The organism is Brevundimonas sp. DC300-4, from assembly GCF_049897365.1.
Classification (GTDB): Bacteria; Pseudomonadota; Alphaproteobacteria; order Caulobacterales; family Caulobacteraceae; genus Brevundimonas.
This window is the reverse complement of sequence record NZ_JAFCWC010000004.1, coordinates 1-56213: the sequence shown is the minus strand read 5'-3', so window position 1 is coordinate 56213 and position 56213 is coordinate 1. Positions and strand designations below refer to the sequence as shown.

Here is a 56213-nt window from a genome sequence, read left to right as displayed (position 1 = left end):
GTTGACCACCGACACGCCCACGCCGTGCAGACCGCCGGAGACCTTGTACGAGTTCTGGTCGAATTTCCCGCCAGCGTGCAGCTGGGTCATGATGACCTCTGCAGCCGACACGCCTTCCCCGGCGTGGATATCGACCGGGATGCCGCGCCCGTTATCGGTCACCGTGACCGAGCCGTCGGCGTTCAGGATCACCTCGACGAGATCGGCGTGACCGGCCAGGGCCTCGTCGATGGCGTTGTCGACGACTTCATACACCATGTGGTGCAGGCCGGACCCGTCGTCGGTATCACCGATATACATTCCAGGGCGTTTGCGCACCGCGTCCAGGCCCTTGAGAACCTTGATGGATTCCGCGCCATAGGCGGCCTCTTCGGCCGTGTCTTCGGTGCGTGCGCTCAGGGGTTCGTCGGTCATTCAATCGTCCGGAGACGCGGGTGTCGCGGACCGCGCCCTGCGCCGTCCAACCCGCTGAGAAATGGCATTTGCCTGGCGACCGATTTAGGCCGCCCGGATGCGTCGTTTATATAGGAATTCGCAGGCGAAAAGCGAGCTATCAGGACGTTTTGCGGCCTTGTCCCTCGCCGGTTGAGACCCAATATCTGGCGTTCACCCATCAAGAGACACACCAGCCCTATCCAAGAGCGCCGATGCCGCATGCCGACAGCCTGATTTCCACCCTGGTCGCGGGCTTCGTGCTGGCTTTCGTGTTCGGCATGATCGCCAATCGGCTGAAGCTGTCGCCCCTGGTCGGCTATCTGGTGGCGGGCATCGCGGTAGGTCCCCACACCATCGGTTTCGTGGCTGACACCACCCTGGCGCCCCAACTGGCGGAAATCGGCATCATCCTGCTGATGTTCGGCGTGGGCCTGCATTTCTCGCCCGCCGACCTGATGAAGGTCAGGAAGGTCGCCATTCCGGGGGCTCTGGTGCAGATCGCCTCCGCGACGGTGCTGGGCTGGGCGCTGGGCCGGTTCGCCATGGGCATGTCGGACATGGAGGGATTGCTCATGGGGTTCGCCCTGTCGGTCGCCTCCACCGTCGTCCTGATGCGGGCGCTGGAGGAGCGCCGCCAGAACAAGGGCGAGGTCGGCCGCATCGCGGTCGGCTGGCTGATCGTCGAAGACCTGGTCATCGTCATCGCCCTTGTCATGTTGCCGATGATCATCCTGACCAACGGCCAGGTCGTCGATCCGGCCGCCCTGGCCCTGAACGTCAGCTGGACCCTGCTGAAGGTCGCAGGTTTCGTGGTCGCCATGCTGTTCGTCGGCGGCAAGGTCCTGCCCTGGATCCTGGTGCGGATCGCCCATACCCGGTCGCGCGAACTGTTCACCCTAGGCGTCCTGGCCATCGCCCTCGGCATCGCCTGGATCGCCTACTATTTGTTCCATTCCTTTGCGCTCGGCGCCTTCCTGGCCGGTCTCGTGCTGAACGGCACGCCGCTCGGCCACAACGCGGCGGAGCGATCACTGCCGTTACGCGACGCCTTCGCAGTCCTGTTCTTCGTCTCGGTCGGCATGCTTTTCGACCCCATGATCCTCATCGAGCGCCCCCTGTCGGTGCTGGGCGTCCTCGGCATCGTCATCGTCGGCAAGACTCTCGCCGCCCTGGCCATCACCCACAGTTTCGGTCTGGACCGGGCCACCGGTCTGACCGTCGCCGCCAGCCTGGCCCAGGTCGGGGAATTCTCCTTCATCCTGGCCGCGCTCGGAGTGTCGCTGGGGGCGTTGCGACAGGAGACCCACGACCTCATCCTGGCCGCCGCCCTGCTATCGATCTCGCTCAACCCCTTGGTTTTCCTGGTCATGGACAGGCTCGGGGGCAAGCCGCCCAACCCGCGCGTCGAAGGTGAAGCCAACCCGGCGACGGCATAGAGAAAATATTCCTTTTTCCCCCTTGATCGTGCGCGCGGGCGAACCAACTTCACAAACAGGTTTTTGAAATCCTGAATACGGCGGCGTTCGTCCGTTTTGTCCGTTTCGTCAGCGTGTTTTCGACGGACGAAACGGACGCGTCATCCCGGCGTCAGCGCCCCGCCCTCAACCCGCACGAAGGTCGCCCGCCCGACCAGCGGCTCGAACAGCTCGGCCTCGGTCCCGGTCATGAAGGCCTGCAGGCCCAGGGCCGTGATCTCGTCGAACAGGGCCGCCCGCCGATGGGAATCCAGATGCGCCGGCGCCTCGTCCAGCAGCAGGACCGGCGCGGCCCCGCCTCCCGACAGCCGCCCGACCTGGGCCAGGATCAGGTTGAGGACCAGGGCCTTCTGCTCGCCCGATGACCCCTCCGCTGCGGGTCGGTTCTTCTCCCGGTGCAGCGCGGTCAGGTCGGCCCGATGCGGCCCGAACAGCGACCGGCCCGCCGCCCCGTCCCGGCTCCGCGCCCGCGCCATCCCCTCGCGGATCGAACCCGCCAGGGCCTCCTCCTCAGCGCCGCACTCAGCCAGTCGCTCCGTTTCCCCGACCAGAGCCAGATCCGCCTGCGGGAAGGGCCGTTCCGAGCGAGCGTCGATCGCCGCCTGCAGCACCGCCAGCGCCCGCGCCCGCGCCGTCGCCGCCCGCGCCCCGGTCTCGCCCAGCCGCGCTTCCAGCGCATCGAGCCACAGCGGATCGGCTTCCCGCCCCTCGGCCCCGTCGATCAGCAGCCGCAGCCGCTCGCGCAGCGCCTTCTCGTATCCCGCGACCGCCGCAGCATGTCGGGGGTCGGCGGCGAACACCAGCCGGTCGAAGAACTTCAGCCGCTCGGCCCGCGCATCGGAGAACAGCCGGTCCTGCTCCGGCGTCGCCCAGACGGGCCTCAGATAGTCCAGCAACCGCCCGGGCTGGGCCGTCTCCCCGTCGATCCGCACCATCCGCCGCCCGGCCCCGGCGACCTGCACGCCCGTGCCCAGACGGACTTCGTCGCCATCAGCGCCGTCCAGCGTCAGCGCCACGGCCCAGGCTCGCCCCCCCGGCTCACCCGGCTCCCGCCGCCCCATCTCCTGCGCCGTCGCGGACCTCAGCCCCCTTCCCGGCGTGAACAGGCTCAGCGCCTCCAGCAGATTGGTCTTCCCCGCCCCGTTCGGCCCATGCAGCACCACCGGCCCCGCCGGAATGGGCAGGGCCGCAGAGGCATAGGACCGGAAATCGGTGAGGGTGAGGGAGGTAATCACGAGGGGCGAACCCGCCGCCTCGGGCTTAAACCCGCAGCGGCATCAGCACGTACTGGACGCCCGGATCACCCGGATCTAGCACCAGGGTGGGCGAGGCCGGGTCGGCGAACATGAAGGTGGCGTTCTCACCCGTGATCTGGCCGGCGACGTCGAGCAGGTAGCGGGCATTGAAGCCGATCTCGAACGGGGCCTCGGAATAGCCGATCTCGACCTCCTCGACGCCCTGGCCGGCCTCCATGTTGCGCACGGTCAGCGTGACGCGATCCAGCTCGAAAGCCAGTTTCACCGAGCGGCTCTTCTCGGCCGAGATGGTGGCGACGCGGTCGACGGCGGAGGCGAAGACGGCGTTGTCGATGTCGGCCTGTTTGTCGTTCCCCTTGGGGATGACGCGCATATAGTCCGGGAAGGCGCCGTCGATGACCTTGGACGTCAGGGACGCCTGGCCGAACTCGAAACGAATCTTCTGCGGCGAGACCTGGATCTCGACCGGGCCCGAGCCGTCGTCGAGCAGGCGACGGACTTGATCGATGGTCTTGCGCGGCACGATCACGCCGGGACCGCCGGCTGCGCCTTCCGGCGCCGGGGTCTCGGCCAGGGCCAAGCGGTGGCCGTCGGTCGCCACCGCGCGCAGCAGGGGGATCCCGCCCTCCGACACGGTGTGGAGATAGAGGCCGTTGAGATAGTAGCGTGTCTCTTCGGTCGAGACAGCGAAGCGGGTCTTGTCGATCAGACGCGCCAGATCTTCCTTCATCAGGGTGAAGCGTGTGCCCGAGGTCTCGGTCGACATGACCGGGAAGTCGCCGGCCGGCAGGACCGGCAGGTTGAACTTGGACCGGCCCGCCTGGACCGTCAGTCGCGGATCGTCGCCGTTGTAGATCAAGGCGACCTCGGCCCCGTCCGGGAGCTTGCGGACGATCTCGTAGAGGGTGTGGGCCGGCGCGGTGATCTGGCCCTCGACCTGGACGGTCGCATCGGCCTCGTCGACCATCTCCATGTCCAGATCGGTGGCGGCGAAGCTCAGCTTGTCGCGCCCCGCCGACAGCAGGACGTTGGACAGGATCGGAATTGTGTTCCGGCGCTCGACCACGCTCTGAACGTGGCCAAGGGCCTTCAGGAGCGCGGAACGTTCGATGGTCAGTTGCATGTCGTCTCAGGGCCCGGGGCGAGCTGAATCAGCGGTCGCCGATAGTCGTGGTCCCGGACACTAAAGGATTGGCGGCCGGGAGCAACCATAGGGTCAGGCTTCCTCGTCCCCAGCCAGCCCCATCATGTGGAAGCCCGCGTCAACGTGGATGACTTCGCCCGTGGTGGAGAAGCCGAGGTCCGAGCACAGCCACAGGGCGGCGCCGGCGACGCCCTCCATTGAGGTGTCCTCCTTCATCGCCGACATGGCGCGGCCCTGGGCGATCATGCCCCGACCGCCGGAGATGCCGGCCAGAGACAGGGTGCGCATGGCGCCGGCCGAGATGGCGTTGACGCGGATGCCGCGCGGACCCAGATCGCGGGCAATGTAGCGGGTCGCCGCCTCCAGCGCCGCCTTGGCCACGCCCATGGTGTTGTAGTTCGGAATGGCCCGCTCCGAGCCAAGGTAGGTCATGGTGATCATAGACCCGCCGTTCGGCATGATCTTCGACGCCCGCCGGGCCACATCGACAAAGCTGAAGCAGGAGATGTTCATGGCCAGCAGGAAGCTGTCGCGCGAGGTGTTGTCGACGAACGAGCCCTTGAGCTCGTCCTTGTTGGCGAAGGCGACGGAGTGGACGACGAAATCGATCGTGCCGAACTCGGCCTCGAGCTGTTCAAAGGCGGAGTCCATCGAGGCGTCGTCGGTGACGTCGGCCTGGATCAGCAGTCTGGCGCCGACGCTTTCGGCCAGCGGGCGCACGCGGCGCTCCAGCCCCTCGCCCATATAGGTGAAGGCCAGTTCGGCCCCCTGCGCGGCCAACTGGGAGGCGATGCCCCAGGCGATGGAGTTCGAGTTCGCGACCCCCATGACCAGGCCCTTCTTGCCCTTCATGAGTTCGCCTGCGGGCATGTTCCAGCCGCTCTCGCTCGCCATGGTCGTCTCTCCTTCAGGCCCGGCGGTCAGCCGAGTCGTTCGTCACGCGGAGGGTTAGCAGGGGCGGCTCTCCCCTGCAAAGACCGGCCGCCCAGTCGCTCCAGCAGCGCCATCAGAGGCGTCGCCGTGATCCCGTGGACGATGATCGACACCAGGATGATGAAGCCTGTGATCGCCCAGAGACGCTCCGAGTCTCCGAAATCCCCGTGGCTGAGGCCGTAGGCCAGGTAATAGACCGAACCCAGACCCCGGATGCCCAGCCAGGCGAGCATGACGCGATCACGCTTCAGCAGCGGCGATCCGATCAGCGACACGTAACCCACGACCGGCCGGACGATAAACAGAACCGCGAGGCCGATCAGGGCGTCGGTCCAGGTGAGGGCGTCCAGCAGGCCGTTGGCCAGGGCTCCCCCGAACAGAACCAGCACGAGCATCATCAGAAGCCGTTCGATCTGTTCGGCGAAGTCGTGCATCTCCTCGTGGAAATCGTCCTCGCGCTCCGAGGCCCGGATCGTCAGGGCGCAGACGAAGACCGCGAGAAATCCGTAGCCGTGAACGATTTCGGTCGCCGCATAGGCGATGAAGGTGGCCCCGATCGCCACCAGTCCGTCGGCGTGGCGCGAGATGCCATTATTGTGGGCCTGGAAGATCAGCCAGCCCATCGCCTTGCCGACGGCCCAGCCCATGGCCGCCCCCGCGACCAGCTTCCAGGCGACATCGACTGCGGCCCATTGCGCCAGCCCCTGGCCTGTCCAGACCGCCGCCCCTGACAGCGAGACGAGAATGGCCAGATTTACGAACGGGAAGGCCAGGGCGTCGTTCAGCCCAGCCTCGGCGGTCAGGTTAAATCGGACCTCGTTCTCCTCGCCCGATTTCGGCGGTCCGGTCTGAACGTCGGACGCCAGGACGGGATCGGTCGGCGCCATCGCCGCGCCAAGCAGCAGCGACATCGCCAGGCTGAACCCCAGACCTGCGACCCCAAGCCAGGCCGTGGCCGCGATGGTCAGCGGCATGGCGATGGCGAGCAGCCGCCAGGTCGGTCCCCAGCCCTTCAGGCTGACCGGTCGATCCAGCTTCAAGCCCGCTCCCATCAGGGAGATGATGACGACCAGCTCCGTCAGCCGTTCGGTCAGGGTGTCCCACGTGCGCGGATCCGGATCGAAGGACATCACGTCCAGACTGAAGATCGCAACGCCCAGCCCGACGCAGATCATCGCCAGCGAGATCGGGAATCGGCTGAGCCCCTTTGGAGCCCAGGAGACGAGCAGAACCACGGCGCCAAGGCCCAGCAAAAAAAGGATATAGGGGTTGGGTTCCAGGGTTTCGCCTCCAGCGGTCCCGGGGGAATGCCGCCGCGTCCCGGTCGCGTCAGACCTTCGAGAGGATCAGCGTCCCGTTGGTGCCGCCGAAGCCGAACGAGTTGGACATGACGTGCTTCAGCTCGCCGTCCTGGCGTTCGCGCAGGATCGGCATGCCCTCGAACTCAGGGTCGAGGTTTTCGATATGGGCGCTCTCGGCGGCGAAGCCGTGCTTCATCATCAGCAGGCAGTAGATGGCTTCCTGCGCACCTGCCGCGCCCAGCGAATGACCCGTCAGCGACTTGGTCGAGGAGATCATGGGCATCTGGTCGCCGAAGACATTGCGGACCGCCCCCATCTCCTTGGAGTCGCCCACCGGGGTCGAGGTGCCGTGCGGGTTGAGGTAGTCGATCTTCGGATTGCCGGCCATGTCGAGGGCGATCTTCATGCAGCGCTCCGCGCCCTCTCCCGACGGGGCGACCATGTCGTAGCCGTCGGAATTGGCGCCGTAGCCGGTGACCTCGGCATAGATGGTCGCGCCGCGAGCCACGGCCCGCTCATATTCTTCCAGCACGACGATGCCGGCCCCGCCGGCGATGACGAAGCCGTCGCGGTCCTTGTCATAGGCGCGGCTGGCGCGGCCCGGCGTTTCGTTGAAGTCGGACGACATGGCGCCCATGGCGTCGAACATGTTGGACATGGACCAGTCGATGTCCTCGACCCCGCCGGCGAAAACCACGTCCTGCTTGCCCCAAGCGATCTGTTCGGCGCCCGCGCCGATGCAGTGGGCGCTGGTCGCGCAGGCCGATGAGATCGAATAGTTGATCCCCTTTAGCTGGAACCAGGTGGCCAGGACGGCCGAGGGGCCAGAGGCCATGGCCTTGGGCACGGCGAACGGGCCGATGCGCTTGGGCGCGCCCTTCTCGATCGTCGTCTGGGCCGCCTGCAGGATGACCTGGGTCGAGGGGCCGCCTTCGCCGACGATCAGGCCGATGCGCTCGGACTTGATCTCTTCCGGGGTCATGCCGGAATCCTTCAGCGCCTCCTCGAAGGCGATATGACCCCAGGCCGTGCCATTGGCCAGGAAGCGCGCCGCGCGACGGTCGACCAGCGGGGACCAGTCCTCGGCCGTCACGCCCAGCGACGGGGGCGCCCAGACCTGCGAGCGGAAGCCGTACTTGATGTGATCGGGGGCCGAGACCACGCCCGACCGGGCATTGCGCAGAGAGGCCGTGACCTCCTCCTGGCCCGTGCCGATGGAGGAGACGATGCCCAGACCCGTAACGACGACACGCCGCATAATGTTTCCTTTTGCCTTGTCCACGTTGGTCGCGGATTATGTCGATTAGCCGACTTCGGACGAGCCGCCGACCGGTTCGGAGGCGGTCTGACCCGCCCCGAACAGGCCCACGCGCATGTCCTTGGCCGTATAGATAGGCACACCGTCGGCTTCCATCACCCCATCGGCGATTCCCATCACCAGACGACGATTGATGACCCGCTTCAGGGTGATCTTGTAGGTGACCTTCTTCACGTCCGGCTGGACCTGGCCGGTGAACTTGACCTCACCGACGCCGAGCGCCCGACCCCGGCCGGGGCCGCCGATCCAACCCAGGTAGAAGCCGACCAACTGCCACATGGCGTCCAGACCGAGGCAGCCGGGCATGACCGGATCGCCGATGAAGTGGCACTGGAAGAACCACAGGTCCGGATGGATATCGAGTTCGGCCTCGATATAGCCCTTGCCATGCTCGCCGCCGTCGCCGCTGATCTCGGTGATCCGGTCGAACATCAGCATCGGCGGAGCCGGAAGCTGGGCGTTGCCCGGCCCGAAGAGCTCGCCCCGGCCAGAGGCCAGCAGGGCGGCGTGGTCGAACGACGAGGGGTATTTCGAGGCGGTCAAGGCGATTGCGACTCCGTGGTGTTGCGCCGGGGTTACACGAGGGGAGCGAAGGGCTCAACTGGTGACGGGGGCAAGCTTGGCTATTGGGCGAGGCTCTCCCTTCCCCTCGGGGAGGGTCGTCGCGCAGCGACGGGGTGGGGCGGCAGGGCGATGCGGATGCTGGGTTGCGGGGCTTTGCCTTGCCGCCCCCACCCGGTCTCCGCCTTCGGCTCCGACCACCCTCCCCCGAGGGGGAGGGAGAAGACTGGACGTGAGTCATCGCTCTTCCGCTGTGAACGGGTCGGGGAAGCCGACGGAGCCCGGGCGGTCGCCCGGAACCGATATGGCCCCCTGCTTTCGCGTTACGGGGACCGGATGAGAATTTTCGGCTCGCGCCGGGGCTCCGTCGCGACCGGTTCACGCGAGCGGCCGGTGACGGGCTTCGTGCAGCCTGCCGGGGTGGTGTCTGTTCGACCCCCGGACCTTTGCGCCGCTTAAACCCAGTCCGACCTAAGCCCACGACGGGCGGAGGGTGTCAGGTCCCTCCGGGCTCCACGGTTTGTCACCCCGCAGACAGTCCTGCATCCGCGCCGGTTCGTGCCTCCACGGATCCAGGTCGTCGCCGGATCAGGGTCCTCGGCCGCGCGCAGCGATGCAGTTTCCCGCTCGATCGCGCCCCCTCGCACGTCCGGCTCCTGGGCCCAGGACGCCTTCCCCTCGCGACGGGACGGGAGAAGTGTACGCCCGGTTCGGAGGGCGCCTGCGATAAAGGCTCTAAAAAGTTTCGGCCATTGAAATCGTTGGGTGATTCCGGGCGTCCGTTGATGGGTATGAGGGTGTTTTGCCTCTCCCGGAGGGAGACGGAAGGGTCAGGGCGCTTCGCCCGCCGGGCGTGACGCGTCGCACAGGGGACGGGCGCCAGCGCCGAAGATCGACCCTTCCGCCACCCAGCCGCGCAGCTTGCGGGCGCGGACCTCGCACCAGCCGTCCTTGCAGTCGTCCAGGGCGACCACGGAGCGCGGTGAGAACCGGGCCTTCACGGCCGCGTCATCAGAGCGACCGGTGCGGATCGGGACCTCCTGCAGCGAGGCGTTGAAAGCTCCGCGTCGGGCCGAGACCACGCTGCGATGGACCCAGGCGACGGAGCCTTCAGGATCGCAGATCTTTCGCCATTCGCGCGTTTCGGCGATGACCTGCACCGGCAGGCCGGCGGCGCGATACTCCCAGAGAATACGGTAGTCGAGGCCCGGTCCCATGCGGGCGCGCACTTCCGAGGACTTCAGCGTCAGCCAGCGCGGCACCTCCAGCCCCGTCGGCGTCGGCCGCCCGTCGGGCATGGTGGCGCTCGCTCCGGCGAGGACCGCCAGACCCAGCAAGGCCGCCACGCCGCCGATGCGACGCGAGAGGCTTTGGAAGCGGCTGCGAGACTTGCTAGACCCGAACTTGCTAGTCACTGGCATCGACCCGGCGCACCCGGGCCTGCCCGTGTGGCGCCCGTGAATAACCCAAGGTCCCTATGTCCAGCCCCAGGCTTAAGGTCGTCTTAACCAGAAGATTGCCCGACGCAGTCGAGACGCGCATGCGCGAACTGTTCGACGCCGAACTGAACCTGAAGGACATCCCGATGGACCGGGCGGCGCTGGAGGCCGCCGTCCAGCGCGCCGACATCCTGGTTCCCACCATCACCGACGAGATCGACGCCGCCCTGATCAACGGCGCCGGCGCGCAGCTGAAGATGATCGCCAATTTCGGCGCCGGGGTGGATCACATCGACATCGACGCCGCCGTCGCGCGCCAGATCATCGTCACCAATACGCCGGGCGTCCTGACCGAGGACACCGCCGACCTCGCCATGGGTCTGATCCTCGCCGTCAGCCGCCGGATCGTGGAGGGCGCCGAGGTCGTGGCGGCCGGCAAGTTCGAGGGCTGGACCCCGACCTGGATGTGCGGACGCAAGCTGTGGGGCAAGCGGCTGGGGATCGTCGGCATGGGCCGGATCGGACAGGCCCTGGCCCGCCGGGCCCGGGCCTTCGGCATGCAGGTCCACTATCACAACAGGAAGCCTGTCTCGGAACGGATCATCGAAGAGCTGGGCGCGACCTGGTGGGACGACCTGGACCAGATGCTGGCGCGAATGGACGTCATCTCGCTGAACTGCCCGGCAACGAGGGAGACGCACCACCTGCTGTCAGCCCGGCGGCTGGCGCTGCTGCCGCCGCACGCGATCCTGATCAACACGGCGCGGGGCGAACTGATCGACGAGGCGGCCCTGGCCGAGGCCGTGGCGCGCCGGGCGCTGTCGGGCGTCGGTCTGGACGTCTACGAGAATGAGCCGGTGATCCATCCGGGCCTGATCGGCCTGCCCAATGTCGTCCTGCTGCCCCACCTGGGTTCGGCGACGCTGGAGGCGCGTCAGGATATGGGCGACCGCGTGATCCTCAATGTGATGACCTACCAGAACGGCCACCGTCCCCCGGATCGTGTCATTCCCGCGATGCTCTGAGGCCGGAATCCGACGTGATCCGGCCGATACGGGCGCGGAAAAGGTCATTTCCGGGCGCCTGAAACAATCCGTAACGGATGTGGTTAGGTCCATCGGCGGGCGCTCTCGTCCCGCTCCATCAAGCGACAGAAACATGATCCGCAAGACAGTTCTTCTGGCCGGCGTGACCGCTGCTTTCCTGACCGCCGCCCCGGCCCTGGCCCAGGACGCCATGGCTCCGGCCGCGGCGCAGACCGCGCCGACCGCACAGGCCCAGGGCTCGCTCCAGCTGCAACCGGGTTCCAGCGTCACGGGCTCGGACGGCACGGTTCTCGGCACCCTCGAAGGTGTTCAAAGCAATGCCGCCGGCGAGCAGGAACTCACCGTTCGCGGCGCTGACGGCGATCTGCGCGGCGTCCCGCTGGGCGGCCTGACCCAGCAAGGAGCCGATGTCGTGGTCGGCATCAGCTCGGCCGAGTTCAACACGGCTCCGGTGGTCGAAGAGGCTGCTCCGGCCGGCGAGACCAGGACTGTGCCTGCCGCCGGAGATCCGGCCGCAAATCCGAGCCCGACCTCGGCGCCGGCTGAACCCAAGACGACCGACGACACCCGTGAGCCGGACGGCTCGACCCCGCCGACGCCCCAAGCCTAGGGTCTCGTCAGTCCAACGAAAAAGGGGCGGCCCGACGGGCCGCCCCTTCTTTGTTTCCGCTAACGGTGGATCAGCCGCGACGCTTGACCAGACCCAGCAGGAACAGCAGCAGCACGGCGCCGCCGAACGCGACCAGCAGAGTCACCAGGTTGAAGCCGCCGACGGCCAGACCCAGCAGGTTGCCGGCGATGAAGCCGCCGAGCAGGGCGCCGATGACGCCCACGATCAGATTGGTGACGAGGCCGTGATTACGACCCATGACCTTTTCTGCGAGCCAGCCGGCGACGATGCCGATGACGATCCAGCCGATAATTCCGAGACCCATGGTTCCATTCCTTCCAAAGCTTAGGTGGCCTGAATAATGCGCTTCGGCGGCAGAGGTTGCCTGTCCATGATCGCGGGTTCCTCGACCCGCGTTCGCCATCGCTCGCCCGTCACGAGAACACGGCATGGTCGTTGCGGCAGTTCGGGCGAGCCGTGCCGCTTTGGCACAGCCCGCTAGACCAAGGGGACTGGGCAATGGCCACCGATATCGACCTTCACCTGGGGCGCCGCCTGCGCCGTCGTCGTCGCCTGCTGGGGCTGACGCAACAACAGCTAGCCGTCCAGGTCGGCATCCGCTTCCAGCAGATCCAGAAATACGAGTGCGGCGCGAACCGCATCTCGGCAGCGCGCCTGTGGCAGCTGTCCGAGGCGCTGGAGACGCCGATCAGCTATTTCTACGACGGCCTGGCCGAAGCCATGGAACGCAAGGAACAGGCCGGCGCCAACGGCGGAGAGATGTTTTCCCGCAAGGAAACCCTCGACCTGATCCAGGCCTACTACCAGCTGGGCGAGCGTCCGCGCCGCCGTCTGCTGGACCTGGCCAAGTCGCTGCACACAGAAGGCGAAGCTTCGCCTTCCTGATTTGTGAGGGCGCTACCGCTCGGCTCGCCCCCCGGTCCGATCTTCGATCGGCCGGAGGACAGGCTCCGCCTCGCTGCTTGAGCGCGGACTCGCGATTTGGATCGGAGTGTGTCTAGTGATGACGCGGGGGGGCGGCGTCTGTATGCCCTCCGCTCATGACCGAGTTTGAATCCTTCGCCGTCGAACTGGCCGCCGTGGCCGCCAGGGTGACCCTGCCCTTCTTTCGCGGCGACTACGCCGAGGAGAACAAGGCGGGCCCCGGCGCCTTTGATCCGGTCACCCAGGCGGACAAGGAGGCGGAGGCCGCCATCCGGCAACTGATCGCCAGCCGGCATCCCGACCACGGGGTCATCGGCGAGGAGTACGGAGAAGACCGGCCGGACGCGGAACACGTCTGGATCCTGGACCCCATCGACGGGACGCGCGCCTTCATCGCCGGCCTGCCATTGTGGACGACCCTGATTGCACTTTCGGTCGGTGGACGATCCACCGTCGGCGCCATCTCCCAGCCCTACATCGGCGAACTGTTCCTGGGCGGGCCTTCGGGCGCCGTCCTGATGAGCCGGGGCGAGACCCAACCGATCAAGGTCCGGGACTGCGCTAAACTGACCGATGCGGTCATCGCCACCACGGCGCCGGAGATCTTCACAGGGCCGGAACTGGGCGCCTGGACCCAGGTGATGGCGGCGGCCCGCCTGGCCCGCTACGGCTGCGACGCCTATGCCTACGCCATGCTGGCCATGGGCCGGATCGACATGGTGGCCGAGACCGGCCTGAAGCTGTGGGACTGGTCGGCCCTGATCCCGGTGGTCGAGGCGGCCGGGGGCCAAGTCACCGACTGGCGCGGCGGGCCGGTCAACGGCGACGGACGCATCATCGCGGTCGGCGACCCCCGGGTCCGCGAACAGGCCCTGGTGGCGTTCCGAAGGGGCGCTCAGTAGTCCGAACTTGTCTGCGAGATCAGAAGGGCAGCAGGTTGCGCTGGCGGCTGTAGGACATGGTGCCGACATTGGCGCCGAGGCGCAGGCCCACGCCGGTACGGACCGGGGCCAGGACGATGCCGTCGGCGCGCTGATAGTTCACGCCCAGGCCGCCGATCAGATAGGCCGTGCCCTCGATGCCGGGATAGCGGCGATAGATCGCGTCGGGCGCGTAGAGGCCATAGACCAGGGTGAAGACCCGGCTGGCGTTGCCGCCGATGTCCCAGCCGATCGAGGTTCCCTGCCAGAACACGTCCTGCGAGGCGGAGTGGTCCTTCATATGCAGGGCGCCGCGGCCATAGCGCAGGCCGATCACGGCGGCGCCGGCGCCCTCTTCTCCGGCGATATAGGCGGTGGGGGCGTCGCCCTGGTCGCGGAAGATGCGTTCGATGGCGGAGCCCATGGCCTCGGCGGCGATGCCGAGTTCGCGCGAGCCGGCGGCGACCAGCTCGTCAGCCGTATAGGCCTGGGCATTGGCGTCCGAAGCGATCGGATAGTTCGGCTCGGTCGGCTGGCGCGGGCTGGTGGCGCAGGCGCCCAGCGCCGTCACGGAGGCGGCGGCGAAACCGGTCTGGATCAGGTGGCGGCGGTGCATGGCGGTGTCCCGAAAGAGGTGCGGCTCGTCCCCGCGAGCCTGTGACCAGCATCGCCGGGTTTTGCGTCAGCCTTGGGGCGACGAGGTTAACGAGAGGTTGCCGTTCGGGATCGCTATAGTGGGTCGATGGAATTGCCCCTGATCCCCGGCCGCGAATGCGGTCCCTGCGTCGAATGCTGCCGGTTCATTCCGCTGGACCTGCCCGAGCTGTCCAAGCCGACAGGGCGGCTTTGCGCCTATTGCGTCGACGGGGCCGGGTGTTCGGTCCATGCGGTGCGGCCGCAGACCTGTCGCACGTGGTTCTGCGTCTGGCGGGTCGTGGAGCTGTCGGACGACTGGCGGCCGGACCTCAGCGGCATCATCGTACGGCCGGACGGCCTGCTGACCGGCGAGATGACCCTGTATGTCGTGCGGCGGACGGAGTTTCTTCAGTCGGAACTGCTGTTCGACACCGTGGCGCAGTGGTTGTCGGAGGGGTTGAGGCTCGCGATCAGCGTGCCGGGACCGGTGGGGACGCTGCCGGTGCGGGCGGAGGTCACGGACTATCTGCTGCCGGCGGTGGCGGCCAGCGATGACGGGCTGTTCCAACGGCTGGTGCAGGCGTGCCTGGACAGTCTGGACCGGCATGAATTCGAGGCGGACGGGATCGAAGAGCGGTACGCCGTCACCTGATCCCTCTCCCTCCCGGAGAGGGCCCCTAGTGTTTGTCGGTCTTGCCGGTCAGCCAGTCCATCAGGGCCAGAAGCACCCCGGAGGTGACGAAGGTCAGGTGAATGATGACGCCCCACATGGCCTCGACCTGATTGATCTCTCCGCCCTCGGCGAAATGCATGAAGAACTTCAGCAGCTGGATGCCCGAGATCGCCACGATCGAGGCGATCAGCTTCATCTTCAGGCCCGAGAAATCGACGGTGCCCATCCATGGCGGCCGATCCGTCTCACCGTCCAGATCCAGCTTGGAGACGAAGTTCTCGTAGCCCGAGAACATCACGATCAGCAGCAGATTGCCGGCCAATGACAGGTCCACCAGCGACAAGACGGCCAGGATGACGTCGTTGGAGCTCATGCCGGGTCCGCCCGCGAAGGCCTGGGGCAGATAGTAGAAGAGCTCGCGCACGAAGACGACGAGCAGCATCAGAAGCGCTGCCGCCAGACCGACGTAGAAGGGCGCCATCAGCCAGCGCGAGCGGAACAGCAGGCGTTCGAACGCTGTCTCGAGTTTCGGCTTGGGCATGCGGTCCCCCTCAGTCCCGTCCGTTCTGGCCGAAAGGGCGCGAAGGGATCAAGGGCTAGCTTCGAAGCGTCGCACCCAGCTTGCCGGCCGCCGCGACGACCCTGGCCGACAGAGCCTCGATTTCGACGTCGGTCAAGGTGGCCTCGCGGGGCTGGACGACGACTTCGAGCGCCACCGACCTGGAGCCTTCCGGCACGCCTGCTCCGCGATAGACGTCGAACACCCGGACCTCGGCGATCAGGGCCTTGTCAGCGCCCTGGACGGCGCGGACGAGATCGCCCGCGGCCTTGTCGTCCTCGACCACGAAGGCGAAGTCGCGGGTCAGGGGCATGAGGTTGGGCAGGTCGGCGTTGCCGCGGGCCTTGGTCGCGCCGGCTTTCGACCGGGGCTCGGGCACGGCGTCGAGCACGATCTCGAACGCCAGGATCGGGCCGTCGGCGTCGAGCGCCTTCAGCACGCGCGGGTGGACGGCGCCGAACTCGGCGACGACGGTCTTCGGACCCAGCTGAAGCCGGGCGGAGCGGCCCGGATGCCACCAGTCGCGGTTCGATCCTTGCGCCAGTTGCAGCGACGCGGTCGGGGCGCCGACGGCGTCGAGCACGGCCATCAGATCGGCCTTCAGCGCGAACAGGGCGTCGTCGCCCGAGCCGGCCCAGTGACGGGCGGCGCGCGGGCTGATCAGGCCGGCGATGACGGTGCGCTGGTCGTTCGGCTGGTCGCCGAGGTAGATCGGGCCGATCTCGAACAGGGCGACATCGCCGTGTCCGCGCGCGGCGTTGCGGGCGGCGGCCTGGATCAGGTTGGGCAGGGCCGAGGGCCGCATGCAGTCGAGGTCCGAGGCGATCGGATTATCGACGATCAGCCTTTCGTCGCCGCCGCCGAACAGGGCGGCGGTCTCCCGGCTGGTGAAGGACCATGTGACGGCTTCCGAATAGCCGAGCGAGGCCAGGGCGCGGCGGGCGATGCGGACGCGGGCCTGACGCGGGTTGAGCACGCCTTTGGACGGCGCGCCCTGATCCGGCAGGGGCGTGTTGGGCAGGTGCTGGAAGCCATGGATGCGGGCGACCTCCTCGACCAGGTCGGCCTTGCCCTCGACGTCGCGACGCCAGGACGGCGGGGTGACGATCCAGGGCTGGGCGGAACCGGCGGGGGCGGCCTGCACGAGGAAGCCGAGCTGGCCCAGGATGGCGCCGATGCGGTCGTCCTCAAGCTCCATGCCCGAGAGCTGTTTCACATAGGCGGGGTCGAAGGCGAACGGCAGCGGATTGGCCGGATGCTCGCCGGCCAGCACGATCTCCGACGGCTCGCCGCCGCAGAGGTCGAGGATCAGGCGGGTGGCCAGTTCGATGCCGGGCACGACCGAGGCCGGGTCGACGCCGCGCGCGAACCGGTACTGGGCGTCGGAGGAGATGGTCAGGGTCCGGCCGGTCTGGGCCGTCACGATGGGGTCGAACCAGGCGCTTTCGAGGAAGACGTCGGTCGTCTCGTCGGAACAGCCCGTGCTTTCGCCGCCCATGACGCCGCCGAGGCCGATGGGGCGTTCGCCGCCCGCGTCGGCGACGACGCACATGGTCGGGTCGACGGTGTAGGTCTTGCCGTCGAGGGCGATCAGATGCTCGTGCTCACCCCCCTTCTGGCTCGGCGTCGCGGCCGGGATCTGGCCGGCGCGGACGACGATCCCGGAGCCGACCAGCCTGGCCACGTCATAGACATGCAGCGGCCGGGCACGGTCATAGGCGATCAGGTTGGTGACATCGACCAGACGGTTGATCGAGCGCAGGCCGATGGCGGTCAGCCGGGTCTGGAGCCAGGCCGGCGACGGGCCGTTCTGCACGCCCCGGATGACGCGGCCGGCGAAGACCGGGCACATCTCCGGCGCGTCGAGCCGCACCGAGATCGGCGAGGGGAAGGCGCCGCGCACCGTGGCGACGTCATAGTGTTTCAGCGTGCCGACCCCGGCGGCGGCCAGGTCGCGGGCGATTCCGGCCACGCCCAGCCAGTCGGGGCGATTGGGGGTCACCTCGAAGTCGATGACCGGCTCGGCGCCGAACAATTTGGCGACGGGCGTGCCGATGGGGATCTCGGGCGGCAGTTCCTGGATGCCGTCGCTTTCCTCGGACAGGTTCAGTTCGGAGGCCGAGCACAGCATGCCGTTGGACACCACGCCGCGGACCGGCTTCTCGACCAGGGTGACGCCGAGCCCGGGCACCCAGGCGCCGATGGGAGCATAGATGGTGGTGAGGCCTGCCCGCGCGTTCGGAGCGCCGCAGACGATTTCCTTCATGCCGTCGATGGTCTCGACCTGGCAGACCTGGAGCCGGTCCGCGTTCGGGTGCCGGGTCGCCGAGACGATCTTCGCCACCGTGAACGGGGCCAGGGCGGCCGCCGGGTCGGCGACATGCTCGACCTCCAGCCCGGCCATGGTCATGGCCTCGGCGATCACGTGGACCTCGGCGTCGGTTTCCAGATGGTCCTTGAGCCAGGACAGGGTGAATTTCACGGGATCAGGCTTTCCTGGAAGTCGAAGTGAAGGCGGGCGTCAGCCGACGGCCTTGATGGCGAGGATTTCGCTGAGGATCTGTTCGTTGCCAGTGAAGCCCAGGGCGTGGAACTCACAGTTCTGGAAGGTGCAGTTGATCACCGGGATCGCCCCGATGGCCATGTTGCGCACCGGGCGCAGGACCAGGTTGCCGATGTCGCCCTTGGACTCGCCGAAATTCACCGCGTCGAAGGTCGTGCCTGGAAGGATCAGCATGATCGCCGGGCCCTCGATGCGGCAGCCCGTGAAGCTGATGCCCTCGATCATCGAACGGCCGTGGCGAAGGTGGAAGGCGAACAGGTCGTAGAGGGCCATGTCCTCGTTGACGAAGGCGCGCTTGCCGAGGTCATCGGTAATGTTCAACGGGCGACCGAGGCCGGTCATCGGCAGGCCTTGCACGGGATCAATGAAACTCATTGGCCGGACTCCTGAAGGCTGGACAGGCTGGGCACGCCGGCGGCGAACATCTCGCGGAACGCCTCGTGACCGACGAAGCCGACATAGAGGAAGCGGCAGCGCACGAAACGGCAGTCCGCCACGCCGATGGCGCCGGTGACCAGGTCTCCAACCGGCGCCAGCAGCAGGTTCTGCGGGCTCGCGGCCGTGCCCATATGGCAGTCCTCGAAGACCACGTCGCCGGCCGGCAACATGACCGCCGGACCCTCGATCAGGCATTCGGTGAAGGTCTTGCCGCGGATCGCGTCATGACCGGCGTTCAGATGCTCGACCGAGAGGCGCGGCAGCCAGATCGATTCGCCCTCGAACGCGGTGCGGGTCACGTCGGGCGACGGGGCGGCTGCGGTGGACGGGTTGATGTCGGTCATGATGTCAGCTCAGGCCGGAGGCCGGGTTGGGGGCGGCGAAGGCGGAGAAGCCATAGTGGGCCAGCCAGCGGATGTCGGCCTCGAACATCGGCCGCAGGTCGGGCACGCCGTACTTCAGCATGGCCATGCGATCGACGCCCATGCCGAAGGCGAAGCCCTGCCACTCGTCCGGGTCGATGCCGCATGACCGCAGGACGTTGGGATGCACCATCCCGCAGCCGAGGATCTCCAGCCAGTCGTCGCCTTCGTTGAGCACCAGCTTGCCGCCGGAACGGTCGCAGCGGATGTCCATCTCGGCCGAGGGCTCGGTGAAGGGGAAGTGGTGCGGGCGGAAGCGGGCGTCGACGCCGTCCAGTTCGAAGAACCGCGCCACAAAGGTCTCCAGCGTCGTCTTGAGGTGACCCATGTGGATGTCCTTACCGATCACCAGCCCCTCGATCTGGTGGAACATCGGGGTGTGGGTGGCGTCGGAGTCCTTACGGAAGGTGCGGCCGGGCGCGATGATGCGGATCGGCGGCGTCTGCGACATCATCGTCCGCACCTGGACCGGCGAGGTGTGGGTGCGCAGGACCTTGCGCTCGCCCGTCTCCGGGTCGGGCTTCAGGAAGAAGGTGTCGTGCATCTCCCGCGCCGGGTGTTTGGGCGGGAAATTCAGGGCCGTGAAGTTGTGGAAGTCGTCCTCGATGTCCGGGCCTTCGGCGACGGCGAACCCCATCTCGGCGAACAGGGCGATCATCTCGTCCATGACCTGCATGGTCGGATGGACCCCGCCCTTGCGGCGCGGACGGGCCGGCAGGGTCAGGTCAATGTGTTCCGACTTGAGGCGGGCGTCGAGTTCGGCGGCTTCGAGTTCGGCCTTCTTTTCAGCGATGGCGGAGGAGACCCGGTCGCGCAGGCCGTTGATCATCGGCCCCTGTTCGCGGCGCTCGTCGGGGCTCATGGCGCCCATGCCCTTCAGCAGGCCCGAGATGGTCCCGGTCTTGCCGAGAGCCGCGACGCGCACGGCCTCGACCTCGGTGACGGTGGTCGCGGAGCCGATGGCGTTGATCAGTTCAAGTTCGAGAACGGCGAGAGGCGTTGAAGAGTCTGGCATGGTGCGGATCGTCTAGCGGCTGGGGGCGAAAGCAAAAAGCCCCCCGGCGCGAACCGGAGGGCTTTTGATCGTTCCGGCGGACCGGATCAGTCCTACTTCAGGGCTTCGCGCACCTTGGCGGCGATGTCCGAGAAGCCGACGCCGTCCATGGCGATCGCGGCGAGGACCTTGCGGTCCAGCTCGATGCCGGCCTTCGACAGGCCGTGGATGAACTGCGAGTAGGTGAAGCCTTCCTGACGGGCGGCGGCGTTGATGCGCTGGATCCACAGGGCGCGGAAGTTGCGCTTGTTGATGCGGCGGTCGCGGTAGGCGTATTGCCCGGCGCGATCAACGGCGGCCTTGGCCGTGCGGATGGTGTTCTTGCGGCGTCCCGAAAAGCCCTTGGCCTGTTCGAGAACCTTCTTGTGACGGGCGTGCGATACGACGCCCCTTTTTACGCGAGCCATGATGTGTCTTTCTTCGGAAGGGCCCTAACGCTCGCGACGCGGTCGCTTGCTGCTTGAGGGCCCGAATTCAAATTCAATGCGGTGAGATCGGGTCTGATGTGCCGCCTACGCTTACGCGTACGGCATGTAGGACTTGATCTTCTTGGCGTCGGCGTCGGCCATGACCTTGGTGCCGCGGTTCTGGCGGATGTATTTGGAGTTGTGGCTGATCAAGCGGTGACGCTTGCCCGCAACCCCGGACTTCACCTTGCCCGTCGCAGTGAAAGAGAAGCGCTTCTTGGCGCCCGACTTCGTCTTAAGTTTCGGCATTTTCCACTCTCTTTTGGGGCTACCGTCCGGTCGGGCTACTTGAGCCCGAGGGTGGATGGTGGCCGGGATTAGGAACCGCCCAGGCATGCCTGTTAGCCCGGCGGTTCGTTACGCGAAGGCGCGGCTAGTAGGGGAACCGGCGCTCAAAGGCAAGCGGAGTCTACTCCGCGGGGACGCCGGCCGTCGTCGGGCCCCGCCGCAAGGCCCGCCCCGCGTTGATGGCGATGATCGCCGCCGGGACCGTCAGGGCCGCGCCGACCAGGAAGGGCCAGTTGTGGCCGAGGCCCGAAAACAGGGCGCCGGCGACGAGCGGGCCGAAAATGCGGGCGATCGAGCCCGTGGCCATGTTCAGCCCCAGCATGGAGCCCTGACGGTCCGGCGGGGTCGCGCGCGAGATCATGGCCGAGATGTTCGGCATCGCCATCGACATGCCGCAAGCGCCCAGCGCCATGATGATCGGGATGCTCCAGCCCTGGACGACCGGCAGGGTGAAGAGGCCGAAGTCGAGGGTGACGGCCGGGAACCAGGCGACGGGGGCGATAGCCTGCAGCACCAGCGAGCCGCCGAACAGCAACATCCCCGTGGCCAGCACTCGGGTCTCGCCGAACCGTTTGGCCAGCTTGCCCGTGAACAGGCCCTGGTTCAGGGCCGAGACGATGCCGACAATCATGAAGCTGAGACCCACCTCGCGGGGGCCCCAGGCGTAGCGGTCCTCGGCCCACAGGCCGAACACGCTCTCCATCGCCGAGAAGCCGGCCATGTAGATCAGGGTCACAAGCAGGACGCGCGACACGACGGGATCGGCCCGCGCATCATGCAGTCCGGACATGAAGCCGGGACGGGGCACGGCCGGATCAGCCCTGGCGCGGCTCTCCTTCAGGAACACGATCACGCCGACGGCGGCGAGCGCGGCCAGGGCCGAGGCGACGAAGATCGGCAGTTGGTAGCCGATATGCCCCAGCTGCGGCTGGGTCAGGATGCCGCCGAGGCCCGGCCCCACGATAAAGCCCATGCCGAAGGCCGCGCCGATCATCCCCATACGGCCGGCCCGCTCGGCCGGCGGGGTCACGTCGGCCACATAGCCCTGCACCGTAGAGACGTTGCCGGCCCCCAGCCCTGTGAACAGCCGCACCGCCACCGCCAGCCAGATGTTCGGCACGAAGGCGAGGGCCAGATAGCCGACCGCGTTGGACACAAGCGTGATCAAAAGGACGGGCTTCCTTCCGATCCGATCCGACAGCCGGCCCCAGAAGGGCTCGGCGAAGAAATGACCCAGGGAATAGGCCGAGAACATCACCGTGATCTGCCACGGCTCGGCGTTCAGGCTCTGGGCGAAGAAGGGCAGCAGCGGCACCACCAGGCCGAACCCGACCAGGTTGATGAAGACGATCAGGAACAGCATCGCCAGCGCCGGAGCCTTGGCTTTCGGGGCGGGATCGGCGGGCGAAGAGGACATGAGGCGTTACTAGGCGGGCCGTCCCCCGGCGTCGATGCCCCGGTCAGTGGGCGGGGTTGTGGGTTTCGAGGAAACGAACCGTCTCCGTCAGCATCCGTCGCCGGGTGGCGGCGCGCGAGAGCCAGTGATCCTCGCCGGTCAGTTCGACGAACTCGTAGGGTTTGCCGGCCCTTTGCAACGCCTCCGCCAGGAAGCGGCTTTGCTCGATCGGCACCACAGTGTCGTCGCGCCCGTGCAACAGCAGGATCGGGGCGTCCGCGCGGGCCGCCTGGGCGGCGGGGGAGATCGCATCCAGATCGCGGTCGCCGAGCCGGCCCGCTCCCATGAAGCGGTTCCAGTAGCGCACCACCGGAGAGTCGCGCCGACCGCCCTGATCGGCCTCCCACTGCACCATGCGACGCAGGTCCGAGACCCCCGCGACGGACACGGCGCAACGGTAGACTCCGGGGTCGAGCGTGGGGCCGGCCATGGCCGCATAGCCGCCATAGCTGGCGCCGACGATGCAGACGCGGGCCGGATCAACCCAGCCCTGGGCCGCCAGCCAGCGGACGCCGTCGGACAGGTCGGTCTGCATCTTGCGGCCCCATTCGCCATAGCCCGCCTCCAGATGGGCCTTGCCCAGGCCGTCCGAGCCGCGGAAATTGGGCTGCAGCACGGCATAGCCGCGCGACGCCAGGGCCTGGGCCCACCAGTCGAAACCGAGGTTGTCGCGAGCCGCCGGCCCTCCGTGCGGAAGCACCACGAGAGGCAAGCCTGCCGGCTCGGTCACCCCGGGCGGCAGGGTCAGGTATCCCGGGATCTCCATCCCGTCGGCTGCGGGGTAGTGGACCGCCATGATCCTGCCGACCCGGTCGCCCTGGATATCAGGATAGGCTTCCCCGACGATCTCGGCGCTGCGGCGGTCGAGATCGACGAGTTGCCAGGTGCCGGAATCGCCGTCGCCCTGGGTGAAGACGATGATCTGGCGAAGGTCCGCCGACCAGGAGCGCAGCGAGACCTGTTTCCCCGGGAAGGCCGCTTCGACCGAACGCCAGACTCCTTCCGCCGCTGGGTCCGTAAACCGCCGGATCGTCCGGTCGCCCTCGCCCTCGATCGCGGCGCCGATCAGCAGTCGGCTGAGCGGATGGTGGATCAGGCCGGTCACCCGGCCCTCAAACGGCAGGGGCGATATCTCGCCGCTCTGAAGGTTGACGCTGTAATAGCCCTCCGGCCTGCCGTCGATTTCGCCGGCCAGGACGACCTCGTCGGCAGTCTGGCCGAATCCGGCCAGACCCGGCGTGTCGATGCGCGCATCGGCGCGCCAGACGGTGCGCCAGAAACCTCCGAGACGGGCCTGCAGCTCCCATTCGTCGCCGTCGTAACGGACGCGCGCCCGCATTTCCCCGCTCTGGTCGAGCAGATAGCTGCCCGCCTGGGCCTGTTCGTGCACCTCCCGGCCCGCGCCGGTCGTCAGGTCGATCCGATAGAGGCCGAGCCCCCGGTAGCCCGTGCCCGCCACGGTCAGGGTCGGTTCGCCGTCGATGGTACGCACGATCGGTCCGCCGGCGACCTTGCCCAGCGTGCCCTCGGTACGGTTGAGCGTCCCGGTCGGGCCGTAGATGCGGTTCAGCGCCATGACGACGTTGCGGGTCGGAATATCATAGAGCGAGAGGTCGGCGAACTCGGCCCGGCGTATCCCCAGGCTGGCCGCGACCTGGGTGGCGGTGCTGTAGATATAGACGTCGTCCTCGCCGACCCAGCCGATGTCGCGCACCTTCACCTCGCCGGCGCGGACGCCGCCGATCAGCGACATGTCGTTGAGGTCGTTGATGATCAGGCTGCGGTCTTCCCCGGTCGTGGCGACATAGGCCATGCGGTCGCCGCTGGCGGACACCTCGACCAGATCATAGGCCGGAAGGGCGCCGTAGGCCTCGATCGGGGCCGTGTCCTGGGCCTGGGCCGACACGGGAGGGACGAGACACATAAACAGACCGGCGAGACCGCCGCGCCAACGATTGCAGACCGACATCGAACCCCCGCAAGTTGCAGCATCCCAACCCTACGACCGTGCGCCGCCGCCGCAACTTGAAATTCGAGATCCCCGGCGTGCACAGCCACCCCCAATCTTATTCAATCCGCCCACGATCAGATTTCTTTGAAACTGCTGCAAAAAATTCAAGAACGGCAAAGCCTGCATTAAGGCGCGGCCCCTATCAGCGGCTCCGCAAGGAGTGTGCATGGCCCGTATCGGCGATTTCGTGGACGCAGTGGAGCCGGTCTCGCCAGAGACGCCGGGCTCGGTGGTGTTCGACCGGTTCCAGAACGAACCCAATACCCTGGCCATCGCGGTCGTCGATCCGGAGGGCCGACCGCTCGGCCTGATCGAGCGCAACGCCTTCACCCTGAAGATGGCCGCCGAGTTCGGGCGCGCCCTCTATGCCCGCCGGCCCGTGTCCGGCCTGATGGACGCTAATCCCCCCCTGGCCGAGGCCGGAGCCAGCGCCGAGACCTTCTTCCATACCGTCGACGCCGCCGAACTGAACATGCTGTTGCGCGGCTTCATCGTGGTCGAGAACGGTCTCTATGTCGGCGTCGGCGCGGGGGTGCAGATCCTTCAGGCCGGGGCGGCCCTGTACCGGACCAAGGCAGAGGAGATGGGACTGCTGGCCCGGAACCTGGCGGTCGCCGAGGCCGAGGCCCGGGCCTCCAGCCGCGCCAAGTCCGAGTTCCTGGCGGTGATGAGTCACGAGATCCGCACGCCGCTGAACGGAGTTCTGGGCGTGGCCGGCCTCCTCCAGCGCAAGCTGGAGCAGGAAGAACTGCGCCCCTATGTGGAGACCATCCTGGATTCCGGCCAGACGCTGCTGAGGCTGCTGACCGACGCACTGGACATGTCTCGGGCCTCGGCCGGCATCTTGACAGTCGATCCCGCGCCCCTCCGTATCGACGGCGTCGGCGCCGATGTAGAGTCACTGTGGCGGCCGCGCGCGGAGGAAAGGGGGCTGATCCTGACCGTCGGTTGCGACACCGACGGCGCCGACTGGGTCATGGCCGACGCGATGCGGATCAAGCAGTTGCTCAACAACCTGATCGGCAATGCACTGAAATTCACTCAGGTCGGCGAGGTCGTCGTGTCACTCGCCTCGCGCCGGATCGCTGGAGCCATACGGCTCGACGCGATCGTCGACGACAGCGGCCCGGGCGTGCCGGACGATGCGGCCGCGACCATCTTCGAGCCCTTCAACACCGGTCAGGCCGGGCGCGAGGGCGCCGGCGCCGGGCTGGGCCTGGCCATCTGTCGCCAGATCGTCGAGCGGATGGGTGGGACGATCGGCCTGACCCGTTCGCCCCGGGGCGGGGCGCGGTTCCGGTTCTCGCTCGACCTTCCCGACTGCGGGCCCGAGACGCGCGCCGTCGCCGAGGTCGTGGCGGAGCCGACGCCGCACGAGACCCTGCATGTGCTGGTCACAGACGACAACGCCACCAACCGGTTCGTCGCCACCCGCCTGCTGGAGATGTTCGGCTGCACCCACGAGACGGCCGAGAACGGCGCCGAGGCGCTGGAGGCGGCGTCGCTGCGGCCGTTCGACCTGATCCTGATGGACATCAAGATGCCGGTGATGGACGGCGTCACCGCGACCCGGGCCATCCGCCGCCTGCCCGGCGCCGCCGGGCACACGCCGATCCTGGCCCTGACCGCCAACGCCGATCCCCGCGACGAGGCCGACTATGTCGCGGCCGGCATGAACGGCGTCGCCCAGAAGCCCATCCAGCCGGACACCCTGCTGAACGCCATCCGCCTGGCGCTGGGGTCGACTGTCGTCGAGGCGGAAGCGGCCTAATCCGCCGGGTTGTTCGCCTGCAGGAAGTCCACCGTTTCGGTCAGCATGCGCTGGCGGGTGTCGCCGCGCGAAAGCCAGTGGTCCTCGCCTTCAAGCTCGACGAACTCGACCGGCTTGCCGGCGCGGCGCAGAGCGGTGGCCATGATCCGGCTCTGGTCGATGGGGACGACGGAATCGTCGCGACCATGCAGCAGCAGGATCGGCGCACCCGCCTGTTCCGCCAGCTTCACCGGCGAACGCTCGTCCAGCGACCTGTCGCCCAGACGGTCGGCGCCCATGAACCGGTTCCAGTAGCGCACGGTGACGTTCTCGCGCCTCGCGCCGTCCGACGCCTCTTCCTCGACCATGCGGCGCAGATCGGAAATCCCGGCCACGGAGACGGCGCACCGATAGATGTCCTGCTGAACGGTCACGCCCGCGAGCGCCGCATAGCCGCCGTAGCTGGCGCCGACGATACAGACGCGCTGCGGATCGATGAGGTCCTGTTCCGCAAGATAGCGGACGCCGTCTGACAGGTCGGTCTGCATCTTGCGACCCCACTCGCCATAGCCGGCCTCCATAAAGGCATCGCCATAGCCGGTCGAGCCCCGGAAATTGGCCTGAAGCACGGCATAGCCGCGGGACGCCAGGGCCTGGCCCCACCAATCGAACCCGACGATGTCACGAGACGCCGGACCACCATGGGCCAGAACCACCAGCGGCAGGCCGCGCGCATCCTCGCGCCCCGGCGGCAGGGTCAGGAAGCCGTGAATCTGCAGTCCATCGCCAGCGGCATAGGTGATGCTGCGCATCGGGGCGACCTGATCCGGCGTAATCGCGGCATAGGCGCCGCCGGCCGGGGTGACCGGGCCGCATCGAGATCGAGCAGGTGGTAGGAACCGGAATCGTGCGGACCGCTGGTGAAGACCACAGCCTTTCTGAGGTCGTCGCTCCAGCTGACCAGCTCAGGCGAACGGCCTGCGAATGCCCGCGCCCCCGTCTCCCACAGCTGCCGGGCCTGGGGGTCGGCGAAGGCGTAGCGACGGCCGTCGTCGTCCAGCCGTGTCGCCCCCATGAGGCGATGGGTGGCCGGATGGAACACCAGGGCCTGAGGATTGAAATCGAACCGCACGGCGCGCCAGTCGCCGGACGCCAGATTGACGTCGAAGACCTCGGCGTCCTCGCGGCCAGGCTGGCTCAGGTCGGGCCGTTCCGCGGCGAGGATGACACTGTCGCCGCTGAGTCCCAGCCCCATCAGATTGGGCTGATCGATCGGCGCCGTTGTGTCCCAGGTCTTCCGGAAGGAGCCGCCCTGACGCAGATAGAGGCTCCAGGTCTGGGAGCGCGGTTCGTATTCGCTGCGGGCGATCGACTCGCCGTCGGCGCCCAGGATGTAGTCGGTGACGGCGACGCCCATGACCTCGGCCAGCCGGGCGCGGCCCGTCGCCAGATCGATGCTGAAGAGGTCGGTTCGCTCCGGGTTCTCGAACGAGAAGGCGCGGACGAGAACCTGGGATCCCCCGGCTGCGTCGATGACGTCTGGGGTGCTGAACAGGGCCGGGAACAGGCCGCGCGAGTTGGCCAGCATGGCCACGATCCGGTTGGCTCCGGGGTCGTATATCTGGCCGGAGAACAGTTCGGCGTTGAACAGGCCAAGCTGAGGCACGGTCTCGGTCTTGGAGGTGGTGATCAGGACCCGCTCTTCGCCGATCCATTCCAGATCGCGGACCTTGGCCTGGCCGAAATCCACGCCGCCAATCTGGGCACGAGTTTCAAGGTCAAGCAGGACGAGCACACGCTGTTCGCCCGACACGGTGACGAAAGCCAGCCGGCGGCCGGACGGCGACACTTGCACCAGCTCGAGCGACGGCAGGGCGCCATAGGCCGCGAGCGGAGCGGGCGGCGCCTGGGCCGCCACGGGGCTCGGCGCGAAGGCGGTCAGGGCGGCGGCGAGGAAGGCCGCAAGGGCCGCATGGAAAACAGGACGCACCATGATGAGACCACCTACGCAGGAAAGACGGCCATCATCCCACGCCGGGGCGCAATCACAAGTGGTTAAGGCGACACTGCCGACCGAAAGCGCGAACCCCCTGAGACCAAACGCAAAACGCCCCGGACGATGCCGGGGCGTTGGAAGCTGTAGTGACGCCGGCGCCTACTTCGGCGCCAGGATCATGATCATCTGGCGGCCTTCCATACGCGGCGCGTATTCGACCTTGGCGATCTCGTCGAAGTCGGCCTGGACCTTGTTGAGCAGCTTCATGCCCAGTTCCGGGTGAGCCATTTCGCGACCGCGGAAGCGCAGGGTCACCTTGACCTTGTCGCCCTCGTCGAAGAAGCGCGTCATGGCCTTGGTCTTCACTTCGTAGTCGTGGACGTCGATGTTGGGGCGGAGCTTGATCTCTTTCAGCTCGACGACCTTCTGGCGCTTGCGGGCCTCGGCCTTCTTCTTCTGCTCCTGGAAGCGGAACTTGCCGTAGTCGAGAATCTTGGCGACGGGCGGCTCCGACGTCGAGACGATCTGAACCAGATCCATGCCCGCCTCTTCGGCGGCCTCCAGCGCGGCGGAGGTCGGCATGACCCCCTGTTTCTCGCCGTTCTGATCAATGAGCAGAACGCGCGGGGCGCGGATATCGTGATTCATGGGCGGGCCGTCCTTGGTGGGCGGCTGGTTCATCGGACGGCGAATGAGCGTCGTTTCCTTGTGTTTCTGAAAGCGCAGTGATGTCGCAGAGGACAGCGCACGGCATACCGCCGCGTTCCCTCACGAAGCCTATATGACCGCGAACGGCCCACGCTTCAAGCCGTGGCAGGGTCCGATGCGCCGATCCAGGTGTCGTGCAGCGCGAGGACGGCCTCGAAGACACGCTGGGTCGTCAGGGCTTCGATCGGCGCGAACTCGCCCCGGACCGGGTTGGAGGCCGCGATGGCGGTGCGGGGACCGCGTGGCCCGTACAGCCACCATTCGGTCGGCCCGAACAGCCCCAGCGTCGGCTTTCCGGCGGCGGCGGCCACATGCATGAGGCCGGAATCATTGCCGATGAACAGGGCCGCCCGGTCGATGGCGGCGGCCGAGGCCAGGATATCGCCCTTGCAGACGAAGTCGATGGCGAGGGGGCCGGCGGCTTCAAGCGCGGGGGTCGCGGGCGGCCGGTCGCCGGGTCCGCCGACGGGCATGAAGCGCCAGCCGGCGAAGCGGGGCTCGGCCTTCAGCATTTCCACCAGCTCACCCCAGCGATCGGCGGGCCAGCTCTTACCCGGCTGGTGGGCAATGGGGGCCAAAGCGATGATGGGTCCGGGCGCGGTGGCCAGCTGTGGGTCGATCACGGCCGCCGCCTCGGCCAGGGCCTGGTCGTCGATGAACAGCTCCGGCTCCAGCGGCCGGTCCGACCCCATCAGCCGCGAGATCATCTCGACCTTGGGCAGGCCCGTCTCCCAGCGGCGGTTGTAGACGATGCGGCGATCGGCGTTCAGCAGGTAGGACAGGGCCGAGCCGCGAATGTCGATGACGAGGGCCCAGTGGGTCCCGATGACCTGACGCCACAGATCGAACCAGTGTCCGGCGGCCTTCTTCTTGTCCAGAACGATGACCCGTTCAACGCCCGGCGCCGAGCGGAAGAAGGGGGCCGGCGGGCGACCGCAGGCGACGGTGATCTCCGCGCCCGGGACCTGCCGCGCGATCTCGCGCAGGATTCCCGACGAGATGATGCAGTCGCCGATGCGGTTGGAGGTGACAAACAGGACCTTTGGCATCCGCGCGTTATCGGCGGCTGGGCTGGAAGATCAAGGTCGCTACTGTTTCGTTTGCTTAAACTCGCCCACAGTCGGCGAAGTCGGATCGTCCAATTCCATGGCGATCGAACGTCGGATTTCAGCGAGCGCCCCTGCCGCATCCTGCTCGTCCCCGGCCTCCAGCAAGGCATCCGCAACGTGACGTGCCATGTCGGCGATCATCACGCCCCATGCTGTCGCTTCCCTGAACCCGCTATCGCGATAAGTCCCAACATTCAGGACCCAGTGAAGACCCTGCTGAGCGACCCAGACACGCGCCATCTCCACGGCCTTAGGGTCAGCCAGGGCCGCCGGTGGAATTCCAATTGCCTTCATCGCCCGCTCCTATGACACCTGAGCGGATCATTCCGGAGGATCGATGTCGACCCTAGAACGCCTGGACCGCCCCGACGGCGAGACCCTGGCCTGGCGCCGCATCGCGGGCTTCGGTCCGACCGTGGTCTGGATCGGCGGGTTCCGCTCCGACATGGAGGGGACCAAGGCCTTGGCGCTGGAGGCGGCGGCGAAGGCGCGAGGGTGGTCCTACGTCCGGTATGACCATTTCGCCCACGGTCAGTCCTCGGGCGACTGGCGTCAGGCCACGATCGGACGCTGGCGCGAGGATGCGATCGCCCTGATCGACGCTCTGGAAGGGCCGGTCCTACCGGTCGGATCGTCGATGGGCGGCTGGGTTGCGCTTCTATTGGCGCTGGCCCGGCCCAAGCGGATGCAGGGCCTGGCCCTGATCAACCCGGCCCAGGATTTCACTGAACGGCTCATGTGGCCGTCCCTGCCAGACCATGTGCGCCAGTCGATCCTCAGGGACGGCGAGGCGCTGATCGTCGAGGAGGGCGCCCCTGGACAAGGATTGGGCGAATACGTCCTGACGCGGCGGATGTTCGAGGAGGCGCGGGACTGGATGTTGCTGGATGCGGCCATTCCGATCGCGGCGCCGGTGCACATTCTTCAGGGGCGGGCTGACGAGACCGTGCCTGAGTCCCATGCCCTGGCTCTGGTCGAGCGTCTAAGCGGCGGCGATGTCCGGCTGGATCTGGTCGAGGGTGGCGATCACCGCCTGTCGACGCCGCGCGATCTGGCGCGGCTGGTCGAGGCGGTGGAGGGCCTTAGACGCCTTTAGGTCGCAGGTTCTTACGTGGCTCTGGCAGCCGGACGCAGGCCTTCGATATTGGCTTGCAGCACCGTCGGGCGACGCTCGCCGCCGGAGGCGATGATGCGGTCGATGCGAGCCTTCTCTGCGCGGAAGGCGGCCAGATCATTACCGGCGAGGACGGAGCTCTCGTCCATGCGGATGCCGGACGGATTGATCCGTTGGCCGTTGCGCCAGATTTCATAGTGCAGGTGCGGACCGGTCGAGGCGCCGGTCGAACCGACATAGGCGACGACCTGGCCCTGGGAGACGCGCTGGCCGGCGCGGATGCCTGCGCCGTAGCGCGACAGGTGGCCATAGCCGCTCTCCAGGCCATTGGCGTGACGGATGCGCAGCCAGTTGCCATAGCCGCCCCAGCGACGCGCCTCGACGACGACGCCGTCCGAGGGGGCCACGACCGGGGTGCCGGTGCCGGCGGCGAAGTCGATGCCCTGGTGCATCTTGCGATAGCCCGAAATCGGGTGGACGCGGAAACCGAAGCTGGACGAGACGCGAGCGGCGCGATCCAGCGGCGTGCGCATCATCGAGGAGCGCATGTTCTTGCCGGTGGCGTCGTAGTACTGGGCCTCGCGCTCGCCGGCGGGCTGGAAGCGATAGAAGACCACGCCCTTCATCTCGGCATACAGCAGGTCGCCGGTGTCCACGGTGCGACCGTTCTCGGTGACCGAACGGTCGAACACCAGGGTAAACTCGTCGGCGGCGCGGACATCCCGGTCGAGGTCAAAGCGGTGGGCGAACAACTGGGTCGCCTTGCGACGGACGGCGGCGTCGGCGCCCATGCGCTGGGCCGTGGCCGACAGCGAGCCTCGCACTTCGGATTTCAGGACGACGGTCTCGTGCGTCACGCGCTCCTCGAGCGCCCGCAGGCGCAGCGCGCCGTCGAAGCTGCGCGACACGGTCAGCTGGCTGGCCGGGCCGGTGCGCATCGTCAGGCCGATCAGGCGGGCGTCGCCACGGCCGCCGCGCGGACGCGAGACGGCAGTTTCGAACCGGAGGCCGGCGCGCAGCTGGGTCAGGTCGAAGGCGTTGGAAATGGTCGCGGCGACAGCCGAGGCGTCGGCGGCGCCGATGCCGGTGCGGCGGACGGCCTGTTCGAAGGTCTCGCCGCGGCGGATCTGGACGGGAATGGCTTCGGGAGCGGTGAGCCCGGCGGGGGTCCCCGCAGCGTCGAACGCGCGGGCCTCCAGCGAGGCGATCTGCAGGGCGGTCAGTTCGGGAACGACTTCGGCCTGGGCGGGTTGATAGACGCGACCGGCAAGCATGGCCACCGTCACGGCGGCGGCGGCCGTCAGAAGATGCGGAGCGAAGCGCATCGGCTGGCGTCGCGGATCGAACTGGGCCATCGGTCCCCGGCAGAAAACGACGCCGTGCGGCGCCCAGTCACAACTCAAAGCAAGGATCGCGCCCAAGTCCCCCCGGCCACGAAGCGCGTCCTATAACGCGCCGGCCCCAAGATGGGAAGACGGGTTGTTACAAATGATTAACCGCAGTGATACTGGCCGGTAATTCGAGGCGCTTTTGGGTATTCCGACAGGTCACGGGACAGTCTATCGCCAAGCTATGCTCGTCTGTGCTGCCGTTCCTGAATCATTGCGAGACGCTCGCAGCCCTCGCTGCACTCAAAGTGACCGTGGAGCCACTCATTGTGGCGCGTTCGCAACGGTCGTGTCCCGATGCGACACCTTGGGGATGCTGATGGATGACTCAGTCCTGATCCGGGACAGAGGGGAGCGCGCGGAATGAGCGATGCGCCTCCGGAGGGAAAAAGGCGGCGCGGCCCTCGCCTGGCGCGCGCAATCGGGATCGGCCTGGCGGTCGGGCTCATCGTCCTGTCGCTGCTGGCCGCGGTCATCTGGCTGAACCGGCGGGCGGCGGCGCGCGAGGTGCTGGTCGGCTGGCTGGACCAGCGCGGCATCCAGGCGGATGTCGAGATCGAACGCCTGGAACTGAACGGCTTCGTCGGCAGCGTCCGCATCGGCGACCAGACAAATCCCGATGTGACCATCCAGCGGGTCGAGGTGGACTACGCCCTCGGCCTGCCCTGGTCCTCGACCGGTCTCGGCGTGACCCCTAGCCGCATCCGCCTGGTCCGCCCGGTCGCGCGGGCGACGTGGAAGGACGGCGAACTGTCGTTCGGTTCGCTGGATCCGTTGATCGAGGAGTTGATTGGCAAGCCGCCCCGCCCCGACAGCCGGGGCCCTGTCGTCATCGTCGAGACCGGCCGCCTGCGTCTCGATACGGAATACGGCCCCCTGTCGCTGCTTGCCGATGCCCGCATCGACGACGGCAAGCTGATGCGCCTAGCGGCGCGCATGCCCGCCGCATCGCTGAAGAGCGGTGAGATCGAGGCGCGGAGTCTCGGCGGATCAGTTGACCTGACGACCATGGGTGACCGGGTCGCGCTGGACATCGATCTCGTCGCCGAGGGGTTCGCTGCGCCAGGCCTGAGCGGCGAGGACGCCCGCCTGTCCGGGACGGCCGAGCTTCCCTATCCCGACCTGAAGGCGCGTCGCGGCGGCGGACGCGCCGCCGTCGACCTGACCCTGTCCGGCGACCGGCTGGCCGTCGGAGATGCGGCGACGACGGGCGCGGTCCTGACCCTGATCGCGGACGGACAGGTCAGCGGCTGGATCGAGACCCTGGCCTTCAACGGAACCGCATCGACCCGGCTGCGCACGGCGAGCGTGTCAGCGCCAGGCCTGTCCGCCCGCTCGGCGGAGGGCTCCGCGACGGAGGCTCGCGTCGCCCTTCAGCAAAGCGCCGACGGCCTGTCGTGGAGCGTCGAGGGCCCTGCCCGCCTGAGCGCCGCATCGGGGCAGGCCGGCGACCTGGTCCTGAGCGGCGCCGAGGCCACGTCCTCCCGACTGGCGGTCAGCGGCGCGGCCGGCGCCGTCGAGGCCAGCGGCCCGCTGTCGGCCCGCCTGTCGCGCGCGACCTTTGGCGCTCTGGTGTTGAACCAGGTCGGCGGACGATTCGCCCTCGACTTCGCCTCCGCGCGGTCGACCGCGCTAGTGATGACCGGCTCTCTGGCCTCAGCGCGCGGCGCCTGGCCCCTGTTTGGCCCGGTCACGGCCGACGACGTGCCGGAACTGGCGGAGATGAAGCGGGCCGTGGGCGCTTTCGCCCTCGACGTCCCGGCGCTTCGCCTGACCAGCGGCGACGCCGGTCTGACCGTGACCCTGGCGCGCGCCGCGCGCCTGACGCCTGCCAATGGCGGCGCCCTGACCATCAGCCCGGTCGCCACGCCGATCTTCGTCGCCCGGCCCGGCGAGCGCGGCGGCGGAGCCTTGAATCTCGTCGCCACGCGCGGACAGGGGCTGCCCGAAGCGACCTTCGTCGTCCCGAACTGGCGGCTGACGGCGGGTGGGTTCGAGGCGACCCTCGACGGCCGCGCCACGCTCGACTTCGGCCTGGCGCGTGGACTGAACGTCCAGACCCGGGGCGTGCTGGCGACCAATGCGGGCCGCCTGACCTATGTCGCGTCCGACTGCCTGACCTTCACGGCCGAGCGGCTGGAGCTGGAGGAGAACGACGTTATGGATCTGTCCGGCGGCCTGTGCGCCTCGGGGGGGCCTCTGGTCGTGTCGCAGGACAGCCGCTGGCGCGCGGGGGGGCGGCTGACCGACGTGGCTGCGTCTGCGCCTTTCCTGGCCATGGGCTTCTCCGCCATCCAGGGCACGGCCTTCGCCACCGGCTCAAAGGCTGGTCTCGGACTGGAGGCCATGATCGCCTCCGCCGACGTCGAGGACGCCACGCGACCCCGCCGATTCAACCCGCTGACCGCTTCCGGTTCGGCGAACTTGGCCGAAGAGCGCTGGACGGGCGTCTTTGACCTCGCCCGCAAGGACATCGTCCTCGGCAAGCTGACGCTGGCCCATGACGGACCGACCGGAGAGGGCGGCATCGTCATCGACGCCCCGTCGCTCACCTTCGCCGAGGGCGGGCTCCAGCCCGCCGACCTCAGCCCGCTGGCGGCCGATTTCGTCCAGTCGCCCGCGACCGGCACGGCCGCCTTCAGCGGCCGTCTCAACTGGAGCGACGACCTGCCGGAAGGAACCAGTTCGGGCCGTCTCGTCATCCCCGGACTCGACTTCGTCAGTCCCGCCGGGGCGGTGAAGGGCCTGAGCGGAACGATCGACTTTACGAACCTGGCGCCCCTGACCACGGCGCCGGACCAGACCCTGCGTGTCGCCACCCTGGAGTCGGTCGCCGACTTCACCGAGCTGGACCTGACCTTCTCGCTCGACAAGGCGGCGATCAGCGTGGCGGGCGGGGAAATCCGTGCGGCCGGCGGGACGATCAGGGTCGAACCCTTCTCCGTGCCGCTGGACCGGCGTCCGTTCTCGGGCGTCATCGTGCTGGACCGGGTGCAGCTGGGCGAGCTGATCGCGGGCGCGGGCTTCGGCGACCGGGTGAAGCTGGACGCCGTGGTGTCCGGCCGCCTGCCCTTCACCTCCGACCCCGATGCGGGCGTGCGGATCACGGGCGGGACACTCTACGCCGCCCAGCCCGGCCGCCTGTCGATCGCGCGCGACGCCCTGTCGGACCTCGAGGCCGGCGGCGGCGGCGACGTGCCCCCGAACACCGTCGAGGATCTAGCCTACCAGGCGATGGAGAACCTCGCCTTCGACACCCTGACCGCCGACCTCGAATCTAAGGACGAGGGCCGGCTGGGCGTGCGCTTCCACATCATGGGTCGACACGATCCGCCACAGCGACAGGAACTGCGTCTCAGCCTGTCCGAACTGATCAGCCGCGAGTTCCTGAACCGGACCCTGCCCCTGCCGTCCGGCACGGGGATCAACCTGACGCTCGACACCACCTTGAACCTAAATCAGCTCGTCTCGGACCTGCTGGCCGTCAATCGGGCCAGAAACGGCGATCCTGACCCTGAGTCTGGCCCGGAACAGCCTTGACCGTTCAGAGCCCGTTCACGCGACAGGGTGCATCCCCTGTGCCAGTGAGAGCGTTGAAGACCCTGGAGACCGACCGATGACCCCACCTTCCTCCCGCGCCGTTCGCCTCGGCCTCCTGGCCCTGGCCGCCTCGGCCATGCTGGGCGCCTGCACTCCGACGATCCGGCTGGAGGTCGCGCCGATCGAGATCTACGCCAAGCTGGACGCCGACGTCCGGGTCCGGCTGGACCGCGAGCTGCAGGACCTGCTGGCCGAAAATCCCAATCTGTTCTGATGGAAAAGAGCTCCTCCATGACCTTCCGAAAATTCTTCGTCCTGGGCGCCGCCGTCGTCGCCCTGGGCGTTGCCGCGGGGGCCGCCCTCGCACAGACCCCGGCCCAGAAGTCGCTGATCGATGCGGCCAAGGCTGAAGGCGTCGTCGGCGAACAGGCCGACGGCTACCTCGGCATCCGCACCACCGCCGCTCCGGAGCTCCGGAGCGCCATCACCGTAACCAACAACGCCCGCCGCCAGGTCTACGCCGCCAGCGCCGCAGATGTCGGCACCTCCACAGAGGTCGCCGCCGCCCGGATGTTCGAGAGCCAGCTCTTGCCGCGCATCTCGACGGGGCAATGGTACCGCAACGCCTCGGGCCAGTGGGTGCAACGCTAGACGAGACATCCGGAGAATCCACGCCCCGTTGATCCCCCCGCAGTTTCCGGCTTAGGTCTGAGGCTTCTTCGAGGGGACCGCCTGATGACCGATACGCCCGCCGCCGCCCCCGTTGCCGGGCCCACAAAGCGCGTCGAACTCACGGTCCGCGCCCTGATCCTGGGCTGTCTGCTGGCGGTCGTGTTCACCGCGGCCAATACCTATCTGGGCCTGAAGGTCGGGCTGACCTTCGCCTCGGCCATCCCGGCGGCGGTCATCTCCATGGCCATCCTTCGGGCGTTCAAGACCTCCACCATCTGGGAGAACATGACCGTCCAGACCGTGGCCTCGGTCGGCGGGGCCATGAGCTCGATCATCTTCGTCCTGCCCGGCCTGGTCATGGTCGGCTGGTGGCTTGAGTTCCCGTTCTGGGAATCGGTGCTGATCTGCGTCTTCGGCGGCGTGCTGGGCGTCACCTTCTCAATCCCCCTGCGCCGCGCCCTCGTGGTCGAGGCCGGCCTGCCCTATCCCGAGGGCGTCGCCGCCGCCGAGGTCCTGACCGTCGGCTCGCGCGGCGCCGAACAGACCGACAGCGCCGTGCGCGAGAACAAGGCCGGCCTGCTGGTCGTCAGCACCGGCGCGATCGTCTCGGCGGGCTATGCCCTGCTGGTCGCCGGCCGGGTCTTTGCAGGCGAAGCCGCCAGGTTCATCAAGATGCCGGCGGCACTGGGCGGCGGGGCCACGGGTCTCGGCTTCGGCATGCAGTTCGCCCTGCTGGGCGCCGGCCACCTGATCGGCCTGACCGTGGGCCTGGCCCAGCTGTTCGGCCTGATCGTGGCCTGGTTCATCTTCGTGCCGATCATGACGTCGCCCGATTTCATCGCCTGGCTGTCGTCGCACGGCATCGCCTCGATCGCCTCGACCGTGCCCGTCGGCGCTTCTCCCGAGGAGCTGGCCGTGACGGTCTGGCGCAACGAGGTCCGCTTCATGGGCGCGGGCGTCATCGGCGTCGCCGCCATCTGGACCCTGATCAAACTGGCCGGTCCGCTGGTCGGCGGCCTGACCTCGGCGCTCGCCGCCAACCGCCGCCGCAACGCCGGCGAGGTGCTGGACCGCACCGAACAGGACATTCCGATCAATATCGTCGCCGGGCTATCGGTCGCCTGTCTCATTGGCATCGGCGGCATCCTGGCCTGGTTCGCCCAGGGCAATCCGACCCTGGCGAGTTCGACCGTCCTGCTGGTCGCCGGCGGCCTCATCTATGTCGTGCTGATCGGTTTCGCCGTGGCAGCCATCTGCGGCTACATGGCCGGGCTGATCGGCTCCTCCAACAGCCCGGTATCGGGCGTCGGCATCCTGGCCATCGTCATCGCCTCCGTGCTGATGCTGGGCGTGCTGGCCATCGCCGGCCTGCCCGCCGATCCGTCGGTCGTGGCCTTCGCCCTGATCGTGACGGCCGTCGTCTTCGCCGTCGCCGTCATCGCCAACGACAACCTTCAGGACCTCAAGACCGGCCAGCTGGTCCAGGCCACGCCCTGGCGTCAGCAGACAGCCCTGATCGTCGGCGTCATCGCCGGAGCCATCGTCATCCCCCTGATCCTCAACCTGCTGAACAAGGCCTTCGGCTTCGAAGGCGGCCCCGCCGGCATCGCTGACGAGCCGCTGGCGGCCCCGCAGGCCACCCTGATCTCGGCCCTGGCGCGCGGCGTCATCGGCGGCGACCTGCGCTGGGACCTGATCGGCATCGGCGCGGTGATCGGCGTGGTCATCATCGTGCTGGACGCGGTGCTGAACGCCTCGACCAAAGGCAGGGTCAAGCTGCCGCCCCTGGCCGTCGGCATCGGCTTCTACCTGCCGGCTGCCGTAACCACGATGCTGGTCATCGGCGCCGTCTGCGGCTGGATCTACGACAAGTCCATCAAGACCACCCGCTTCGCCGACGTCGGTCGCCGCATGGGCGTCCTGCTGGCCTCGGGTCTGATCGTGGGCGAGAGCCTGTTCCTGGTCATGACCGCCGGAGTCATCGTCAGCACCGGCAATGACGCCCCCTTCGCCATGCTGCCGGAAGGCTCGACCTTCCGGGCCATGACGGCGGCCATCATCGCCTTCACCGTCCTGATCGTCGCCCTCTACGCCTGGGTGCGCGGACGCTCGGCCAAGGTCTGAGTTAGACCTCAGGCGCGAAAGCCTGTGTCACGAACCGCTTCCAGCCGGTCTTGACCCGACTTTCGACCGTGAAATGGAATCCGGGTTCGCCGTCGTCGCGCGGCCAGTAGACCATGCGCGCCAGTCCGGCCTTCATCTGGGCCTCGAAGGCGATCGCGTCCGGATGGACGTCGGTCCCATCCGTCAGCCGACCGGTCGACCGCTTGCCGTCGTTGGTAAAGGAGTGGAACGCCAGTGTCCCGTCCTCGCCCTTTCCGAACAGGGCGACCTCGCGATAGGGCGGGCGGTCGCCCATCCGCCATTCCGCCTCCAGACGGATCCAGTCCTTGCCGAAGGCGGTGAAGGCGCGACTGCACGACATTCCGTGGGCCGGGGTCGAGCCCTCGCCCGCGCCCGTCGTGATCCACGCCCCGATCAGCGGCGCCATGGGGCCGAGCGCGCCCCGCCCCTTCTTCCAGCCGGACAGGATCCCTGTCCTACGACCTGTAGGTGTCGTGGCAGGACTGGCACGAGGCCCGCACGACCATGAACTGGGCCTGGGCTCCGGCCGCATCGCCGGCGGCGATCAATTCCTGCAGCCGTGCGGCGGCGGCGGCGTAGTCGCCGGCCCTGGCCTCGAAACCCGCGCGGTCGGTCCAAATTTCGGGCCTAGCCTTGGTCGCGGCGCCAAGCGTGTCGGATCCCGTGCCCGCCGGAAACATATTCGGCAGGGCTGTGGCCCAGCGTGTCAAAGCCCCGGAACTGAACCCCATCGACTGGGCCGGGGCGCCGGCGTCCAGCCCCGCCTTGATCGAGCCCATGGTCACGCCGGACATCATCAGGGACGCCTGACGCGCCGCAACGATCTCGGCTGGAGACATTGCGTCCTCCTGAGCCCCCGCCGCACCACCAGCGCACATCAGGGCCACCGCGCCCGCCACGATCAAACGTTTCATCCGCCCACTCCAGGGTCAGGTCCGAACGCTGCTCCCCGACCGGAAGCCTGTCAAACGCTCGCCATCTTGACCCGCTATGGCGTTTCGCCCGCCCAAGCTGTAAGAGGCGCGCGCTCCCCGCATGACACCCCTAACGAGCGGCCCCCGCATTTGTCGGCCGCCTTTTCGCATTGAACGACCATGAACCTACGTAACGTCGCCATTATCGCCCACGTTGACCACGGCAAGACCACTCTGGTGGACCAGCTGCTGGCCCAGTCCGGTGTCTTCCGAGCCAACGAAGCCCAGACCGAACGGGCCATGGACTCCAACGACCAGGAGAAGGAACGCGGGATCACCATCCTCGCCAAGTGCACCTCGGTGCTCTGGCACGGCAAGGCGGGCGACACGCGCATCAACATCATCGACACCCCGGGCCACGCGGACTTCGGCGGCGAGGTGGAGCGCATCCTGGGCATGGTGGACGGCTGCGTCATCCTTGTGGACGCCGAAGAGGGCGTCATGCCCCAGACCAAGTTCGTTCTGACCAAGGCGCTGAAGATGGGCCTGCGTCCGATCCTCTGCATCAACAAGGTCGACCGCGCCCACGCCGACCCGGACCGCGTCCACAATGAAGCCTTCGACCTGTTCGCCGCCATCGGCGCGACCGACGAGCAGCTGGACTTCCCGCACATCTACGCCTCGGGCCGGAACGGCTGGGCGACAATGGACATGAATGTCCCCAACGATAACCTGGCTCCGCTGTTCGACCTGATCGTCGAGCACGTCCCGCCGCCCAAGGTCGCCGAGAACAAGGACAAGCCGTTCCAGATCCTGAACGTGCTGATCGAGTCCGATCCGTTCCTGGGCCGTCTGCTGACCGGCCGCATCGAGAGCGGCAAGGCCGTTCCCGGCATGGCGATCCACGCCCTCGACCGTGACGGCAAGGAAATCGAGCGCGGCCGCATTACCAAGGTGCTGGCCTTCCGCGGCCTGAAGCGTCAGGCCGTCGAGGAGGGCGCCGAAGCAGGCGACATCGTCGCCATCGCCGGCATGTCCAAGGCCACCGTGGCCGACACCCTGTGCGCCATGGAAGTCACCGATGCGCTTCCGGCCCAGCCGATCGATCCGCCGACGATCTCCATGACCGTGTCGGTCAATGACAGCCCGCTTGCCGGTCGCGAGGGCGACAAGGTCCAGTCGCGCGTCATCCGCGACCGCCTGCTGAAGGAAGCCGAAGCCAACGTCGCCATCCGCGTGACGACCAGCGAAGGCGGCGACGCCTACGAAGTGGCCGGCCGTGGCGAACTGCAGCTGGGCGTGCTGATCGAGAACATGCGCCGCGAAGGCTTCGAGGTCTCGATCTCGCGTCCGCGCGTGGTGTTCCAAGAGGGCCCGAACGGCGAGAAGATGGAGCCGATCGAAGACGTCATGATCGATGTCGACGATGAATTCTCGGGCGTCGTCATTGAGAAGCTGTCGGCCCGCAAGGCCGAGATGACCGACATGGGCCCGTCGGGCGCCGGCAAGACCCGCATCAGCCTCAAGGCGCCGTCACGCTCGCTCATCGGCTATCAGGGCGAGTTCCTGACCGATACGCGCGGTTCGGGCGTGCTGAACCGCGTCTTCAGCCACTACGAAGCCTACAAGGGCGAGATCGCCGGCCGCCTGAAGGGCGTGCTGGTCTCCAACTCCGACGGCGACACCGCCGCCTTCGCCCTGTGGAACCTCGAGGATCGCGGCATCATGTTCGTCGGCGCCGGCGAGAAGACCTATGAAGGCATGATCATCGGCGAGAACGCCCGCTGGGATGACCTGGACGTCAACCCGATCAAGGGCAAGCAACTGACCAACGTCCGCGCCTCCGGCAAGGACGAGGCCGTTCGCCTGACCCCGCCGCGCCAGATGTCGCTGGAACAGGCGATCGCCTACATCGGCGACGACGAACTGGTCGAGGTCACGCCCAAGTCGATCCGTCTGCGCAAGCAGATCCTGAACCCGTCGTTCCGCAAGAAGCGCGCGCGTCCGGAGTAGCCGTCCTCCCCCATCGGGGGGAGGGGACCACGAAGTGGTGGAGGGCGCTCACCGCAGACACTGCATCTGGAGTGAGCCCCCTCCGTCACGTCGCGAAGCTGCTCCGCGCCACCTCCCCCGATGGGGAGGATTTACACCGCGCACACCGGACACCCCGGATCGGCCGTGACCGCCACGACCCGACTGGTCGCCGCGAGGCCGTCGTAGAGCATCAGCCGCCCGGTCAGCGGCTCGCCCGCCCTGGTGATGAGCTTGATCGCCTCCAGCGCCGCCATCGCTCCGATCACCCCGGCCAGAGCGCCCACGACACCAACCCGCGCGCAGGTTTCGGCGTCCGGCGGGGTCTCGGGCACCAGGCAGCGGTAGCAGGGCTTGCCCGCGAACACGCCGACCTGACCGGTCCAGCGGCCTAGCGCCCCGGACACGAGCGGAACCCCTGCCGCCACGCAGGCTGCGTTCACCCGATAGCGGGTCTCGAAATCGTCGGCGCCGTCCAGCACCGCATCCGCTCCGGCGATTACCGAGGCGGAGTTCTCCGCTGTCAGCCGATAATTCAGCGTCTCGACGCGGACATGGGGGTTGATCGCCTCAAGCCGTCCGGCCGCCGCCTCGACTTTCGGCCGGTCGATATCGGCCGTGTTGAACAGGATCTGGCGCTGCAGGTTGGACAGGGAGACGATGTCGCCGTCGATGATGCGCAGCGATCCGACGCCCGCGGCCGCGAGATAGAGCGCCGCCGGAGAGCCCACACCGCCCGCACCGACGAGGACCACGGTCGCGGCCTTCAGCCTCTGTTGGCCCGGGCCGCCGACTTCCGACAGGACCAGGTGACGGGCGTAGCGTTCGACCTCTTCGGGGGAGAAACTCATGCGCCTCAAGTAGGCGCGACGGGCTTCGGCGTCACGCGGCCAGTTTCAGTCCCACGATCTTCTCGGCCTGATAGCCGGTGATCCCGGCCAGATCGGCGAGGCCGACGGCGCCGATCATGGCGCGGGGATCGTCGCAGAGGGTCATCGGCTCGCAGAAAGACCGCGCCGCGATCGGCTTGTCGACCAGGACCCGCAGGCCTTTCAGGCGGCGATCTTCCGTCAGGCGCCGCAGCAACCGGTCGACATCGACGCGATGTCCCTCCATGCCCATCAGGCACCAGCCATCAAGAAACATCAGGCCGCTGGTGATGTCATCGCGACGATTGTTGCGCTCTGAGATGCCGACAATTTGCGCGATCGACAGGGTCGACACACCGGTCGATCCGACAGTTTCGGCCGCAATGATCGCGCGATATAGCAAAGCTTAGCCTCGTTCTTGTATGTTTGGGGTTTGATCATCCCTTGTAACGGGTTACATGGCTAGAAATATGGCTAATTCCGAACGTTGTTTTTCCAGGGATTTCGTCTTGCCCCGACGCATTTCGGTCGCCATCTGGTCAGGATGAGCAAGACTTTCGACAGCTTTCCCGACTGGCACGGCACGACCATCCTGGCGGTGCGAAAGGACGGCAAAACCGTCATCGCCGGCGACGGCCAGGTCTCGATGGGAGCCACCATCGTCAAGGGCGCGGCGCGCAAGGTCCGCACCCTGGCGGGTGGCAGGGTGCTAGCCGGCTTCGCGGGCGCCACGGCCGACGCCTTCACCCTGATCGAGCGGCTGGAGGCCAAGCTGGAGCAGTATCCGGATCAACTGGCTCGTGCCTGCGTTGACTTGGCCAAGGACTGGCGAACCGACCGCTACCTGCGCCGGCTCGAGGCCATGCTGCTGGTCGCCGACAAGGACGCCATCTTCACCGTCACCGGCGTCGGCGATGTGCTGGAGCCGGAATACGGCGTCGCCGCCGTGGGATCAGGCGGCAACTACGCCCTGGCCGCCGCCCGGGCCCTGATCGACAACACCGACCTGGACGCCGAGGCGGTCGCGCGCCGGGCCATGGCCATCGCCGCCGACATCTGCGTCTACACCAACGGCAATCTGACGGTGGAGCGGCTCTAGCCTCGCTCATGCAGCAAGGCAGAGCCTGTCCACCGGCCGATCAGAGATCGGACCGGGGGGCGCGTCGAACGATAGCGACCAGAAATGAAGCCAGCGCCGGGACCCGATCAGGAATCGTCAGGCATGTGCGCCCGGGGGTTTCCGCGATTTAACGGGACATCCACGCCGATCCCGGCATGACTGAAGGCTGGAGCTCCCATGCCTCGTCTGATCGTTCTCGTCACCCTGCTGCTGGCCTTCGCCCGCCCTGTCACGGCACAGCCGGCCGAGGCCTCGTCCATCGTGGCGGCCGAGCGCGCCTTCGCGGCCGACGGCCTGACGATGGGCGTCGACGGCTCCTTCCTGAAATGGTCGGCGGACGACGCGATCATGATCGTGGGCGGAGCGCCGCGACTGGCGCACGACATTCTCGACCCCGCCGCCGTCTTCGATCCGGCCGCGCCGTCTCTGGTCTGGTGGCCGAACTGGGCGGGGATTTCGAAGTCCGGCGACCTGGGCTTCACTACCGGCGGGGTCGAGATCAGCGGCGCACGCACCGGCCACTACTTCACGATCTGGAAGCGCCAGGCCGACGGCTCGTGGAAATGGATCTATGACGGCGGGGTCGCTGCGAGCGCCGCCGACGTTCCCGGCCCCGGGACCGAGCCCCTGCTGCTGCCCACCTCCATCCTGGAATCGTTCAGCCCGGATGCCGCGATGTCCGAGGTGCGCGCCGTCGAGGCCGTGCTGGCCGCCGCCGTAACGCGCGATCAGAAAGAGGCCCACCTGGCCCTGCTGGCCCCTGACGGTCGCCTCTATGTCGCCCCGCTGCCTCCAGCGATCGGCGCCGGGGCCTTCCCCGCCGCGCTCGACGCCTGGCCGCGCCGTTTCGAGTTCAGCGCCCCGTTCGGCGGTGGATCGTCGGCTGCCGGCGACATGGTCTGGACCTATGGTCGCGCCCTGTGGACCCGCGACGAGACTCCGCTCGCCGGCCACTACGTCCACCTGTGGCAGAAGCGCTCGATGGGCTGGGTGCTGGTGTTCGCCCAGATCCTGGCGGATCCGCCGCCTCCGCCCCCTCCCGCTGCGGGCTGACAGCGACTATCTGCGGACCATGACCGATCTGTCCCCCCGCGAAATCGTCTCCGAACTCGACCGCTTCATCGTCGGCCAGCACGACGCCAAGCGCGCCGTCGCCGTGGCCCTGAGGAACCGCTGGCGCAGGAAGCGCGTGCCCGACGACCTGCGCGACGAGGTCACGCCCAAGAACATCCTGATGATCGGCCCGACCGGGGTCGGCAAGACCGAGATCGCACGTCGCCTGGCCCGCCTCGCCGGCTCGCCCTTCCTGAAGGTCGAGGCGACCAAGTTCACCGAGGTCGGCTATGTCGGCCGCGACGTCGACCAGATCATGCGCGACCTGGTCGAGGCCGCCCTGGTCATGGTCCGTGACGCCCGCCGCACCGGCGTCCGCGCCAAGGCCGAGGCGGCCGCCGAGGAGCGCATCCTTGACGCCCTGGTCGGTCCGGGGTCGCAACCGGCCACCCGCGACAGTTTCCGCAAGAAGCTCCGTGCCGGCGAAATGGACGACAAGGAGATCGAGATCCAGCTGGCCGACACCTCGTCGCCGATTCAGGGGCTGGATGTCGGCGGCGGGGGCAATGTCGGACTGCTCAACCTTTCGGACATGCTGGGCAAGCTCGGCGGCGGGCGCACGAGATCGGTCCGTACTACGGTCAAGGACGCGGTCGCCCCGCTGGTGACTGAGGAGAGCGACAAACTGCTGGATCAGGACAGTCTGACCCGCGAAGCCCTGCTGCTGGCCGAGAACGAAGGCATCGTCTTCATCGACGAGATCGACAAGGTCGCCGGTCGTCAGGATCGCGGCGGCGCCGACGTCAGCCGCGAAGGCGTGCAGCGCGACCTGTTGCCCCTGATCGAGGGCACCACCGTCTCGACCAAATACGGACCGGTGAAGTCGGACCACGTCCTGTTCATCGCCTCGGGCGCCTTCCATGTCGCCAAGCCCTCGGACCTGTTGCCCGAGCTTCAGGGCCGCCTGCCGATCCGGGTCGAACTCAAAGCCCTGACCCGCGACGACTTCGTGCGCATCCTGACCGAGCCCGAGGCCAATCTGATCCGTCAGAACCAGGCACTGCTGGCCACCGAGGACGTGACCCTGACCTTCACCCCCGACGCGGTCGAGGCGATGGCGGACGCGGCGGTGGCGGCGAACGGCGCGGTCGAGAACATCGGGGCGCGGAGGCTGGTGACCGTGATTGAGCGGGTGCTGGAGGAGACCTCGTTCAAGGCCTCAGACCTGTCGGGCCAGACGCTGGTCTTCGACGGCGACGCCGTGCGTGACAAGGTCGGAGACCTGTCGAAGAATGCGGATCTGAGCCGGTTTATTTTGTGACGCCCTTCTCCCTCCCCTTCATGGGGAGGGACGACCGCGCAGCGGTCAGGGTGGGGTCCGAATCGTGAGTTCCGCACCGCCGGTCGAACCCCACCCGACCTCGCTTCGCTCGGCCACCCTCCCCATGAAGGGGAGGGAGAAAGCGTACGCCTTAAATCGAGCCCGAACCGTGCTATAGGGGGCGTTCCCCTTCACCCAGGATCACCGCCCGTGAGCGTTACGCTCGACCTGTCGCGCACTTCTGCCCCGGCCAAACAGGCCCCCGTCAACCTCAGCGGTCTGACACGCTCGGGCCTGCGACAGGCGCTGATCGACGCCGACATCTGCCCGCCCGAGAAGGCGAAGATGCGCGCGTCGCAGGTGTGGAGCTGGATTCATCACTATGGCGTCACCGACTTCACGGCGATGACCAATATCGCCCGCACCGCCCAGGAGGCCATGGCCGGCGCCTTCACCCTGGCCCGCCCCGAGATCGTCGAGCGTCAGGTCTCGGCCGACGGCACGCGCAAATGGCTGATCCGCACGGCCCCGGGCATCGAGATCGAGACGGTCTACATCCCGGATGTCGGCCGCGCCGGCGCCCTGTGCGTCTCGTCCCAGGTCGGCTGCACCCTGAACTGCACCTTCTGCCACACGGGCACCCAGGCCCTGGTCCGCAACCTGACCGCCGCCGAGATCGTGGCCCAGGTCCAGGTCGCCCGTGACGACCTGAACGAATGGCCGGCGCCCAAGGAAGACCGCCGCCTGTCGAACATCGTCTTCATGGGCATGGGCGAGCCGCTGTACAATCTCGACCACGTCGCCGACGCGATCGACATCATCTCGGACAACGAGGGCATCGCCCTGTCGCGCCGCCGGATCACGGTCTCTACCTCGGGCGTCGTGCCCCAGCTCGACCCGCTCGGAACCCGCACCCAGGCCATGCTGGCGATCAGCCTGCACGCCACCAACGACGCCCTGCGCGACGTCCTGGTGCCGCTGAACAAGAAGTACAATCTCGAAGCTCTGATGGCCGGCATCCGCGCCTATCCGGGTCTCTCCAACGCACGGCGCGTGACGTTCGAATATGTGATGCTGAAGGGCGTCAACGACAGCCCCGACGAGGCCCGCGCCCTCTTGAAGCTGATCGAGGGCATCCCGGCCAAGGTAAACCTGATCCCGTTCAACCCCTGGCCCGGCACGGACTACGAGTGCTCGGACTGGAAGACGATCGAACGGTTCGCCGCCATCCTCAACAAGGCCGGATACGCCTCGCCCATCCGCACCCCGCGCGGACGCGACATCCTCGCCGCCTGCGGCCAGCTGAAGTCCGAAAGCGAAAAGGTCCGGGCGTCGACGCTCAGGAAGGCCGAGCAGGCGGCAGCCTGAGCGCGCCTGCGATGACCGCCAATCGCGACATGGCTGAAACCGCAATCTCATGGCGGAATTCGAGCGGCGGTGAACGGCAATCTTTTGGCGACGTGAACCGCCGACACCGCAAATGCGCCAGCCAACACAGCCGTTCGCGCAAAGCGCGGCGCCTGCCCTAGATGTGAGCGTTCGACGGGTGAGTTTCGGCGCCCTTGGAGCGCGGACCTCCAGGGCCGCGCCCCTTTGAGTCCCTTTGACCGCCGAACGCCCCAGCGACAATCGGCGGGTGATCTTTTCAGTCGCTGCGGTGTTAAGCCGCCACCTCCTCTGCGGATACGCACCATGACCCATCGCCTTCTTCGAACCGCTCCCGTGATCCTTGCAGGCGCGTTCGCCCTCGCCGCCTGCCAGACGGCCCCTGCGGCCGACGGCGGCTTCCTGCAGAGCTATGACGGCCTGCAGACCAAGGAGGGCACGCTGCGCGTCTCCGTGCGTGACCGCCGCGACGACACTGCCGCGCAGGCCATCGAACGCGTCTTCGTCGAGCCCTCGGTCCTGACCGCCGGCGCGGCTGACGGCATCGCTCCGGCCGACGTGGCGATGGTGCTGGGCGAGGTGGATCGTCAGGTCTGCTACGAGATCAGCGAACGGTTCACGATCGTGCCGCAGCCGACCGCCGACGCCGCCCGCGTCCGCGCCGCCGTCACGCGGATCGTTCCGACCGAGCCCACGGGTTCCGGCGCGGCGGCAGTGGCCAACTTCTTCATCCCCGGCCCGATCGGCGTGCGCGCGCCCGGCACAACCGGAACCCTGGCCGCAGAGGCCGAACTGATCGCCGTGGGCGGGACCCAGGTCGCGGCCCTGGCCTGGGCCCGCTCGGCCAATGTCGTGGGCATGGACACGCCGTCCCTGTCGCGGGTCGGCGACGCCCTGCAGTTCGCTGAATTGTTCGGAGACCAGGTCGGCGACAGCTTCGCCCCCAGGGATCGCAAGGTGCGCGCCATCGCCACGCCCGATCCCTGCGAACGTTTCGGTCCCCGCAACCAGCCGGGCGGCTTCATCACGCGGGCGGTCACCGGCCTCTATGTGCCCCAGACCCAGGGCGTCAGGCCCCAGACACCGCAGTAGCTGGACCATTCCTCCCCCCACCGGGGAGGAATGACCCGCGGTCAGCTCCGGTAGTCGCCGTTGATCTCGATGTAGCCCTTGGTCAGGTCGCAGGTCCAGACGGTGGCGGAGGCGCGGCCCGAGCCGACGTCGACGCTGATGTCGATCTCGGCGTTCTTCATATAGGCGCTCATCTTCGCCTCGTCGTAGGTCGGGGAGACGGCGCCGTCGACGGCGGCGACGTGGGGGCCGAAGCGGATGGCGAGGTGGTCGCGGTCGACCGGCTCATCGGTCTTGCCGACGGCCATGACGACCCGGCCCCAGTTGGCGTCTTCGCCGGCGATGGCCGTCTTGACCAGGGGGCTGTCGGCGATCGACTTGGCGAGCTTGCGGGCCGAGGCGGGCGAGGCCGCGCCGTCAACGGTGACGCGGACGAACTTGGTCGCCCCCTCGCCGTCCCGGACCAGCTGATGGGCGAGGTCGAGCATGACCTTGTCGAGGGCGGCCGAGAAGTCCTTCAGGCGACGGTCGCCGACCCGGCCGATGCGCGGCGCGCCCGAGGCCCCGGTGGCGAACAGCAGGCAGGTGTCGTTGGTCGAGGTGTCGCCGTCGACGGTGACGCTGTTGAAGGTCGTGCGGACGTGCAGGCCCAGAAGCGCCCGCAGCACGGTCGGGTGGATGCTGGCGTCGGTGACGATGAAGCCCAGCATGGTCGCCATATCGGGCGCGATCATGCCCGAGCCCTTGGCGATGCCGGCGATGCGAACCTTGAAGCCGTCGATGGTCGCCTCGGCATAGGACCCCTTGGGGAAGGTGTCTGTGGTCATGATGCCGCGACCGGCGGCGGCCCACTGCGCCGTCGGCGGGACGTCGGAATCGAGCTTCGTCTCGACCTCCTGCAGCCGCGCGGCGATTTTCTTGTCGTCCAGCAGGACGCCGATCACGCCGGTCGAGGCCAGCATGACATCGCGCTGGCGGCAGCCGAAGCGCTTGGCGACCTCGGAGGCCGTGCGGCGGGCGGCGTCGGCTCCGGCCTTGCCGGTGAAGGCGTTGGCGCAGCCGGCGTTGACCACAAGGGCCCGGACGTCGAGCCCGCCTCCGGGCGCGTCGAGTTGTCGACGGCACCAGTCCACCGGAGCCGAGCCGACCTTGTGGCGGGTGAAGACGCCGGCGCAGGTCGTGCCGCGGGCGAAACGGAAGATCGTCAGGTCGTCGCGTTCATGCTTGTAGAAGCCCGCGCGGGCAGTGGTGATCTCGACCCCGCCGATGGGCGGAATGGCCGGGAAGGGCACGGCCAGCGGCGAGATCTTGAGGCCGGGTTTGCCGGGGGCGGCGGGCGGCGGCGTGACCGGCTGTGGCTGGGTGGCGCGCTTGATGGCCGAGGCCAGCGGGTCGAGGGCCTTTTCGATGGCGTGCTCGATGGCCTTGCCGGTCGAGCCGGGCTTCTTCGCGTCGTTGCTCACCGGGCGGCGGCTTTCGCAGTGGTCGCTGTGGACGGGGCGGCGGGCGTGGGCGTCGCGACCGGCGCGACCGTGGGCGCCGGGGCCGTAGCGGTCGGGGCCGTCGGGGTCGGGCCAGGCGCAGGCGCGGCGGAGGCCGGTTCCTGGGGCGCGCCGCTCTCGGCGGCCAGCAGCACGTCGACCTTCGCCTTGCCGCGCAGTTCCTCAAGCAGCTGACGCACGCCTTCATAGGTCAGGTAACGGACGATCTGGGGCCGGGCCTGATCGAGCGTCGGCGGGCTCTCGCGGCGGCGGTCCTCGACCCGCAGGACGGCCCAGCCGCCCTCGGTCTGGAACGGACCCACGGTCGAACCGGCGGCGGCGTCACGCAGGGCGTTGGCATAGGCCTGGGGCATGACGTCGGCGGTGGAATAGCCGAGGTCGCCGCCGGAGAACCGGGTTGCCTCGTCGATGGAGCGTTCCTGGGCCACGGCCTCGAAGCTGGAGCCCTGGCCCAGGATGCCGATGACGGCGTCAGCCTCGGGCTTCGTCCGCGACAGGATCAGGCGCACGCGGATCTCCTCCGAAGTGCGGGCGAGGCGAAGTTGCTCCTGGTACAGGGTCTGGACGGCCTGGTCCGAGATGGCGCCGTTGACGACGTTCTCCACCAGCATGTCGCCGAGGATGCGCTCGCGGGTCGCCTCCAGCCGGCGCTGGGCCAGGGCGGAGTTGTCCAGGCCGCGGCGTTCGGCCTCGCGGGCCAGCAGCTTCTGGTCGATGACCTCGTCCAGCACCCGGCGGAACAGGTCCGAGGTGACGTCAAGGGGCTCGCCCTCGCCGACCAGACCCTGGGCCACCGCCTCCCGCTTGACGTCGGAGGCCCAGATGGTCTGGTCCTGCACCTTGGCCACGGCTCGGTCGCCCGGTTCCGGCGCGCGATCGTCGCCCCCGCCGCGCCCGCAGGCCGCCACCGTCAGGACCAGCGCGAGGCCGAGGAAAACCAAAGGGTTGCGCGAATGTCGCATCGGACGCTCCGTCCCGCGTGAAGGGGTCCAAACGCCGGGCCGCCAGGCCCCTCGCGTTGACAGGGGTATGGCCGGTGCTTAAGTCCCGCCTGCGCCCAAGTCGAGGGGTTTTCGATCGTATGCGCGGCGTGTTTCGCCGCCTTGCCCGGCAGCCCCTCTCGCGGCGTCTCATCGCCGCCCCTCATGGGCAAATTCCAGAGCTCTAGACCGCTCGATCGCCACCGGATCGCCCATGCTCGGCTTCGCCAAGAAATTTTTCGGCTCTTCCAACGACCGCAAGGTCAAGGACTTCATGAGCCGGGTCCAGAAAATCAACGATCTGGAGCCGAAATTCGCCGCCCTGTCGGACGACGAGCTGCGGATGATGACGCAGACCTTCAAGGACCGGGTCGCAGCCGGCGAGACGCTGGACAAGATCATGAACGAGGCCTTCGCCGTGTCGCGCGAAGCCTCCAAGCGTGTCCTGGGCCAGCGCCAGTACGACGTGCAGCTGACCGGCGGCATGATCCTGCACGACGGCGGCATCGCCGAGATGCGCACGGGCGAGGGCAAGACGCTTGTGGCCGTGGCCCCGGTGTATCTGAACGCCCTGTCCGGCAAGGGCGTCCACGTCATCACCGTGAATGACTATCTGGCCCGCCGCGACGCCGAGTGGATGGGACGCGTCTATCGCTTCCTGGGCCTGGAAGTGGGCGTCATCGTCAACGGTCTGTCGTCCGGTCAGCGTCAGGCCTCCTACGCCGCCGACATCACCTACGGCACCAACAACGAGTTCGGTTTCGACTATCTGCGCGACAACCTGGTCTATGACCGCAAGGAGATGGTGCAGCGTCCGCACCATTTCGCCATCGTCGACGAGGTCGACTCCATCCTGATCGACGAGGCGCGCACGCCCCTGATCATCTCGGGCCCGACCGAGGACCGGTCGGACCTCTACAAGATCTGCGACACCCTGATCAAAGAGCTGATCAAGGACACCTCGACCTTCGACCTCGACGAGAAGCAGCGTCAGGCCCTGCTGACGGAAGAGGGCTCCGAACAGGTCGAGCAGCTGCTGGAAGCCGGCGGCCATTTCGCCGAGGACACGACGGGCCTGTACGACGCGGCCAACATCAGCCTGGTGCACCACGTCAACCAGGCCCTGCGCGCCAACACCCTGTACCAGAAGGACAAGGACTACATCATCAAGGCCGGCGAGGTCGTCCTGATCGATGAGTTCACCGGCCGGATGATGACCGGACGCCGCCTGTCCGAGGGCCTCCACCAGGCCATCGAGGCCAAGGAGGACGTCAAGATCATGCCCGAGAACCAGACCCTGGCCTCGGTGACGATCCAGAACTATTTCCGGCTCTACGAGAAGCTGTCCGGCATGACCGGCACGGCCGCGACCGAGGCCCAGGAATTCCTCGACATCTACAAGATGGACGTCCTGGAAGTGCCGACCAACCGCCCGGTTCTGCGCATCGACTATGACGACGAGGTCTACCGGACCTATGCCGAGAAGAACCTGGCCATCGCCCAGCAGATCGCCGACTGCCGCGAGCGCGGCCAGCCGATCCTGGTCGGCACGGTCTCGATCGAGAAGTCCGAACAGCTCTCGGCCCTGCTCGACAAATACGAGCACAAGGTCGAGATCTCGCGCACGCTGAAGAAGGAATTCGTCGGCAAGGACAAGGAGGCCGCCAAGGTCGGCGACGCCGCCTACGACATCAAATACGAGACCAAGTTCAAGGGCATCCCGCACAACGTCCTGAACGCCCGCCAGCACGAGCAGGAGGCCTTCATCGTGGCCGACGCCGGCCTGCCGGGCGCGGTGACCATCGCCACCAACATGGCCGGTCGCGGCACCGACATCCAGCTGGGGGGCAACCTCGAGATGCGTCTCGAGAAATACCGCCTCGACCAGCGGAACCTGGCCGTCGAGGTGACGCCGGAGATGCTGAAGGTCGAGGAGGCCCGGCTGAAGGCCGACATCGCCGTCCAGAAGAAGATCGCCCTGGACGCCGGCGGCCTGTTCGTCCTCGGCACCGAGCGCCATGAAAGCCGCCGCATCGACAACCAGCTGCGCGGCCGAACCGGCCGTCAGGGCGACCCCGGCACGTCGAAATTCTACCTGTCGTGCGAGGACGACCTGCTGCGCATCTTCGCCGGCGATCGTCTGGATGCGATCATGCGCAGCTTCGGCGTGGCCGAGGGCGAGGCGATCTCGCATCCCTGGCTCAACCGCGCCGTCGAAACCGCCCAGAAGCGCGTCGAGACCCGCAACTACGACATCCGCAAGAATCTGCTGAAATACGACGACGTCGTGAACGACCAGCGCAAGGCCGTGTTCGAACAGCGCCAGGAGTTCATGGACTCCACGGACCTGTCGGAACTGGTCGGGGAGTTCCGTCGCGACGTGGTCACCGACCTGGTTGATCGCTTCATGCCGCCCAAGGCCTATGCCGAACAGTGGGACATCGACGGCCTTGACGAGAAGGTGAAGTCCACGCTCGGTCTCGACCTGCCGCTGCACGACTGGGCCGCCGAGGAAGGCGTGTCGAACGAGGAGGTCGAGGAGCGTATGCAGGCCGCCGCCGAGGCGCGCGCCGCCGATCGACTCGCGCAACTGGGCGAGACCCAGACCCGGGGACTGGAGAAGCAGTTCCTGATGCAGATGATCGACATGCAGTGGCGCGAGCATCTGGTGCATCTGGACCATCTACGCGGCGTCATCGGCCTACGCGGCTACGGCCAGCGCGATCCGCTGAACGAGTACAAGACCGAGGCCTTCTCGCTGTTCGAGACCCTGCTGCACGAGCTGCGCCACAATGTGACGCGCTGGCTGATGACGGTGGAGTTCCGCTTCGAGGCCCCGCCGGCGATGGAGATGCCCGAGTTCCAGGAAATCCACCTGAACCCCGGCACCGGCGTCAACGAGATGGCGGATCCACTGGCCCAGAATCCCGAGGGGCAGCTGACCGGCGACGCCCGTTCGCGCCTTCCCGTCGAGCTTCTGCCGGCCGGCTGGGAGCGCACGCCCCGCAACGCCGACTGCCCCTGCCACTCGGGCCGGAAGTTCAAGCACTGCCACGGGGCGCTGGTTTAAGGGCGTTAACGCGAGCGACGCGGTCGCTCGCTGCTTGAGCGCGGGCGTCGTCTGGGGGAAGAGGGGAGATGACCTACAAACACCTCTTCTCGCGCGCCCTCACCCTCGATCCCGAGCGACTGCATTTCGCGGCGCATAGCCACCATCTGTGGCCGGACGCCTCGTTCGACGGACAGGTGCGGGCCTGGGTCGAGGCCAACCATTTCGCCGACCGCAAATGGGATCTGATCTTCGGCGAGGTCGTGCCCGAGGCGCAGAGACATATCGCCAAGGAGCTGGGTCTGCCGGACCCGGAGACGGTGGTCTTCGCGCCGAACACTCATGAATTCCTGATCCGCATCTTCTCAGGCTGGGAGACGAAGCCCGTCCGCATCCTGACCACGGACGGCGAGTTCCACGCCTTTCGCCGTCAGGCCGAGCGCTGGGAGGAGAGCGGCGACGCCGTCGTCGCGCGCGTGCCGCTGGAGCCGTTCGAGACCTTCGACGCGCGGTTCACGGCGGCGGCGCAGGCGGGCGGTCACGACGTGATCGTGGTCAGCCAGGTCTTCTTCAAGACGGGCCAGGCCATTGGCTGCATCGACGACCTGGCGGCGCTGGCGAAACCGGAAGGGCCGTGGGTGATCGTCGACAGCTATCACGGCTTCATGGCCACGCCGACGGACCTGTCGGCACTGGCGGACAAGATCTTCTACGTTGGCGGCGGCTACAAATACGCCATGACGGGCGAGGGCGCAGGCTTCCTGCACGCGCCGGCCGGCTTCTGCGAGCGGCCTGTGGCGACCGGCTGGTTCGCCGAGTACGGCAATCTGATGGGACCGCCCGAGGGCGTTCAGTACCGGGGCGACGCAGGGCGGTTCTGGGGCGCGACGTTCGATGCGACTCCGCTGTACCGGTTCAACGGCGTGCGGCGGATGCTGGACGAACAGGGGCTGACGACGGCAGCCGTCTCGGCCCACGCCGATCGGTTGCAGGCGCGGTTCGCCCGGGCCCTGGCGGCCGGAGAGTGCGGCGCTCTGGGCGAGGCCGAGGTTTTGAACCCGATCATGGGCGACAACCGGCCGCGCGCCCGGTTCCTGGCCCTGAAGCACAGGGACGCCCAGCGCTGGCGAGCCGATCTGCTGGCCGCCAATGTCGTCACCGACGTGCGCGACGAGGTCATCCGCTTCGGCTTCGGCCTCTATCAGACCGACGAGGACGTCGAACGGCTGATCGGCGTCTGCAAACGCCTGTTCTGACGGCCGCCTAGAAGAAGGTCGTGTCTTCCTGCTGCGTCGCTTGCGGCGGAGCGGCCGGCGTGGTGCGCGGCGGCGTGGTCGGGCGGGCAGGGGTGGTTCCGGGCGCCGCGCCCGGCCGGGCCGTCCCCGGCAGGGGCGGAATCCCCTCCCCGGCGGGCGGGATCGGCCCCAGGGTCGGATAGGGCAGGCTTTCCGGCGTGCCGTCGCCGGGTGTCGGCACGGTGGGCGGGATGGCCGGGCCGGGTTCTCCCAGGCCTGCCGGGGCGACCACGTCAGGGGCCGAGAAGTCGTCGCGGATGAAGGCCCAGGACCGGCTGTCGGCGCAGGCGCAGGCCTTCATGAAGCCGTCCCGGTCGCGCCAGATCACCAGGGGATAGCCGGTCGGGGCGCCCGCATCGCGCAGCAGCGCGTTCAATCGGGTGACGAACTGGCGGCTGGCCTCGACCACGGCGGAGCGGGCCAGGTTGCCATCGGCCGCCGGAATGCCCGCCGCCGTCCAGTTGCGTGACGGAGTGGCGGTCCAGCGCTGATAGAGGCTCCAGTCGCGGCTCAGCCACAGCTCGGCCACCGTGGCCCGTTCGGCGGGGGTCGACTGGACCTGACCCTCGCGGTCCGGGCGGGCGAAGACGACCACGCGGGCCTCCACGCCGCCGGCGCGCAGTTTCTCCGTCTCTTCCCGCTCGTAGCGCTGGGTGGAGGCGCTGTCGCGATAGCCGATGATGTAGAGGGGCTCGCCGCCCCCGCCGCCGGACACCCACGACGCCTCGTCCAGCAGGCGCTGGATCTCGGCCTGGTTGCGGCTGATCGTGACCGGCTGGAACCGGGCGTAGAAATTCCAGTAGGCCCAATAGCCTCCGCCGGCCAGGGCCAGGCCGATGACCACCGCCAGGGCGGACCAGATCAGAAAGCGACGCATGCGGGGGAGCGCTCCAGCTTCAGCATATGTGCGAGCTTAACGCTTAACACCGAATTGCGTCGCCTGCTCTATTCCTCCCCCAGCGGGGGAGGGGGACCGCCAAGCGGTAGAGGGGGCCGGCTCCGGACACCGAATCCGGGATGAGCCCCCTCCGCCTCTACGCTGAGCTTCAAGCCACCTCCCCCGATGGGGGAGGAATGGATCACCCCATCGTCGGGATGACGAAGCTCGAATCCGCGTGTTCCAGCTCCGAGTCCGGCCAGCGGGCGGTGATGGTCTTGACCTTGGTCCAGAATTTCACCCCCTCCATGCCGTGCTGGTTGGTGTCGCCGAAGGCCGAGCGCTTCCAGCCGCCGAAGGTGTGATAGGCGAC

At 67.8% G+C, this 56213-nt stretch carries 52 protein-coding genes and 1 pseudogene (1 of these 53 running past the window's edge); 20 read left to right on the top strand and 33 right to left on the bottom strand.

Annotation, left to right across the window (positions count from 1 at the left end):
* On the bottom strand, positions 1–414 hold the 5' portion of the coding sequence (gene gyrB, locus ACP7AZ_RS08135) for a DNA topoisomerase (ATP-hydrolyzing) subunit B (RefSeq protein ID WP_426037849.1). The gene continues 2034 nt to the left of window position 1, outside the view; the window shows 414 of its 2448 coding nt (coding positions 1–414); it begins with the start codon at positions 412–414; its stop codon lies off the left edge, out of view.
* A gap of 233 nt (positions 415–647) precedes the next feature.
* Between gyrB and ACP7AZ_RS08130 the strand changes: the two genes are divergently transcribed.
* Positions 648–1871, top strand: coding sequence for a cation:proton antiporter (locus ACP7AZ_RS08130; RefSeq protein ID WP_426037847.1), 1224 nt, complete (start codon positions 648–650; stop codon positions 1869–1871).
* Between the two features lie 140 nt (positions 1872–2011).
* On the opposite strand, the gene recF is transcribed toward ACP7AZ_RS08130, so the two are convergent.
* From recF to ACP7AZ_RS08095, 7 genes are all read right to left on the bottom strand, one after another.
* A complete protein-coding gene (gene recF / locus ACP7AZ_RS08125; protein ID WP_426037845.1) occupies positions 2012–3145 on the bottom strand; it encodes a DNA replication/repair protein RecF in 1134 nt (377 codons plus the stop codon).
* 25 nt (positions 3146–3170) lie between these two features.
* Complete coding sequence (gene dnaN / locus ACP7AZ_RS08120; RefSeq protein WP_303696651.1) at positions 3171–4289, bottom strand: DNA polymerase III subunit beta; 1119 nt, start codon at positions 4287–4289, stop codon at positions 3171–3173.
* 93 nt (positions 4290–4382) lie between these two features.
* The gene (locus ACP7AZ_RS08115) at positions 4383–5180 is read right to left on the bottom strand and encodes an enoyl-ACP reductase FabI (protein WP_426038467.1); all 798 of its coding nucleotides are present in this window, start codon (positions 5178–5180) and stop codon (positions 4383–4385) included.
* A gap of 50 nt (positions 5181–5230) precedes the next feature.
* Positions 5231–6478 carry a cation:proton antiporter gene (locus ACP7AZ_RS08110; RefSeq protein WP_426037842.1) on the bottom strand — a complete coding sequence of 416 codons (1248 nt, stop codon included), beginning with the start codon at positions 6476–6478 and terminating at the stop codon, positions 5231–5233.
* Positions 6479–6572: 94 nt separating this feature from the next.
* Positions 6573–7802, bottom strand: coding sequence for a beta-ketoacyl-ACP synthase I (gene fabB / locus ACP7AZ_RS08105; protein WP_426037840.1), 1230 nt, complete (start codon positions 7800–7802; stop codon positions 6573–6575).
* A gap of 45 nt (positions 7803–7847) precedes the next feature.
* Positions 7848–8405 (bottom strand): 3-hydroxyacyl-[acyl-carrier-protein] dehydratase FabA, encoded by a 558-nt coding sequence (gene fabA, locus ACP7AZ_RS08100; protein WP_426037838.1) that lies wholly within the window; start codon positions 8403–8405, stop codon positions 7848–7850.
* 848 nt (positions 8406–9253) lie between these two features.
* Entirely contained in the window at positions 9254–9838 is a 585-nt protein-coding gene (locus ACP7AZ_RS08095) for an SH3 domain-containing protein (RefSeq protein ID WP_426037836.1), read from the bottom strand.
* A 62-nt stretch (positions 9839–9900) separates the two neighbouring features.
* Between ACP7AZ_RS08095 and ACP7AZ_RS08090 the strand changes: the two genes are divergently transcribed.
* Positions 9901–10887, top strand: coding sequence for a 2-hydroxyacid dehydrogenase (locus tag ACP7AZ_RS08090; RefSeq protein ID WP_426037834.1), 987 nt, complete (start codon positions 9901–9903; stop codon positions 10885–10887).
* 133 nt (positions 10888–11020) lie between these two features.
* Positions 11021–11518, top strand: a complete 498-nt coding sequence (locus tag ACP7AZ_RS08085; protein WP_426037832.1) for a superoxide dismutase — start codon at positions 11021–11023, stop codon at positions 11516–11518.
* A gap of 70 nt (positions 11519–11588) precedes the next feature.
* Here the strand turns inward: ACP7AZ_RS08085 and ACP7AZ_RS08080 are convergent, their stop codons facing one another.
* The gene (locus ACP7AZ_RS08080) at positions 11589–11843 is read right to left on the bottom strand and encodes a GlsB/YeaQ/YmgE family stress response membrane protein (RefSeq protein ID WP_426037830.1); all 255 of its coding nucleotides are present in this window, start codon (positions 11841–11843) and stop codon (positions 11589–11591) included.
* Positions 11844–12037: 194 nt separating this feature from the next.
* Here ACP7AZ_RS08080 and ACP7AZ_RS08075 point away from each other — a divergent pair, with 194 nt between their 5' ends.
* Both ACP7AZ_RS08075 and hisN read left to right on the top strand, forming a co-directional pair.
* Positions 12038–12424: a helix-turn-helix domain-containing protein gene (locus ACP7AZ_RS08075; RefSeq protein WP_426037828.1), complete on the top strand. Its 387-nt coding sequence runs from the start codon at positions 12038–12040 to the stop codon at positions 12422–12424.
* A gap of 155 nt (positions 12425–12579) precedes the next feature.
* Positions 12580–13365 carry a histidinol-phosphatase gene (gene hisN / locus ACP7AZ_RS08070; RefSeq protein ID WP_426037826.1) on the top strand — a complete coding sequence of 262 codons (786 nt, stop codon included), beginning with the start codon at positions 12580–12582 and terminating at the stop codon, positions 13363–13365.
* Between the two features lie 19 nt (positions 13366–13384).
* Here hisN and ACP7AZ_RS08065 read toward each other — a convergent pair whose 3' ends face one another.
* Complete coding sequence (locus tag ACP7AZ_RS08065; protein ID WP_426037824.1) at positions 13385–13999, bottom strand: DUF1134 domain-containing protein; 615 nt, start codon at positions 13997–13999, stop codon at positions 13385–13387.
* Between the two features lie 126 nt (positions 14000–14125).
* Between ACP7AZ_RS08065 and ACP7AZ_RS08060 the strand changes: the two genes are divergently transcribed.
* The gene (locus ACP7AZ_RS08060; protein WP_426037822.1) at positions 14126–14671 is read left to right on the top strand and encodes a hypothetical protein; all 546 of its coding nucleotides are present in this window, start codon (positions 14126–14128) and stop codon (positions 14669–14671) included.
* A 25-nt stretch (positions 14672–14696) separates the two neighbouring features.
* Here the strand turns inward: ACP7AZ_RS08060 and ACP7AZ_RS08055 are convergent, their stop codons facing one another.
* The 9 genes from ACP7AZ_RS08055 to ACP7AZ_RS08015 all read right to left on the bottom strand — a co-directional run bounded on the left by ACP7AZ_RS08055 (position 14697) and on the right by ACP7AZ_RS08015 (position 23908).
* Positions 14697–15233, bottom strand: coding sequence for a TIGR00645 family protein (locus tag ACP7AZ_RS08055; RefSeq protein ID WP_426037820.1), 537 nt, complete (start codon positions 15231–15233; stop codon positions 14697–14699).
* Positions 15234–15288: 55 nt separating this feature from the next.
* Complete coding sequence (gene pheT, locus ACP7AZ_RS08050; RefSeq protein WP_426037818.1) at positions 15289–17733, bottom strand: phenylalanine--tRNA ligase subunit beta; 2445 nt, start codon at positions 17731–17733, stop codon at positions 15289–15291.
* 39 nt (positions 17734–17772) lie between these two features.
* Positions 17773–18189 (bottom strand): hypothetical protein, encoded by a 417-nt coding sequence (locus ACP7AZ_RS08045; protein WP_426037816.1) that lies wholly within the window; start codon positions 18187–18189, stop codon positions 17773–17775.
* Positions 18186–18596, bottom strand: coding sequence for a hypothetical protein (locus ACP7AZ_RS08040; RefSeq protein WP_426037814.1), 411 nt, complete (start codon positions 18594–18596; stop codon positions 18186–18188). Before ACP7AZ_RS08040 ends, ACP7AZ_RS08045 begins: the two co-directional genes overlap by 4 nt.
* A gap of 4 nt (positions 18597–18600) precedes the next feature.
* Entirely contained in the window at positions 18601–19689 is a 1089-nt protein-coding gene (gene pheS / locus ACP7AZ_RS08035; RefSeq protein WP_426037812.1) for a phenylalanine--tRNA ligase subunit alpha, read from the bottom strand.
* 92 nt (positions 19690–19781) lie between these two features.
* Positions 19782–20135 carry a 50S ribosomal protein L20 gene (gene rplT, locus ACP7AZ_RS08030; RefSeq protein WP_303696636.1) on the bottom strand — a complete coding sequence of 118 codons (354 nt, stop codon included), beginning with the start codon at positions 20133–20135 and terminating at the stop codon, positions 19782–19784.
* A gap of 111 nt (positions 20136–20246) precedes the next feature.
* The gene (gene rpmI / locus ACP7AZ_RS08025) at positions 20247–20444 is read right to left on the bottom strand and encodes a 50S ribosomal protein L35 (protein ID WP_131250811.1); all 198 of its coding nucleotides are present in this window, start codon (positions 20442–20444) and stop codon (positions 20247–20249) included.
* 160 nt (positions 20445–20604) lie between these two features.
* A complete protein-coding gene (locus ACP7AZ_RS08020) occupies positions 20605–21900 on the bottom strand; it encodes an MFS transporter (protein ID WP_426037810.1) in 1296 nt (431 codons plus the stop codon).
* 43 nt (positions 21901–21943) lie between these two features.
* Positions 21944–23908, bottom strand: coding sequence for an alpha/beta hydrolase family protein (locus tag ACP7AZ_RS08015; protein WP_426037808.1), 1965 nt, complete (start codon positions 23906–23908; stop codon positions 21944–21946).
* A 208-nt stretch (positions 23909–24116) separates the two neighbouring features.
* Between ACP7AZ_RS08015 and ACP7AZ_RS08010 the strand changes: the two genes are divergently transcribed.
* Positions 24117–25721 (top strand): ATP-binding protein, encoded by a 1605-nt coding sequence (locus ACP7AZ_RS08010; protein ID WP_426037806.1) that lies wholly within the window; start codon positions 24117–24119, stop codon positions 25719–25721.
* On the opposite strand, the gene ACP7AZ_RS08005 is transcribed toward ACP7AZ_RS08010, so the two are convergent.
* The 5 genes from ACP7AZ_RS08005 to ACP7AZ_RS07985 form a co-directional block, all read right to left on the bottom strand.
* Positions 25718–26512, bottom strand: a complete 795-nt coding sequence (locus tag ACP7AZ_RS08005; RefSeq protein ID WP_426037804.1) for an alpha/beta hydrolase family protein — start codon at positions 26510–26512, stop codon at positions 25718–25720. The genes ACP7AZ_RS08010 and ACP7AZ_RS08005 overlap by 4 nt on opposite strands.
* Positions 26458–27693 carry a hypothetical protein gene (locus ACP7AZ_RS08000; protein ID WP_426037802.1) on the bottom strand — a complete coding sequence of 412 codons (1236 nt, stop codon included), beginning with the start codon at positions 27691–27693 and terminating at the stop codon, positions 26458–26460. The genes ACP7AZ_RS08005 and ACP7AZ_RS08000 overlap by 55 nt, the downstream gene beginning before the upstream one ends.
* A gap of 162 nt (positions 27694–27855) precedes the next feature.
* Positions 27856–28377: a translation initiation factor IF-3 gene (gene infC / locus ACP7AZ_RS07995; RefSeq protein ID WP_303696632.1), complete on the bottom strand. Its 522-nt coding sequence runs from the start codon at positions 28375–28377 to the stop codon at positions 27856–27858.
* A 122-nt stretch (positions 28378–28499) separates the two neighbouring features.
* Positions 28500–29453, bottom strand: coding sequence for a glycosyltransferase family 9 protein (locus ACP7AZ_RS07990; RefSeq protein WP_426037800.1), 954 nt, complete (start codon positions 29451–29453; stop codon positions 28500–28502).
* A 39-nt stretch (positions 29454–29492) separates the two neighbouring features.
* Positions 29493–29807: a DUF5076 domain-containing protein gene (locus tag ACP7AZ_RS07985; RefSeq protein WP_426037798.1), complete on the bottom strand. Its 315-nt coding sequence runs from the start codon at positions 29805–29807 to the stop codon at positions 29493–29495.
* A 43-nt stretch (positions 29808–29850) separates the two neighbouring features.
* On the opposite strand from ACP7AZ_RS07985, the gene ACP7AZ_RS07980 reads away from it, so the two are divergent.
* The gene (locus tag ACP7AZ_RS07980) at positions 29851–30609 is read left to right on the top strand and encodes an alpha/beta fold hydrolase (protein ID WP_426037796.1); all 759 of its coding nucleotides are present in this window, start codon (positions 29851–29853) and stop codon (positions 30607–30609) included.
* Between the two features lie 11 nt (positions 30610–30620).
* Here ACP7AZ_RS07980 and ACP7AZ_RS07975 read toward each other — a convergent pair whose 3' ends face one another.
* Positions 30621–31982, bottom strand: coding sequence for a peptidoglycan DD-metalloendopeptidase family protein (locus tag ACP7AZ_RS07975; RefSeq protein WP_426037794.1), 1362 nt, complete (start codon positions 31980–31982; stop codon positions 30621–30623).
* Positions 31983–32378: 396 nt separating this feature from the next.
* On the opposite strand from ACP7AZ_RS07975, the gene ACP7AZ_RS07970 reads away from it, so the two are divergent.
* From ACP7AZ_RS07970 to ACP7AZ_RS07955, 4 genes are all read left to right on the top strand, one after another.
* The gene (locus ACP7AZ_RS07970; RefSeq protein ID WP_426037792.1) at positions 32379–35555 is read left to right on the top strand and encodes an intermembrane phospholipid transport protein YdbH family protein; all 3177 of its coding nucleotides are present in this window, start codon (positions 32379–32381) and stop codon (positions 35553–35555) included.
* A gap of 76 nt (positions 35556–35631) precedes the next feature.
* The gene (locus ACP7AZ_RS07965) at positions 35632–35829 is read left to right on the top strand and encodes a YnbE family lipoprotein (RefSeq protein WP_309627265.1); all 198 of its coding nucleotides are present in this window, start codon (positions 35632–35634) and stop codon (positions 35827–35829) included.
* Between the two features lie 17 nt (positions 35830–35846).
* Complete coding sequence (locus tag ACP7AZ_RS07960) at positions 35847–36206, top strand: YdbL family protein (RefSeq protein ID WP_426037790.1); 360 nt, start codon at positions 35847–35849, stop codon at positions 36204–36206.
* An 84-nt stretch (positions 36207–36290) separates the two neighbouring features.
* A complete protein-coding gene (locus ACP7AZ_RS07955; protein ID WP_426037788.1) occupies positions 36291–38351 on the top strand; it encodes an OPT family oligopeptide transporter in 2061 nt (686 codons plus the stop codon).
* A gap of 1 nt (position 38352) precedes the next feature.
* Here the strand turns inward: ACP7AZ_RS07955 and ACP7AZ_RS07950 are convergent, their stop codons facing one another.
* Positions 38353–38778 carry a hypothetical protein gene (locus tag ACP7AZ_RS07950; protein ID WP_426037786.1) on the bottom strand — a complete coding sequence of 142 codons (426 nt, stop codon included), beginning with the start codon at positions 38776–38778 and terminating at the stop codon, positions 38353–38355.
* A 49-nt stretch (positions 38779–38827) separates the two neighbouring features.
* On the bottom strand, positions 38828–39286 hold the full coding sequence (locus tag ACP7AZ_RS07945) for a cytochrome c (RefSeq protein WP_426037784.1): 459 nt from the start codon (positions 39284–39286) through the stop codon (positions 38828–38830).
* Between the two features lie 180 nt (positions 39287–39466).
* On the opposite strand from ACP7AZ_RS07945, the gene typA reads away from it, so the two are divergent.
* Complete coding sequence (gene typA, locus ACP7AZ_RS07940) at positions 39467–41299, top strand: translational GTPase TypA (RefSeq protein WP_426037782.1); 1833 nt, start codon at positions 39467–39469, stop codon at positions 41297–41299.
* 131 nt (positions 41300–41430) lie between these two features.
* On the opposite strand, the gene ACP7AZ_RS07935 is transcribed toward typA, so the two are convergent.
* Positions 41431–42168 carry a HesA/MoeB/ThiF family protein gene (locus ACP7AZ_RS07935; protein ID WP_426037780.1) on the bottom strand — a complete coding sequence of 246 codons (738 nt, stop codon included), beginning with the start codon at positions 42166–42168 and terminating at the stop codon, positions 41431–41433.
* A gap of 31 nt (positions 42169–42199) precedes the next feature.
* Positions 42200–42589 carry a BLUF domain-containing protein gene (locus ACP7AZ_RS07930; protein ID WP_426037778.1) on the bottom strand — a complete coding sequence of 130 codons (390 nt, stop codon included), beginning with the start codon at positions 42587–42589 and terminating at the stop codon, positions 42200–42202.
* A gap of 141 nt (positions 42590–42730) precedes the next feature.
* On the opposite strand from ACP7AZ_RS07930, the gene hslV reads away from it, so the two are divergent.
* The 5 genes from hslV (at position 42731) to ACP7AZ_RS07905 (ending at position 48158) form a co-directional block, all read left to right on the top strand.
* Entirely contained in the window at positions 42731–43285 is a 555-nt protein-coding gene (gene hslV / locus ACP7AZ_RS07925) for an ATP-dependent protease subunit HslV (RefSeq protein ID WP_426037776.1), read from the top strand.
* A 198-nt stretch (positions 43286–43483) separates the two neighbouring features.
* Complete coding sequence (locus ACP7AZ_RS07920; protein WP_426037774.1) at positions 43484–44359, top strand: DUF4440 domain-containing protein; 876 nt, start codon at positions 43484–43486, stop codon at positions 44357–44359.
* A gap of 19 nt (positions 44360–44378) precedes the next feature.
* Entirely contained in the window at positions 44379–45680 is a 1302-nt protein-coding gene (gene hslU, locus ACP7AZ_RS07915; RefSeq protein ID WP_426037772.1) for an ATP-dependent protease ATPase subunit HslU, read from the top strand.
* Between the two features lie 210 nt (positions 45681–45890).
* Positions 45891–47048 carry a 23S rRNA (adenine(2503)-C(2))-methyltransferase RlmN gene (gene rlmN / locus ACP7AZ_RS07910; protein WP_426037770.1) on the top strand — a complete coding sequence of 386 codons (1158 nt, stop codon included), beginning with the start codon at positions 45891–45893 and terminating at the stop codon, positions 47046–47048.
* Positions 47049–47372: 324 nt separating this feature from the next.
* Positions 47373–48158 (top strand): DUF3313 family protein, encoded by a 786-nt coding sequence (locus ACP7AZ_RS07905; RefSeq protein ID WP_426037768.1) that lies wholly within the window; start codon positions 47373–47375, stop codon positions 48156–48158.
* Between the two features lie 41 nt (positions 48159–48199).
* Here the strand turns inward: ACP7AZ_RS07905 and argJ are convergent, their stop codons facing one another.
* Both argJ and ACP7AZ_RS07895 read right to left on the bottom strand, forming a co-directional pair.
* Complete coding sequence (gene argJ, locus ACP7AZ_RS07900; protein WP_426037766.1) at positions 48200–49600, bottom strand: bifunctional glutamate N-acetyltransferase/amino-acid acetyltransferase ArgJ; 1401 nt, start codon at positions 49598–49600, stop codon at positions 48200–48202.
* Entirely contained in the window at positions 49597–50601 is a 1005-nt protein-coding gene (locus tag ACP7AZ_RS07895) for a peptidylprolyl isomerase (protein WP_426037764.1), read from the bottom strand. The genes argJ and ACP7AZ_RS07895 overlap by 4 nt, the downstream gene beginning before the upstream one ends.
* Before the next feature lie 232 nt (positions 50602–50833).
* Here ACP7AZ_RS07895 and secA point away from each other — a divergent pair, with 232 nt between their 5' ends.
* Positions 50834–53689 carry a preprotein translocase subunit SecA gene (gene secA, locus ACP7AZ_RS07890; RefSeq protein WP_426037762.1) on the top strand — a complete coding sequence of 952 codons (2856 nt, stop codon included), beginning with the start codon at positions 50834–50836 and terminating at the stop codon, positions 53687–53689.
* A gap of 68 nt (positions 53690–53757) precedes the next feature.
* Positions 53758–54924: an aminotransferase class V-fold PLP-dependent enzyme gene (locus ACP7AZ_RS07885; RefSeq protein WP_426037760.1), complete on the top strand. Its 1167-nt coding sequence runs from the start codon at positions 53758–53760 to the stop codon at positions 54922–54924.
* Between the two features lie 7 nt (positions 54925–54931).
* Here the strand turns inward: ACP7AZ_RS07885 and ACP7AZ_RS07880 are convergent, their stop codons facing one another.
* Entirely contained in the window at positions 54932–55840 is a 909-nt protein-coding gene (locus ACP7AZ_RS07880) for a hypothetical protein (protein WP_426037758.1), read from the bottom strand.
* Positions 55841–56042: 202 nt separating this feature from the next.
* A pseudogene (locus ACP7AZ_RS07875) lies at positions 56043–56213 on the bottom strand (CoA-acylating methylmalonate-semialdehyde dehydrogenase); the annotation flags it as partial.

Bases quoted from the DNA above. Each gene is read 5' to 3' on its own strand.
- ACP7AZ_RS08005 (WP_426037804.1), bottom strand. From the start codon at position 26,512: ATGCGCAGCATCACCTATGCCGCTGGCGATGGACTGCAGATTCACGGC.
- ACP7AZ_RS07990 (WP_426037800.1), bottom strand. From the start codon at position 29,453: ATGCCAAAGGTCCTGTTTGTCACCTCCAACCGCATCGGCGACTGCATC.
- ACP7AZ_RS08045 (WP_426037816.1), bottom strand. From the start codon at position 18,189: ATGAGTTTCATTGATCCCGTGCAAGGCCTGCCGATGACCGGCCTCGGT.
- ACP7AZ_RS07980 (WP_426037796.1), top strand. From the start codon at position 29,851: ATGTCGACCCTAGAACGCCTGGACCGCCCCGACGGCGAGACCCTGGCC.
- ACP7AZ_RS07985 (WP_426037798.1), bottom strand. From the start codon at position 29,807: ATGAAGGCAATTGGAATTCCACCGGCGGCCCTGGCTGACCCTAAGGCC.
- ACP7AZ_RS08075 (WP_426037828.1), top strand. From the start codon at position 12,038: ATGGCCACCGATATCGACCTTCACCTGGGGCGCCGCCTGCGCCGTCGT.
- ACP7AZ_RS07960 (WP_426037790.1), top strand. From the start codon at position 35,847: ATGACCTTCCGAAAATTCTTCGTCCTGGGCGCCGCCGTCGTCGCCCTG.
- ACP7AZ_RS08060 (WP_426037822.1), top strand. From the start codon at position 14,126: ATGGAATTGCCCCTGATCCCCGGCCGCGAATGCGGTCCCTGCGTCGAA.
- ACP7AZ_RS08115 (WP_426038467.1), bottom strand. From the start codon at position 5,180: ATGCCCGCAGGCGAACTCATGAAGGGCAAGAAGGGCCTGGTCATGGGG.
- secA (WP_426037762.1), top strand. From the start codon at position 50,834: ATGCTCGGCTTCGCCAAGAAATTTTTCGGCTCTTCCAACGACCGCAAG.
- ACP7AZ_RS07945 (WP_426037784.1), bottom strand. From the start codon at position 39,286: ATGAAACGTTTGATCGTGGCGGGCGCGGTGGCCCTGATGTGCGCTGGT.
- ACP7AZ_RS07920 (WP_426037774.1), top strand. From the start codon at position 43,484: ATGCCTCGTCTGATCGTTCTCGTCACCCTGCTGCTGGCCTTCGCCCGC.
- dnaN (WP_303696651.1), bottom strand. From the start codon at position 4,289: ATGCAACTGACCATCGAACGTTCCGCGCTCCTGAAGGCCCTTGGCCAC.
- ACP7AZ_RS07950 (WP_426037786.1), bottom strand. From the start codon at position 38,778: ATGGCGCCGCTGATCGGGGCGTGGATCACGACGGGCGCGGGCGAGGGC.
- rpmI (WP_131250811.1), bottom strand. From the start codon at position 20,444: ATGCCGAAACTTAAGACGAAGTCGGGCGCCAAGAAGCGCTTCTCTTTC.
- hslV (WP_426037776.1), top strand. From the start codon at position 42,731: ATGAGCAAGACTTTCGACAGCTTTCCCGACTGGCACGGCACGACCATC.
- ACP7AZ_RS07965 (WP_309627265.1), top strand. From the start codon at position 35,632: ATGACCCCACCTTCCTCCCGCGCCGTTCGCCTCGGCCTCCTGGCCCTG.
- ACP7AZ_RS07885 (WP_426037760.1), top strand. From the start codon at position 53,758: ATGACCTACAAACACCTCTTCTCGCGCGCCCTCACCCTCGATCCCGAG.
- ACP7AZ_RS08065 (WP_426037824.1), bottom strand. From the start codon at position 13,999: ATGCACCGCCGCCACCTGATCCAGACCGGTTTCGCCGCCGCCTCCGTG.
- ACP7AZ_RS07895 (WP_426037764.1), bottom strand. From the start codon at position 50,601: ATGCGACATTCGCGCAACCCTTTGGTTTTCCTCGGCCTCGCGCTGGTC.
- ACP7AZ_RS08015 (WP_426037808.1), bottom strand. From the start codon at position 23,908: ATGTCGGTCTGCAATCGTTGGCGCGGCGGTCTCGCCGGTCTGTTTATG.
- ACP7AZ_RS07935 (WP_426037780.1), bottom strand. From the start codon at position 42,168: ATGAGTTTCTCCCCCGAAGAGGTCGAACGCTACGCCCGTCACCTGGTC.
- fabB (WP_426037840.1), bottom strand. From the start codon at position 7,802: ATGCGGCGTGTCGTCGTTACGGGTCTGGGCATCGTCTCCTCCATCGGC.
- hisN (WP_426037826.1), top strand. From the start codon at position 12,580: ATGACCGAGTTTGAATCCTTCGCCGTCGAACTGGCCGCCGTGGCCGCC.
- ACP7AZ_RS08085 (WP_426037832.1), top strand. From the start codon at position 11,021: ATGATCCGCAAGACAGTTCTTCTGGCCGGCGTGACCGCTGCTTTCCTG.
- ACP7AZ_RS07880 (WP_426037758.1), bottom strand. From the start codon at position 55,840: ATGCGTCGCTTTCTGATCTGGTCCGCCCTGGCGGTGGTCATCGGCCTG.
- ACP7AZ_RS07975 (WP_426037794.1), bottom strand. From the start codon at position 31,982: ATGGCCCAGTTCGATCCGCGACGCCAGCCGATGCGCTTCGCTCCGCAT.
- hslU (WP_426037772.1), top strand. From the start codon at position 44,379: ATGACCGATCTGTCCCCCCGCGAAATCGTCTCCGAACTCGACCGCTTC.
- ACP7AZ_RS07955 (WP_426037788.1), top strand. From the start codon at position 36,291: ATGACCGATACGCCCGCCGCCGCCCCCGTTGCCGGGCCCACAAAGCGC.
- pheS (WP_426037812.1), bottom strand. From the start codon at position 19,689: ATGCCAGACTCTTCAACGCCTCTCGCCGTTCTCGAACTTGAACTGATC.
- ACP7AZ_RS08090 (WP_426037834.1), top strand. From the start codon at position 9,901: ATGTCCAGCCCCAGGCTTAAGGTCGTCTTAACCAGAAGATTGCCCGAC.
- ACP7AZ_RS08055 (WP_426037820.1), bottom strand. From the start codon at position 15,233: ATGCCCAAGCCGAAACTCGAGACAGCGTTCGAACGCCTGCTGTTCCGC.
- ACP7AZ_RS08010 (WP_426037806.1), top strand. From the start codon at position 24,117: ATGGCCCGTATCGGCGATTTCGTGGACGCAGTGGAGCCGGTCTCGCCA.
- ACP7AZ_RS07905 (WP_426037768.1), top strand. From the start codon at position 47,373: ATGACCCATCGCCTTCTTCGAACCGCTCCCGTGATCCTTGCAGGCGCG.
- ACP7AZ_RS08040 (WP_426037814.1), bottom strand. From the start codon at position 18,596: ATGACCGACATCAACCCGTCCACCGCAGCCGCCCCGTCGCCCGACGTG.
- ACP7AZ_RS08130 (WP_426037847.1), top strand. From the start codon at position 648: ATGCCGCATGCCGACAGCCTGATTTCCACCCTGGTCGCGGGCTTCGTG.
- ACP7AZ_RS08080 (WP_426037830.1), bottom strand. From the start codon at position 11,843: ATGGGTCTCGGAATTATCGGCTGGATCGTCATCGGCATCGTCGCCGGC.
- ACP7AZ_RS08020 (WP_426037810.1), bottom strand. From the start codon at position 21,900: ATGTCCTCTTCGCCCGCCGATCCCGCCCCGAAAGCCAAGGCTCCGGCG.
- ACP7AZ_RS07970 (WP_426037792.1), top strand. From the start codon at position 32,379: ATGAGCGATGCGCCTCCGGAGGGAAAAAGGCGGCGCGGCCCTCGCCTG.
- ACP7AZ_RS08000 (WP_426037802.1), bottom strand. From the start codon at position 27,693: ATGGTGCGTCCTGTTTTCCATGCGGCCCTTGCGGCCTTCCTCGCCGCC.
- rplT (WP_303696636.1), bottom strand. From the start codon at position 20,135: ATGGCTCGCGTAAAAAGGGGCGTCGTATCGCACGCCCGTCACAAGAAG.
- typA (WP_426037782.1), top strand. From the start codon at position 39,467: ATGAACCTACGTAACGTCGCCATTATCGCCCACGTTGACCACGGCAAG.
- infC (WP_303696632.1), bottom strand. From the start codon at position 28,377: ATGAACCAGCCGCCCACCAAGGACGGCCCGCCCATGAATCACGATATC.